We start from the raw sequence: 56,566 nt of genomic DNA on the forward strand, positions 1-56,566 counted from the left end.
GCATATTCATATTATTTTCTGTTGATTCATTCATTTTCTTAAATATACAAAAAAAGTATTCAATAAGTCAATTTTTGGAACCGCCCTTAATAAATTTAAAGAATCAATAAAGCCGATCTTATGACTTAGGTTTATGCGTAATGTGCTTAAGGAGAAATAAAATGAAGAATCAAACTATAATGTTCTTACTTATTCTGATCGTTGTTTTGAGCTGCAAAAATATGACGACTGAACCAACGGAAGTAAACTTGTTAATCAACTCAACATTTGAACTAAATGGTGATTCATCTCTATATGGTTGGATAGTTTCATACCCTTCGGTTGTACAATTCTCGAATGATGTGCCGAGTTATGGTTCCGGTCGCTCTATCATTTTTCAAAGCTGGGGGAAATCGCCTCCGTTAAGTAACTCGATCTTCGCAATGATCCCCGCGCCTGCGGGCACTCATATTTACCGACTTTCCATTTTCGGGAAAAAAAGTGGTGTAGTTGGTGGTTGGGTGTATATTGGCCGCAACCTTAGGTCTGCTGCAACCGCCGAACACTATAGTTCAATATCAGTTGTAGACTCTGTGTGGACTTTCTATTCAAAGATTGACACACTGACCACTGATGTTAGGGATACCTTGTTCGTCGTAATAACCGGTGGCTCTTCTTGTACCGAATGGGGGTCAACACATTTTAATACTTGTAAGTTTGAAAAATTAAATTAATGCTAAACAAATCTTATTACAAAACACGAATTATTTTTACGTTCGGCGTCGTTACAATTATTCTTGTAGTTGCAATATCTATTACGAGTTATAATTTTATACGCAACCTTTACCTTGACGAAATATCTTCACACGTAAAAACATCTACTCAAATTATCTCTAATCAGATTGATGAATCGTATTTAGATATTTTAAGTATCGGCCCACCGACCAAACTAACGCAAGCGTATTTCCAAAATATTTTCAAAAATAATACCGTCAACAAAACTCCATCTGAAATATTTATCTTCAATAAAAATTTTATGGTTCTTGTCCACTCGGATTTTTCGTTTGTTGAAAATAGAAGCAATCCAAATCTTATCATTTACAAAAAAGATATTGAAGCACTTACGGTCAAACAGTCTTTTACATCGATTCCTTTTAAGGGAGACGACGGCAACTGGTATTTGTGGGGATTTTACCGCTTCGATAGAAATTATTTTCTTGCCGTGAAAGAAAGCGCTGACAAGCTCCAGAAGGTGGAAGATTTTGCAACGCTCTTTTTATACTTTGGATTAATCGCTACAGTTATTACAATTATCGTTAGCTGGTTAATAGCTAAGTCGATAACAAAGCCGGTTGATAGGCTTATTAAGTTTAGCAACGAAATCGGGAAAGGGAATTTTAACGTCCGTCCTCCGGAAAACATGAAGGGCGAAATAGCATTACTTTCGACCGCAATGGAAAAGATGAAAAACAACCTCTTCGAAAATCAGAAAGAGCGGGAAAATATGCTGGCACAAATAGCACACGAAATTCGCAACCCACTCGGTGGTATTGAATTATTCGCGAATTTAGTCAAAGAGGATTTAAAAAATGAAAATAAGAATACTGAAAATTTAGATAAAATCCTGAAAGAAATAAACGGGCTGAAAACTTTAATCACAGCTTATCTGAATTACAGCAAACCCAAGATCGCAACCCAAGAATTAATCAACCTGCCCGATTTGATGAATGATATCAATAATGTATTCAAACCGGATTTAGATAAAAAGAAAGTCCGAATAAATTATGACTTACAATCAACGAATGTGTGGTTCGACCCGGAACATTTACGCCAAATTTTAATTAACGTTGTTTCAAATAGTCTTCATTCCGTATCGGAGGATGGCTTAATAACAATTACTTCAAACGCGAATCATACAAATTGGTGGATATCGGTTTTTGATAATGGACAAGGAATTTCCGAAGAGAATATCGGTTTAATTTTTGAACCATTCTTTACGACGAAGAAAGATGGTACCGGACTTGGACTTTCTATCTGTAAAAAACTCGCAAAAGAAAATAATGCGACAATTGAAGCTGTAAACAACAAGGGCAGAGGCTGTACATTTACAATATTTGGAGTTGATAATAAAAAATAAGATAGAATAAAAAAATAATAATTGGAAAAACGATCTGTATCAATATATAGGTGGAATAATAAGAAATAATAACCACAAGATGTTAATTATTAATGGAATGCCAGATCACCTTCATATATTGATCGGTTTGAAACCACATCAGGCACTCTCCGATCTTTTACAAGATATAAAAGGGTCTTCTTCAAAGTGGATCAATGAAAAAAGATTTGTCAAAGGAAAATTTAGTTGGCAGTCGGGTTATGGTGCATTTTCTTACTCGCATTCTCAATTAACGAGTGTTATTAGATATATTCAGGATCAAGAAAAATATCTGTTTAGATGGATTGATGAATAACTATACCGTCCCTAAAGGGACTTGTATTAATTTGTTATTTGTGATTTTATAAATCTTTAATCCCTACGGGATTAATAATAAAATATATTTGAATTAAGATAAACATTCAGTGTCCCGATAGGGACAAAATATTTATAGAAATAAATTTAATATCAATGTGAGTCCCTTTGGGGACGATAGAAAATCATAAGATAATGAAGAACGAAGAAATTATAGTTATCGAAGATAATGAAACAATGCGGCTTGGCATCGTAGAAAGCTTACGTCGCGAAGGTTATAAAGTCCAGGCATATGCAAATGGTCCTCAAGCGTTAAAAGATTTTCAATTCAAACCAATATCGCTTGCTATCATAGATTTGAAGATGGAACCGATGAACGGCATTCAAATACTCGAAAAAATTAAAGAACAGAACCCCGCCACCGAGGTGTTGATGATTTCAGCTTATGGAACTGTTGAAGATGCAGTGAAAGCGATACAATTGGGCGCCGCCGATTTTCTTACCAAGCCATTCTCGCCCGATGAATTGCGGATGCGTGTTAAGAAAATTGTAGAGAAAATACAAAGCGAAAGAAGAATTCAAGAGTTGATCGAGCAAAATCGTTTGCTTAGTGACGAGGCATTTTCGAGTTATGCAGAGATGATTGGGAATTCGTTACAGATTAAAAAAGTTTTTACACTTGTTGAACAGGTTGCCAACACAGAAAGCACTGTTTTGATACAAGGTGAAAGCGGAACCGGAAAAGAATTAATCGCAAGGGCAATACATCGAAAAAGCAAGCGTGCTGAGAATGCTTTTATAAAAGTAAACTGTGGGGCGTTGAACGAAAATCTTCTCGAGAGCGAATTGTTTGGACACGAGAAAGGAGCATTCACCGGCGCGATACGACTGAAAAAAGGAAGATTCGAATTAGCTAACAAAGGAACCTTGTTCTTAGATGAAGTGGGCGATATTTCCCAAGCGATGCAAGTGAAGTTGTTACGGGTTTTACAAGAAGGCGAATTTGAACGAGTGGGGGGCGAATCGACTTTAAAAACCGATGTTAGAATTATCGCTGCAACAAACCGCGACTTACAAAAATTGATACGCGAAGAAAAGTTTAGAGAAGACTTATATTATAGGTTGAGTATTATTCCAATTAACATTCCGCCGCTTCGAGAAAGGAGAGAAGATATTCCGCTTCTTGTAGATTATTTTTTAAAAAAACAGGCAGGAATAAATTGTCAAAAGGAAAAACAGATTGAGATTGATGGTTTGAAATTGTTAGTCGATTATCTTTGGCCCGGCAATATTCGTGAGTTGGAAAATTTAATAGAAAGATTGACCGTTATTACGATCGGTGATAAAATTGAATCCAATTTAATTTCGAGCCACCTGAACCAAGGTTTGAACGTAAATACCAGCTATAATAATCTACCACTTGAAAGAGCTGTGGAGTCTCTTGAAAAGAATTTAATCGTGCAGGCGTTGAAAAAAGCTAACGGAGTAAAAAACAAAGCAGCTAAATATTTAGGAATACCTACGAGTGTTCTTTATTATAAGATGGAAAAATATGATTTATAAAAAAATAAAATATCTAAAAGCTGTAACAAGATTCGGTGGTCTTTTATTATTTATATCCATTATTGCTCTACAGAATATTGATGCCCAAAACCTCAACGATGTTGAAAAAGGATTTGAATCGTTAAAAAGTAATTTAGTAAAAGAAAATTTTATTTTGGATTCCCTAAATCAAAGCTTAGAAGAAAGGGCAGAATTAATAAATGAAGAAAAAGGTAAGTCGAAACCGGATCAGGATAAAATTTATAAATTAATGGCTGGGTCGGTTACAATCTCTAACTCGATCGAATTGCAGCAGAAAATTATATCTCAGTTAGAAAAGACTCTTGAAGAAACAAGCCAAAAGTTAGATTATAATTATACAGTACTTATCGACTCTCTCAAAGCATTAAAACAAACAACTCTGAAGATGTCCGACGTAAGAGATATTGATAGACAAATACTATCTAATATTGAAAAGCGACTCCTGATTACACCAAGAATTAACCAACTCTCGTTTATTCCGGAAAAAATACTTGCGATCAACCTAACCAAAACTAAGGATACTGTTCAAAGGAATATTTACGCTGAATATCTAACAAGCGCACTAAACGAAGTCAACACCCTGCTAAGCCAAGTGAACGAAACGAGCAGCGAAATAACACAAATAATAGCACTACACACAAAGGCAAATAAATTTTTAGATGAGGTAGAATTCGAGAACCGGATTAAACCTGTCGGAACATCTTCAACAATGTCTGCTTCGACCGAAGCAAGCATTAGGTTTTCCGACGAGAAAGGTTCAGAGTTTAGCTCACAGTTGCAGTCTTATGTTTCTTTAAACGACCAGTTAAATTTTCGTCAGTCGCCTTATATTCACACAACAGGTGAAAAGTCTTTAAAATTCAGTAACGACCGGGTAAGTTTAAAAGACTATCTGGAATTACTAAAAGAACTAAAAAAGGGGTTGAGTGATTACCGTTCAATTCTTTCTGAAAAACTAAACGCTCGCCGATGAAATATTTTTATCCCACTCTCTGTTACTCTTTCTTTTTAATTCTAATCTATTCTAATGCCTCATTTTGTCAGGTTACTTGGAAAACGAGTTTAGAGACTGGGTATTATAATTCTTCCGGCGACGGATTAACCGGGCAAGAAGATATTCAAATAAAATTAGAAGGTCAGCTTAGATATGATTACGAACGGAAAAAGCAAAACGCCTCCGCTTATTTAAGAGTGAGACCAGAAATGTTTGGGCTTAAAGACCAATTGAGGTCGATGCGTTTAAAAGCTTTTGGCTCGTATAGTTATGACTTTGACAATTTTGTGGGCGGAATAAATATTACGTCTCAAAGGCATCTTTTCTCAGGAAAATATTTAGAAATAAACTATGAATCATTTTTATTGTTAGGCGATGCTTCGTTCGAATTATTTAATAATACGCCGGCAAATGCAAGCATCGGTTATGCATATCATAGTTTGAGCGCCGAAGAACAAAGTCTCGATTTAATTTTCTTTGATACAAAACTAAATCAGGCCATCAATTCTTACTTAACAATTGGTTATGGTGGCTACGGCGAAAAATTTCTTGTAGGCAGTCTTACTCGAACCAATTATATTTTACAAAAAAACAAGAATTCGGGTTGGAGATTAGGTCCCAAAGTTAATCTGAGTTATATGAGAGATTTCATTTTTAATTTTGAATACCGGTTTTTACTGCACGGTTCCCAGTTGACAGCATTTCCTTCATTCGAACACTGGCTGCGTGTTGTAACAGGAAAAATCTTTGGTGAGCGATGGTCGGTATTTTTACTCACCGACTATTATCTAAGAAAATTCAAAACAAAAGATATTACTTTGACCGAAAACATCTTGCAGTACACTCCAATGAATTTGGAAAATAGAGTTTACGTTAAACTTGGTTATGAAATAAACCAGTCGACGGAAATATTTTTCAAATCCGGTTACTTCAACGAGAGCCTTTATAAGAATAACTTGTCGATTAAAGGATGGAATGGGATGATTGGTGTGGAAGTTGGAGGGTAAAACAGAAATGGGAAGTAGGTGAATGTAAGTCGATTTGTTAAATCGACAAACCGTGGTTTAAAATATTGAATAATGAATCCGTCAACTGACGGACGAATGATGAACTCTGAATTATGAAGTGGAAGCCCTAATATCTATAAATAATTTTTGCCATTCCCGCCTCACTTCATTATATTTTAGGTGTAAAAAAATACACGCTTAAAAAATCTGTATTTGGCAATAACCTGCAGCTTGTTAGTAAGAATTTCAGAATCGATTATCAACGCGAACTTAACATTTCGCAGTATGAAGCCGTTACTTCTGTTAACGGTCCGCACCTTGTTATTGCCGGCGCTGGAACAGGCAAAACACGCATTATTGTATATCGTGTAACATATCTTGTAAATATAGATTTATTTTGTTATTCTATAAGTGAAGTGAATTTTAATTTAATCCAGCAACCTTAAATTTAAATACGAAAATAATATGGGCACAAAGCAGGACGTTCTAACAGAAATTTTCAAAGTGTGTAAACAAAGAAACGATTATGTTTTTGATAATGATTTAGTGAAAAAATATTGCAAAAAACATCACTTTGGTAATCCTTTTGATGTTACAAAACTTGATGATACTTCAAAATTTCCTGATATGTTAATTGATGAGGATTATTTTATAATTCATCTTGGGGGAGGTAAGCATAAATTTATAAAAGGCATAAAGAGTGGTTTTCACAAATTTGAAAATATAGAAGACAATTTTATTTTTGATTGGAAATATAGAAAAAGCCTACTGAATGAATTCGATTCAAGTGAATCGAATATTCTATCGATTGGAAGCAATCAAAGAATAATCCATGACTTTTTATACGATGATATTGTCGCGGGTCCAAAAGTTTATAATGCGAGACGAACCAAAATCAGTTTTAAATATAATTTTGGTAAAGAAGAAATCATCGCAACCAATTTACAAATGGAAATTGACTTAACTTTGGAATTAAATGGTATCATTACGATTTGTGAGGGCAAAAATGGTTTTCCTGAAAACTTTGCGATTTATCAACTATTTCACCCTTTTAAATATTTTAATGAGTTTAGAAAGCAAGAAAAACTTGATGTAAAATTAATTACTTGTTGTTATGTTTTAAGAAAAAAGGAAGATGGTAAATCTTATATTAGGTTATACAATTATACATTCGAAGATGAAACCAATATGAAATCGCTAAAATTATTAAAAAATGCTCAGTATAATCTAATCAAGAGATAGATATTTTTATGAATAACAATTCTAATATAAAACCGTTTTTAGATAATGTATACTTAAAGGACATTGTTAGCTTATTGAAGGAATTGCCTGATAAAAGTATTGACATGGTTCATGGCGATCCAGACTACAATGTAGGTATTAAATATGGGGATAAATCCTATACCAAAGGTTTTGATGAATATATAGAATGGTACATTTCGTTGGCAAAGGAATCGCTGAGGGTTTTAAAAGACGACGGCAATATGTTCTTAATAAATTATCCAAAACAAAATGCATATTTGAGAGTCAAATATCTAGATAAGGCTTGTTATGAGGTTCTAGATTATGCGTGGACTTACAACACAAATGTCGGGCATAGCCCCAAGAGATTTACTACCGCCCATCGAAGTATTTTGCATTGTAGAAAAACAAAAAACAATAAATTCTTTAAAGATAACGTTGCTGTTCCGTATCTCAATCCGACAGATAAACGCATATTAGGTAATATTGCCAATGGTTCGAAGGGAAGGATGCCTTATGACTGGTTTTACTTTGATTTGGTTAAAAATGTAAGCAAAGAAAAAACTTTTCATGCTTGCCAAATTCCACAAAAATTATCTGAGATGCTTATAAAGTCATGTACGATGCCAAATGATGCTGTATTAATTTTATTTGGTGGTAGCGGTTCTGAAATTGAAATATGTAAATTTTTAAATCGAAAATTTATCTCAGCAGAAATTGATAAGAAATATTATAATATGATTATCGATCGTTTGAACAAAGGCCGAATTGAAGAAAAATACCGCCTTCAGATAAGGAATAATGAGACGAAAGAAACAAAAGGACAACTTATACTTTTAGAAAAATCAATTTATAATGTAAAAAGGAAAATAAAGCATTGATTTTTTTTCTCTTTATTTTGATCATTTTGCCATTCCCGTCTCACTTCCTTATATTCAAAGTGTGAAAAAGTACACGCTTAAACAATCTGTCTTCGGCGATAACCTGCGGCTTGTTACAAAAAATTTCAGAATCGATTATCAACGCGAACTTAACATTTCGCAGTATGAAGCCGTTACTTCTGTTAATGGTCCGCATCTGGTAATTGCCGGGGCAGGCACGGGGAAAACTCGCACTATTGTATATCGGGTTGCATATCTTGTCGAGTTAGGAGTGAAGCCCCAAAACATTTTACTGCTCACGTTTACACGGAAGGCATCGCAAGAGATGCTTCGCCGCGCTGCGATGCTCTTAGATTCTCGCTGCGAAAGTGTTGCCGGCGGAACTTTCCACTCGTTTGCAAACAGTATCTTGCGAAAGTATGCACAACTCATCGACTATGAATCGTCCTTCACAATTCTTGACCAAGGTGACGCCGAAGATACCATAAATTTAATCCGTACGCGATTGCGACTCGATACACGCGAAATTCGCTTCCCGAGAAAAGAAACTTTATACGATATTCACAGCAAGTCTGTAAACACACTAACTCCGATACACGCTATTTTAGCGAAAGAGTATCCGCACTATTTGGAGATCGTAGAAGAAATACAAAGCTTAAGTTCAAAATACGAGGTTTATAAACAGCAGCACAACCTGATGGACTACGACGACTTACTCGTCAACCTTATTAAGCTTTTCAAAAAACGAGAAGATATTAGAAATTTAATTTCCACAAAATACAAATACATTATGGTGGATGAATATCAGGATACAAACCGGATTCAAGCTGAGATAATTCGACTTCTCGCAATGAAGCCGGATGGAACTTACAGCAACGAAAACATATTGGTAGTGGGCGACGATGCACAGTCGATTTATGCGTTTCGCGGTGCAACAATCAGGAACATACTCGAATTTCCCGAAACATTTCTGAAGTGTAAAATCATAACGCTCGAAGAAAATTACCGCAGCACACAGGCAATTTTAGATGTAGCGAATGAAATTTTAAACAGAGCGAAGGAGTGAAAACTTTGTTGAGCATAGAGCTACGAGCTTGGAGTGCGCAGAAGTTATTCTCTTGCGCAATCCTGGTGCTTTTGACACTTGCGGGTTGCAAACCTGTAAAAGAGGTTGTCGAAGACAGAGTTGAACTACCCCCGCCCCTAAAAACTCTCGAACCGGCAATTACAATTAACATCGCAAGTATCGACCTGTCGGATTATCCTACAAAAACAGCCAAAAAATCGGTGCAAAATTTAGCGACTGCATTAAAGGCGGCAGAGGTGCAAATCGTTACATTGCAATCAGTTACACGCTATCCTGAATTGAAAAACAGAGTCGATTTTATTTTTGAACTGCAAAAGGCAACTGAAATGTTTTTCAAATTTGGCGAAATACAAAACTATTCAGGCAGACAAACCGGTAATGCAATATTCAGCATTTATCCGTTCCGAGCTTCTGAAAATTCCGAGTTTAATAATTTTAAATCACTTAGCACTTCTTTAAATGCAACTATCGATGTAGGGGTTGCAAACTTGCTCGTATCGTCTCTAGCAATACCCGAAAAACTTTCGAGCAACGAGCAAAAATATTTTGTATCAGAATTAAATAAAATTCATAGTAACTTTAACTTGCCGCCTTTCATAATTACCGGAAACATAAACAGCATAAACCTCAAATTATTAAACGATGCTGATTACAATATAGACGGATTCGTAGCTCACCGGCAAACTGAAACACTCACACTGTTAGAAACGCATTCTATAGAAACCGAGTTTGGTAAAATAATGATTTGCAAATTCGGATTATTTAATAAAACAGTTACAACGAAATGAATCGGCATAAATACAAAAAAGTTTTATACTCGAAGAAACCAAGCGGATCGATGCCTCAACTTGTAATTGCCGATAACGAAAACGTTCAATCGAAGTTTGTTGTGCAAAAAATTCTTGAACTGCGAGAGGAAGGAATCCCCCTCGAAGAAATTGCGGTCTTATTTCGTTCGTCGTATCTCTCTTTCGATTTAGAAATCGAGCTAACCAAAGCGAACATTCCGTTTGTGAAATTCGGCGGTTTTAAATTTATCGAAACAGCACACATAAAAGATATGATAGCTTATCTTCGTGTTACAGAAAATCCAAAAGATGTAGTTGCCTGGAATCGTATTCTTCTTCTTATAGATGGAATTGGTCCGCGTAATGCTGAAAAAATTATTGATGGAATCTTGCATCATCAAAGCGACAAATTTTGGGTTGAGTATCATCAATATTCGGATAAGGTTCGCGAGCTGTTCGATTTATTAAAAACAATCGCTACTGATCTAAATACTCCCTCTGAAAAAGTCGACCGAATACAAGCTTATTACAATGGGATATTCAAAAAAGTGTACGACGACTGGCGGCGGCGTGAAAAAGATTTGGAAATGTTTTACGCTATTGCCGAGCGCTACAAAAACGTACCATCACTATTAACCGATTTAGCTCTTGAGCCACCCAACGAGAGTATATCTGACGTTGTTTCTCCGGGTAAAGAAAACGAACTGCTTACACTTTCAACTATCCATAGCGCTAAAGGATTGGAGTGGAAAGCGGTTTTCATTATTTACGCCCTCGACGGACGTTTTCCGAATTCGCGTGCAGTAGATGACCCCGAAGAGTTAGAAGAGGAACGGCGGCTGATGTATGTTGCTTGCACACGTGCGAAGGAACATTTGTTTATTGCCTATCCTATTAATATCTATGACCGTGATACCGGAACGGTTTTATCCAAGCCATCCCGCTTCTTAGAAGAATTGGGCGAAAATTTGCTGGATCAATGGGTAATTACTTCAGAAGAATAAGTGGCTTGTTATTATCATTTATTATTGTTAGATTAATACTGGTTTTTGATTGAGAGTGAGCTTCCATGATTATCGGTTAATGCTTTCGCAAGATTAAAAATAAACAATTAAATTAATTTACAAGGAGATACAAATGAATATTTACGTAGGCAATCTATCAAACGATGCCACAGACGATGATTTGCGCAAAGCCTTCGAAGCTTTTGGGCAGGTTTCAACAGCCTCTATAATTAAGGACAAGTTCAGCGGTGAATCAAGAGGATTCGCATTTGTTGAGATGCCAGAGAAGACTCAAGCACAAGCCGCAATTGAAGGCTTAAACGGCTCGACGCTAAAAAACAGGGCACTAAAAGTAAACGAAGCCCGTCCACGCGACGACAACCGCAAAGGTGGCGGTGGTGGTGGTAGAGACAGAAGAAGTGGTGGCGGTGGCGGTGGCGGTCGCCGATTCCGATAATCAAACGACACATTATACGATCATTCCGGGCATCAATCCTGCTTTTAGTTAGATGCGCGACTTATCTCTCTGCTTAATCATTCGTTTTGTTGATTTTGCAGAGAAAATTTTTCTGTACATTTTTCCTAATTAAGAAAGGACAATTATGAAATCGGAATCTTTTGCACTTAGCAAACCGATGGTGGCGCTTCTCGAAAAAAATGGGATCACCATTGCAACTCCAATTCAAAAAGAAATAATTCCAGCAATCATCAGCGGGCGCGATGTTATTGCGCAATCGGAGACAGGCTCTGGAAAAACTCTAAGTTTTGCTATTCCGCTAATTGAACAGTTAAATCGACGCGATGGACTTCGCGCCTTGATACTTGTTCCAACGCGTGAACTTTGCATGCAAATTGCAGGTGAGTTCATTAAGTTTTCAGCGGGCAACCATCTTGGCGTCATTCCTGTTTACGGAGGCGTGGCAATCAATAAACAAATCTCTAAAATTAAGACTGCTAACATCATAGTTGCGACACCGGGTAGATTGATAGATTTATTAGATCGCCGGGCACTAAAGCTTGACACCATTAAATATCTTGTATTCGATGAAGCTGACCGGATGCTCGACATGGGCTTCATACCCGATATAGAATATATTGTAAGGCAGATACCTGGCGAACGACAAACGATGTTGTTTAGTGCTACGATATCAAAAGAGATCGAGAAACTGAGCGCAGCCTATCTTCACAATCCCAAATACGTCCGGCTCGAATCTGTAGTTCAACCTTCGTTTCTTCGTCAAACATACTACCGCACCACAGCCGATAAAAAATTGGATTTACTCGTTACATTGTTGAAAAACGATCCCCATATAGCTTTAGTATTTTGCAACAGGAAACACATTACAACAAAGATTGCAAAAAAACTTTCAGCGGCGGGCATACAAGCACGATGTTTGCACGGCGATTTGACGCAGCCAAAACGCGACCGCGTAACTAATGAATTCCGACAAAAGAAATTTACAGTTTTAGTTGCAACCGACGTTGCTTCCCGCGGTCTGCACATCGAGGATATTTCACACGTTTATAATTTTGATATACCAAGGGATGTCGATTCATATACACACAGGATCGGGCGAACTGCCCGTGCAGGAAAAAAGGGAGAAGCTATATCTCTCGTTGCAACCGAAGAGGACAAAAAATTCTTCAAGCAAATCCTGTTTAATTATCACGGTACCATCACGCTGAAAGAACCAAGCGATATATCTAAAACAAAACGACCAAAGTTACACGAACCATCACCCGAAAAGTTACCCGAAAAATCGCACGAAGTCGCACCTAAGAAGAAAAAAAGAGAAGGCAGCGAATGGAAGAAAAAATGGGAACATCTTCTCGGAAGCTAAATCGCATTAATTGAAATTGTCAAAATTCGTATCAAATCGAGCATTATTAAAGAAAAAATTAGGAATAAAACTTTTTACTTGACTATTCTTAAATCTTTTTCTATATTCATTTAGAAATTTTGTGAAATAAAAAGGACTTAATATATCGTAATATTGTTAAAGGTTTAAAATTATAGTGTTCGTATAGACGACATATTCTATATATTTTTAAAAACAATAACCTTTAACAGAGTAACGATATGTTTAATCGTATCAAGCCGAATGTTGAAGGTATAACATTTGGTTTTTTAGTTTTATGAAAAGAAAATATAAAATAAAATTTCTAATAGGAATTGCACTCGCTGCATTTCATGTGTTTGCTTTTTCGATTTCTGCGGCAGAAAGTAATATCCGTATCGTCCAGTCCGATGCAAGAGGACTTACATTTGAATTTACACCCAATTTTCATCCAATATCAATTGTAGCAGGGGACTCGGAAACTTTCACAAGTATTACTTTCGACGGCGAAGGGACACTCTCAAGTGCAACTCCCGGCGAACCGTTGCTTAAATTCAGAAATATCCCGCTACGCCTTCCCGGACTTTCCAATCATTCTGTTGAAATATTGGAAACAGATTACGAAACTATACCGGACATCCTTCTGGCGCCCGTGCGTAATGTTTACAAAGATGAACAGGGGAATTATTTTTCAAAACTTATAAAAAATTTAACAGCTTATTCTGCAATAGATTTTTTACCTTCCGAGATCGTGAAGCTAACTGATATCGGCACAACACGCGGTGCGGCTTTAGGGAACATCCACATCTACCCGCTTCAATATAATCCAGCTGCAAAACAATTACGAAAATACACACGCCTAAAAATAAAAGTAACTTTTGGCTCATCGGAGTTGGCTGGAATTTCTCAGCCCGAAGATGAGTTGCTGAACGGCGTTGGTATCAATTACGAAACAGGCAAGCATTGGTACCTCACTCCACCATTCGCCAAGAAGCAAGCACAAACTAACAGCGTATTAGCTAACGGCACATGGTTTCGGTTTCCAATTAATGAGGATGGAATCTACAAACTGACAGGCACGCAGCTTAAATCAATCGGAGTTCCAGCAAATACAAACCCAAACACAATCAAAATTTTTAACAACGGCGGCAGCGAGCCGGCATTCGATCCGCTGGCATTTGTACAAGATGATCTGCTTGAGAATGCTCTCTTCGTTAATGATGTAGGCACACAAAATAATTTAGATGCTGATGATTACATCTTATTCTACGGAAAAGGAACAACCGGCTGGAAATATAATGCACCAACGAAAACTTTCTCACACTATATCAATCGCTTTGCGGTCGAAAATGTTTACTGGCTCACATTCGATGGAGCTGCGAGCAAAAAAATGTTAGAAACGGAATCGCTTAATGCAATTAATTTTTACCAACCCGTTTCTATACTCGGAAAAACTTTTCGTGAAGATGAAAAGACCAACATTTTAAACTCAGGTATGGAGTGGTTAGGGCAGCAGTTTAGCGTTAATGATTCGATAACTTATGTGGTTCCGCTGTCCGGATTAGACACACAAAGTCCGGTTTCGTATAAAATTCGTTTGGCAGCTCGAACTCACAATAGCTGGTCGTACTTCACTGCATCCGACCGGCAGCAAAATTTAGGCACCGTATCAATTGAAGGTACATACATCGGTAGCTACGGTTCTCCACAAGCAAAGTTTGCTACTCTAAACCGAACCCTGATGCCCAACATCGGCGATCCACGAAGCGAATTGAAGCTTAAATTTACAAGCGATAACCCTGCCGGTAGCGGGTATTTAGATTGGTTCGAGATCTTTTATCGACAAAATTTAAATTCACAAAACGATATATTTAATTTCCACACATACGATACAACTGCCGTGGTTAAATATGCGATCGGTGGTTTCAGCTCGAAAGATATAAAAGTTTTTGATGTATCGGATTTTGCAAATGTAAAAATTATCGCATCACCTTCGATAACACTAAATACTGTTTCGTTTCAAATCCAAGCACAGTTAGGAACTCCGAAAGAACTATTTGCAATCGGACAAAACGGTTATAAAACTCCCGGTAATTTCGTCAGGATGAACAATCAAAACATTCACGGCACTGTAACATCGGGTGATTCAATCCCATTTATAATAATTACACACAAAGATTTTAAGAATGCCGCGAACAGATTGAAGAACCACAGAGAAAAACTTGGCACTGACCGGCTTCAAACATTAGTGGTAGATGTAGAAGAATTGTACAACGAATTCGGCGGCGGACTTTCATCACCGATAGCGATCAGAAATTTCTTGAAGTATGCATACAATTCTATTCCTGCAAATTCATTGAAATATGTTCTTTTATTTGGCGATGGTGATTTCGACTATAAACGAATTACTACGACCGGTACAAATTGGATTCCCCCTTGGGAAACACCGGAATCTTATACGGATATTAATTCGTTTGCAACCGAAGATCGCTTTGCCATTTTTGATAACAGGCAGCGGATAGCTTTTGCAATCGGCAGATTAGCTGTCCGTTCAGCCTCAGAGGCAAATGTTGTAGTAGATAAAATTCTTGAATACGAAAACAACCCGGCATTAGATCCATGGAAGATGAGAATTACTTACGTTGCTGATGATGGACCTGCGGGACCGAGTGAAGATGATAGAACAATGCACACAACTCACGCAGAAGCTGTAGCGGCAACGACACCAAACTCGATTGAGAAACGGAAAATTTATATCGTCGAATATCCTACGGTTATTACATCTATCGGCCGAAGAAAACCAGTCGCTAATCAGGCAATTGTTTCTCAAATGAACGCAGGATCGCTGATTGTAAACTTCTCGGGACACGGTAATCCCCGTTTGTGGACTCACGAACAAGTATTTGTAAGAGAGACCGATTTTCCGCTTCTAAATAATAAAGGAAGATATTTTTATTTAGTTGCGGCGACTTGTAATTTTTCGGAATTCGATGGAGTTGGCGACCAAAGCGGCGGCGAGATTTTGGTGAATAAACCAAATTCAGGGGCGATTGGAGTTCTCGCAGCAACACGAGCTGTATATGCTTATCCGAACAGAGAATTAAATATCAAATTGTTTGAACAAACTTTTAAACTCGATTCATACGGCAATATAATCCCATCGCGGCTCGGCGACGGAATTTTCAGAGCAAAACAAATTCTTCCACGCGACGATAATCATGAAAAGTTTTTCTTGTTGGGCGACCCTTCAGTTCGGCTCGCTTTACCAAAAGCTCAAGGCAGCATCGATTCTATCAACAGCCAATTTGCAAATCAACGAATTGATTTAAACGCTCTGCAAAAAATTACTTTAAAAGGAACAATTCGGGAACCCGGTACTAATCTTCTCTCAAACTTTTCAGGCAAAGCACAAGTTGTGGTTTACGATGCTAATAAAAAAATAAATATTCCTGAATGGACAAATTTTAGTTACACAGCTTCGGGGTCAGTTATCTTCCGTGGCGAAAGTTCCATAAACAACGGTAAATTTAAAACCGAGTTTATTATTCCGAAAGATATCTCGTACGATACTCTCAACGGAAGAATAACACTTTATTTTTCGAATAATGAAACCGACGGTATGGGTTATACTGAAAACTTCAGAATAATCGGAACCGACACAACGGCGGTTACCGATAATGAAGGACCTAAAGTAGATATATTTTTTGATTCAAAATCGTTTAGACCAGGCGACATCGTTACCGAATCGCCGCTGTTGATTGTTGACTTGCAGGACGAGTCGGGAATTAACGCTTCGGGTTCGGGAATCGGACATCGAATTGAAGCATGGTTAAACGATCAATCCGAAAGCACCGATTTAACACCGTTTTACAAAAGCAACCTCGATACTTATCAGGAAGGTGTAGTTGAGTATAAATTCGAAAAACTTGCCGCCGGTTCGCACAAAATAAAAATTCGAGCTTGGGATATTTTTAACAACGCATCTTCGGGTGAAACTATTTTCGATGTTCTGGTCGGTCAAGGTTTAACAATTACCGATTTGTTTAACTACCCAAATCCATTTTCGGAGAGTACTGTATTCACATTTCACCAAAACCAAATTGTCCCGGTTGAAGTTGAGATCAAAATTTACTCGATAGCCGGCCGTCTGCTCGAATCTATTAAACGCTCCGGCAGCACTGATAATTTTATACGGATAGATTGGAATGGAAGAGATCGCGACGGCGACAAGTTAGCGAACGGAATTTATTTATATAAAGTAATTGTAAAAACACAGGACGGACGTTTTACAAGTGAGTCGATTGGGAAACTTAGCGTTCTTAGATAAAAAGAAAAATTGCTATTCACAAATAAAGATTTTAAATTTAATTACTAATATGTGTTACATTATTAAAGGAAACATCATGAAATCACAAACAATTAAGTATTTATTGGCAGTTGTTGTAGTTGTATTTGGATTGCTGCCAAACACGTCGTATTCACAAGGCGAATCTGCCGTGCCGTTTTTACTAATCGCTCCGAACTCGCGGGCTAGCGGCTTAGGCGAATCAGGAACAGGTATGGCTGACGATGCCTCGGCAATATTTTGGAACCCCGCTGGGCTTGCCTTTCAAACTGGTCAGGAACTGAGTATTACACACGCCAATTGGCTCCCTCAATTTGCAATGTCTGATTTATTTTATGAGTACTTGGGTTATAAAGGTTATTATGAGGAACTTGGTGGAACAATCGGTGCTAATATTATTTATTTAAACTTAGGTGAGTTTATTAAAACACTCTCAAGCGGACCTGAAGAAGTGGGACGATTTAAAGCTTATGAATTTGCCGTAACTGCCGGATACGCAACTAAAATTATGGAAAACTTAGGTGTTGGTGTAAATTTAAGGTTTATCAGAAGCGCCTTGTCGCCCTTCGGTACGGAAGAAGAAAAAGGAGCAGGTATCGCTAACACAGTAAGTTTCGACATTGCTACAATGTACAAACAGCCGATGATGGATGGTGAATTTTTATCAGAATTAAACATCGGTTTAAATCTCGCAAACTTAGGTCCTAAAGTTGTTTATATAGATGAAGCTCAAGCCGACCCGCTTCCTACAAACATACGTCTGGGTTTAGGGCTCAACGTTTATAAATCCGAATTCAACAATATGGTGGCAAACATTGACTTGCAACGAATATTGGTTCGTCGTCATAAGGATGGAACCTCGGATGAATCGTACAAAGCACTATTTTCGGCTTGGAGCGATGGAAGCAAACTTCGGAAAGTTACAATCGGCGCCGGCATAGAATATTGGTACGGTGCGCCAAAACTCGTTGCAATACGGTTTGGATATTTTTATGAAGACCCAAGCTTTGGAAACAGAAAATTCTTAACCTTCGGAGCAGGGATCAGATACGATATCTACGGCTTCGATTTCAGTTACTTATCGGCAATGGAAGAAAATCATCCACTGTCTGAAACTTTACGCTTCACTTTAATGATTAATTGGGGCGAAATTTAATAATACTTTTTTCTTATGAAGATAAAACTACTTGCGGCTTTTCTGCTAGCCGGAATTTTTACCGCATATTCTCTATCTCAAATTAATCTTCAATTGGATCATCCCGTAACTCCCGAACGGGATGATTCTTTTTTAGAAAGATCAAACTTTAAACAGACAGCGAGTGCCGAGACAATTCGCGTCCTCGCTGTGATGGTAGATTTTGTTGAAGACACTGATGCTCGTACTTCGGGCAATGGTAAATTCGATCTCTCGGCGCCTGATTCTATAATCGACTCGCCGCCCCGGAATAAAAATTATTTCGAAAGCCACTTACAATTTTTAGAAAACTACTGGCTAAAAGTTACCAACGGAAAATTGATTGTTAAAACTACTATTCTCGATAGTGTTTATCACCTTTCACAAAAAATGCAATATTACAGTCCGCCTAAAAACAGCACTACTTTCTCCGAGATTGGAAGCTTAGTTCACGAAGCTTGGCGATTAATAGATTCAACTACTCCGAACATTGCGTTCGAAAACTTTGATGCGTTCTGCATTTTCCACGCGGGTGTCGGAAGAGATGTTGACTTAACAAGTGTTTATGGATACGACCCAACACCGTATGATATTCCCTCAATTTATTTCGGTTTAAAAAACTTGCAGCAGATTTTTGGCAGCAGTTATCAGGGCGTTCTTGTAAAAGGCGGGCAATTTCATATTAAAAACAGTCTTGTCCTTCCTGAAACAGAAAACCGCCTACTGCCCTCGATTGGGGGAACATCCCTCTTACAACTTAGCATTAACGGATTGCTAGCCGGAACATTTGGCAGTTATTTAGGTTTGCCCGATTTATTTAATACAAAAACCGGTCGAACTGGTATCGGACGTTTCGGTTTAATGGACGGACAGTCCATGTTTAGTTGGAGCGGATTGTTTCCGCCCGAACCTTCGGCTTGGGAAAAATATTTTCTCGATAAAAAATTTAAATTAGGCTCCACTCACATTGTAGATGTTCAGCCCGGAGAAAATATATGTGATTTACCGGCGGTGGGACTTTCTACGATTGATACAATTTACCGTTTACCGATAAATGCTCGTGAGTATTTTTTAATGGAGAATCGAAATCGCGATGCTAATCGGAACGGTTCTACAATTACTTTTAATTTTAACGGGCAACAAATACAAAAATATTACCAACGCGATACAACTCGTTATAGTGCTTTCAACCAACGCGATGTGTTTGGAGTTGTAACTGATATTGATGAGTTCGATTGGAGTTTGCCCGGCGGCGTTACGAAGGATGGGAAATTTTTCGACGGCGGGATTTTGATTTGGCACATTGATGAAAATGTGATAGACGCTAACTACGCCTCGAATACCATAAATGCTGATCCGAAAAGGCGCGGCGTTGATTTAGAAGAAGCTGATGGCTCACAAGATTTAGGGCAGTCGTACGGTATGCTCAATCCCGGTTCAGGAAGTGAAGACGGAACGAGTCTTGATTTTTGGTTCAGCGGTAACTCGGCGCCGGTATATAAAAACAAATTCTCACAAAATACTCACCCGAATTCGATGAGCTACGATTTTGCAAACAGTTATATTGCTATAAAAGATTTTACAGAACGTTCGCCGCGGATGAGTGCAAAAGTAATTCTAGGCGACGATGTTGTAAAACCGCTGCCCGGTTATCCGAAGTTTATCGGAGAGAAAGCGAAAAACCTGTCACCTCAAATTATTGATAATAGAATATTTATATCAAACGGCGATTCTATATTCGTGTTTTTACCCGATGGAAGAAGTGGAACTACAGATTCAAATGGGTTATTTTCTAGTAATGGCGGTAATTATCCTTTAACTTCCGATGGGAATTCGAATTTTATTGGCGTTAAGGATAGTACTTTATTCTCTTTTAAACCCTATGATTCAAATAGCGACAGTATTTTTGAATCAATAGAGGTTCGGAATACAATACAATTTCCATCCAAAATAACTACATCTCCTATTTTTATACGAACACTCGATTCCGCTTATATTTTTATTGGATGTGAGAACGGTTTCATCTACGACACATCAAAAAATGGTTTCAAAGTTAGCAACAATAAGGTTACATCACTATCCGGCTTTTACGCACCCTCTGTTGTTGTTGACTGGAAAAAGGGAAATACTTTTGACCCAACTTTAATTATTGCTGGAACATCGCGTGATTCTGTCAAAATAACTCAATTTGAAAAAATGTCGGCTTTACCATATATATCAAATACTTGGGAAATTGCTACATTAGGAAGATCAGAAACTCAATCTCGATTTTATGCAGTTGTTGATATCGGTGGAAACACACTAATTTTATTCGATACTGATTTAAATCCTTACAAACAGATAAATAATCTAGACGGGAAAATTTCAGGTACCGCCATCAGTGATTTAAATAATGACGGAAGCCGCGATGTCGTTGTATCGGCAGGAAGAAAAATCTATGCCTTCAATCATAATGGTTTTATGCTGGATCATTTCCCAATAACTGTAAGCGATACAGTTACAAGTCCACCAATCATTGCCGATGTTGACGGCGATGGAACGTTGGATGTTTTAGTTTCTACAAAGAACAATTTAATTCACGCATATTCAGCAAAAGGAAAATCAATTTTTGGTTTTCCGATCTCAATCAGTAATGGGGCAACCGCAGTTATGAGTATCGCAGAGGCAACTCAAACACAGCCCGGTATATTAGCCGCTATGTCGAGCGATGGCTATCTTTATGCCTGGGAACTGCCAAGTGTAAAATCGGTTACTTGGGGAAATTATCGCGGTAATGTTCAGCACACAGCTTCCGAGAATTCTTCATTAACTGGTAATCCAATATCCGAATTTTTCCCAACCTCCCGCGCTTACAATTGGCCCAATCCTGTGTATGATGGTAAAACTAACATACGTTTTTATGTCCGCGAAAATTCTGTCGCAACAATAAAAATATTCGATATGGCCGGCGACCTTGTTGATGAACTCCGCACAAACGCTACTGGCGGAATTGATAACGAAGTAGAATGGAACGCCTCCAAAGTTCAAAGCGGTGTTTACTATGCAAACATCAAGGTTGACGGTTCGGGTAACAGCGGCTCAACAATTATCAAAATTGCTGTCGTGAAGTGATATGTATGAAATACATTTTAGTGCCATTTTTTTTATTTACTGCAATTTCCTGCCGTGAAATTATTCCTTTCGACGATAGCGACTCAATTACGGGATATCAAATTAATGGCTTGGTTACTAACTCGAGCGGAACGCCACTTGCGGATGTAAGTGTATTTCTTTCGTATGAATATATAAAAATTTCTAATACATCGATTGATACGATTGTTGTGGTCGTTGTAAAAGATAGCAGTCTGGTTTCGATTGATGCCCTCTCTGAAAAAAAAACAGTTATCCGAAATTTATTTTATGGATGGCGGCGCACCGGACCGATATCGAGGTATACCTGGAGCGGTGAAATATCGAACAATGTATCCGTTCCTGCCGGATATTATTTCATTCGATATTCTATTGATACAGAAATAAAGAAGGAAGTTCCCATAACTGTTGAACGCACAAAAACTGCTTCAACCGATTCTGTAGGAAAATTCATCATCACAAATATAAATCTTCCTGTGAATAAAATAATCGACCGTTACGACACATCAGATAGATATTTAGGAACATACGCAGTAACCGAGTGGGTGTTTTTAGAATTATATCACGGAAGCATTTATAGACGCGGCAGGGTAGAATTAAAGAAAGATGTTATTACACGCTTATCAATCACAATGTAATTGAAAATAACTTAGATGAACAAGCACATAAAAATATTTTTTATTTTCCTTTTAGCAATTTCAAAACTTTTTGCACAGGACGAGCCGCATCATCCCGAACTTGAGTGGCGAACAATTGAGACGGATCATTTTTTCGTTCACTATCACGAAGGGGCTGAGCGGACCGCCCAACTCACTGCCAAAATTGCTGAAGAAATTTACGGACCCGTTACTTCGCTCTACAATCACGAACCCGATCAAAAAGTATCGTGGATAATCAAAGACCACGACGACTACGCAAACGGTGCTGCTTATTTTTACAACAATATGGTTGAAATTTGGGCAACTTCGATGGATTACGATTTGCGTGGAACTCATAACTGGCTGCGAAATGTAATAACACACGAGTTTACACACATCATCCAAATTCAAACTTCGATGAAATTTGGCAGGCGAATTCCGGCTTTTTATTTGCAATGGCTTGGCTACGAAGCCGAGCGGCGTCCCGATGTGCTTTACGGCTATCCGAATGTAATTGCATCGTACCCGATTTCTGGATTTGTTATCCCCGCATGGTTTGCCGAAGGTGTAGCACAGTTCAACAGAGGCGAGCTGAATTATGATTTCTGGGATTCGCACCGCGATATGATTCTGCGGATGTATGCCCTCGATGGAAATATGTTAACCTGGAACGAAATGGCGGTTTTCGGAAAAACAAGTTTGGGTAACGAGTCGTCGTATAACGCCGGTTTTGCTTTTACGAATTACATCGCTAACAAATATGGCAGCGATAAACTTGTAGCCATTTCCCGCAATCTTTCTTCCCTCACCGAGTACAGCATCGATGGTGCAATCAAGCGAGCCATTGGAATTGACGGAAAAGATTTATACAACCAATGGCAATCCGATTTGAAGCGCGATTACTCACGACGTGTTGAACACATCAAGCAAAATCTTATTGATGGTGAGATGATTGCAAAAGTTGGCTTTGCAAATTTTTATCCCGCATTTTCACCCGATGGGAAAAAAATAGCTTATGTATCTAATAAAGAAGCCGACTACTTTGCCCTTTCGTCGTTGTATCTTTACGACATTGAAACAAAGAAAGAAGAGAAACTGAAGGGCGGAGTTCGGGCTAACTTGAGCTGGTCTTCCGACGGAAAGAAAATTTTTTATGCAAAGAACACGAGCGACAATAAACACTGGTCGAGTGTTTACGACATTTATGTTTACGATATTGAAAACGAAGAGGAAACACGTATTACATCTGGAAAACGGGCAAATGCACCGGCTATCTCACCCGATGGTAAAACAATCGCTTTTGTTTTGAATAGAGATGGAACTACAAATCTGTTTGTAGCTGATTATGACGAATCACTTCACACGCTCGGAGAATTCAAGCAATTAACGCACTTCACGAACGGTGAGCAGGTTTACAATCCCAAATGGTCGCCCGATGGTTTACAAATCGTTTTCGATTATTCAATAAATGACGGGCGTGATATTGCTATTATTTCTTCAAATGGGGGCGACATCATATATTTGATAAATGGTAATGAAGATGCGCGCAGTGCTGTATTTTCACAAGATGGAAAAAAACTCATTTACACATCCGACGAGAGCGGAATCTCCAATATTTACCATTACGATTTGTTAGCCGGCACGAAAGAGCAATTAACAAACGTGCTCGGTGGCGCTTTTATGCCAACCGTTAATCAAAACAACGATATAGCATTTGCATCTTATACATCAACCGGATATAAAATATCCTTCCTTCAAAATACTAAACCACTTCCATCGGGTAATATTTTTTACGTGAAGGAGTCGGAAGTATTTCGGGAATATTCTTCTCCCATCGCTTCAACAGAACCCAATCTGCAGTTTGATTGGAAAAAATTAAACACTTATGACGACACGCAGTACACTGAACATCCTACAAGGTCGTATAAAAACATATTTAATAGTATGATGATAGTCCCTTTTTTGCGGGTTGATAATTACAATCCAAAAAATAAAGGGATCGACATAGTTAAGCCGGGACTTTACGCCTTCTCGAGTGATGTTTTGAACAAGGTTAGCCTTTTTGCCGGTGCGGCTATAAACCGAAAACTTGAGCGGGATTTGTTTTTCATATTTGACTACCGCGGAAAGTTACCCGGATTGTTTCAACTCGGAATTGAACCGGCTGCAAGCATCGAAGTTTACAACATTACCCGCAAAGCATCAGCTAAAATTAATCTTCCTTTGGATACTTTTGGCGTCGGAGTTAATTATAATTTACTCCAAGCCGACCTCGCGCTAAAGCAAAAAATATTTGCAGAAAATATCGACTGGGAATTGCGATTCGCACACAGCCGCTACAGCGCCGGTATCGATAATTTTATTTTGCATATCAACGAAACACCGGTCATCATCTCTGGTTCAAACGAACTTTATTTAGTCGGAAACGATTTGAGTTCTACAATTACAATCGAAGGTATTAAGCCCTCCACAACACGCAAAATAAATCCAGTTGGTAGAAAAATCCGTTTTCGTTATGACTATGAATTTAACAAGTTCAATTCGACCGGTGAGTATGAGGTGAAAGACGGAATGCTCCTTCCAAAATATGATTGGTTCAAGTTTCACAAAGTAGAACTTAACTGGCGTGAACATTTCAAGCTGCCTCTCTGGAAACATACACTGTCGGCAAACGTTCGAGGTGGTTCAGTTTTAGGCCCCCCTGTCGATAACTTTTTCGATTTCTACATAGGCGGTTTGAGCGGTATGAAGGGCTATCCGTTTTATTCGTTAGGAGGGAATGAATATTTACACACGAACTTTACTTACCGTTTCCCGATTTTAAAAAAAATTGATTTACGAATTCTCCATTTTTACTTTGATAAACTTTATGGCTCGTTCTACGGTGATATTGGGAATGCCTGGACAGGTGGAGGTATTAGAGGAATGAAGTTCAAACGAGATGTTGGATTTGAGCTAAGGATGGAATCGTTCTCGTGGTATTCCTTCCCTACACGATTGTTCTTTAACGCTTCATACGGACTTGATAAATTCGACAGGAAAGTGCGCGACGGTAAAGCAACGGTAACTTACGGAAAAGAGTTGCGGATGTATCTTGGTGTTTTGTTCGGTTTTGATCTTGATTAAAATAATAATAAAAACAGGGAAAAGTATGCGTTTGACATTTTGTATTTTTGCAGTGATTTTAATTTTTAATAATAGTTCTTTTAGTTCGGAGGAGAAATATTTTACAGGAAATCCGAAGATTGATTTATTCACAGCTCAGCCGACTTTTACACAATCAATTCAAAACGATATTGCCGTAAATAAAAAATCGCCTTTCATTGCCGGCGGGTTATCGCTTTTAATTCCCGGTGCGGGGCAAATCTACACCGAAAGCTACATAAAAGCGGGAATTTTTTTAGCGGTTGAAGCGGCGGCCTGGATTTACTTTTCAGGCTATACCAAAAAAGGAGACGACCAAACAACGTTATTTCAAAATTTTGCCGATGAAAAATTTTCAGTGAAACCAAGTTGGGATATAAACGAACCCGACCGTTATCGAACAAGATGGGATGTAATACGATATTATGAGTGGAGCGATATCAATAGAAAAAACATTAATCCAAATTTTGACGATAATAACTTACCAACTTCTGCAATAATCACGAGTCCGAACTCAGGATTGCCTCCGTGGGAAAGAGTAAATTGGGACGCACTTAATGCTTTGGAACGTGCAATCGGTAAATGGTATTCACATACTTTACCAAAGCATGGGGAACAGCAGTATTATGAATTGATTGGAAAATATCAGCAGTTTAACCAGGGCTGGTTCGATGCGGATAATCCTAATTACACTTATGGCTTGCCACTAAGCGAAACATTAAAAAAATATTCTGAGATGCGAGGAATAGCCAACGACTATTATTACAAAGCCAAATCAGCAATGACAGTAGTTGTTGTTAACCACGTAATAAGTGCCGTCGATGCTTATTTTACTGCTCGTAGTTATAACAAGAATTTAATAGTTGAAGCCCGAATGGAACACCAAGAAACACCATTCGGAAAAATTCCGGTCGTCTATGCTACGATTAAGGTAAAGTTTTAAATTTTCATTTTGCATTTTTTACTCTCCAATCGATATTTTGTTTTGAACAGAATTGGTTTCACGCAAAGCTCGCGAAGTTCTGAGTTGTATCTGAGACACGAAGCTCGCAAAGGTTTTACTCATTTACTCACATTGCGCCCCCCGCGGATAAAATATTTTTGTCTTTGCTTTATTAACTAAAAACACGAAGATGCAGAACATGTAGTATTTAGAATGTCATAAAAAAAATCTAAAATCTAAAATCCGAAATCTAAAATTCTTTAACTTGTTACTCTCATTTATTTTTGTTTCATTACTACTAAATGTCACTCATCCGATCATACATAAAACTGAGTCGCAAAGTTAGCTGGGCTGACATTTTAATACTCATTTCGATTTTAGCGATTTTATACGGCGTTATTCATTTCGGGCAAAACTTCAAAGCAGAATTTAAACCGCTTGCCGAAATCGACTTGTCGCCGTCAGCTCTGCCGGAATATACTTTCTTTTCCCTTGTTCGCGGCTTTGCCGCTTATGGAATCTCACTAATCTTCACTCTCGTTTATGGATACATAGCAGCTTATAACCGTCGGGCCGAAAAAATTATGATTCCTCTGCTCGACATACTTCAAAGTATCCCCGTTCTGGGATTTCTTCCCGGACTTGTAATCGCTCTCATCGCAGTTTTTCCTCACTCCAACATTGGTCTCGAGCTCGCTGCAATATTAATGATCTTCACAGGACAAGTTTGGAATATGACTTTCAGTTTTTACCGTTCTCTACAATCGATTCCAAACGAACTCCGTGAAGCCGCAAAAGTTTACCGGCTCAACTGGTGGCTGCGATTTACAAAACTCGAACTTCCTTATTCAACAATGGGATTGGTCTGGAATAGTATGATGTCGATGGCAGGCGGCTGGTTCTTTTTAACCATTAGTGAAGCGTTTATTATCGGCGATAAAGATTTCAGGCTTCCGGGAATCGGCTCGTATATGAGTGCTGCTATTCAGAACGGCAACGTGCCAGCAATGATATACGCTGTAATAGCAATGAGTTTGATGATAATAACTGTCGATCAACTTCTCTGGAAGCCGTTAGTGGTTTGGGCGCAGAAATTCAAATTTGAAGAAACCGAATCCGCTGTTACACCCAAATCAAAAGTCCTTGATATATTAAGAAGCTCGCATATCATATCATTGGTCAGAGAAAAAAATATTTCCCCTATTATCCAATTTTTAAAGCCATTAGCTTCTATTAAACAAAAAAAAGTCAACAGTCTGCAAAACCGGGTTAGTGCTTTTCAAAGATTTTTAAAAGCCACCGTCGTTTGGACTTTCAAAATAATTATTTTTCTTGCTGGATTATTCGGTAGTTACAAACTTTTCGGATTACTGGTATCAGTTAACGTCGGAGAATGGAAAACAATAGGAATAGATTTATTTTTAACATTCTTCAGAGTTCTGGCGGCAGTCGTTATCGGTTCATTGTGGACAATTCCTGCCGGCGTTGCGATTGGAATGAATCGGCGATTATCAAAAATATTTCAACCGGTTATACAAGTGGTTGCATCTTTCCCGGCGCCGATGTTATTCCCGATTGTTTTGCTACTCTTGATGAAATTGGGCGGCAGCATAGAATACGGTTCGATTTTATTAATGATGTTAGGAACGCAGTGGTATATACTCTTTAATGTAATAGCGGGGGCGATGGCTATACCAAGCGACTTGCGCGAAGCCGCATCGATTAATCGCCTCTCAAAAAAATTGAAATGGAAACGGCTGATTTTACCCGGTATTTTTCCAGCGTTGGTTACAGGATGGGTAACCGCAACGGGCGGAGCTTGGAATGCGAGTATTGTTGCCGAGTATGTTCACTTTGGCAGCGACATTCTTACTGCAACCGGATTAGGTGCAAAGATAACGCTTGCTACCGACAGCGGCAACTTCGGTGTGCTTGCCGCCAGCGTAATAGCAATGTCAACAACCGTGGTTTTAATAAACAGATTCTTTTGGAAAAAACTTTATATTTTAGCTGAAGAAAAATATGGCTTAACAATGTGAATGTATGATAACAAACAATCAAATCAATACTATTATTCCGATCTCTGAATTGAAAAATATTTCGGTGCATTTCGATCTGCCTTCGGGAGTAGGGCTTACAGTTCTCCAGGATATTTCGATGAATGTGAATAGCGGTGAGATTCTCGCCGTGCTTGGTCCTTCGGGTTGCGGCAAATCAACTTTGATGCGAGTGTTAACAGGACTAATAAGACCGGCGCACGGCGAAGTTCTTGTTCACGGTGAAGCACTCAATGGAATTCATCCGAGCGCTGCGATTGTTTTCCAAAACTTTGCTCTTTACCCGTGGCTCACAGTTTCTGAAAATATTGCGATGGGATTAGAATCGGTAAAAGCCAACAAAGAATTGATAATAGAAAGAGTCGCTAAAGTAATTGACATTGTCGGCTTGGAAGGTTTTGAAGATGTATACCCGAAAGAATTATCCGGCGGTATGAAGCAGCGTGTCGGAATTGCACGCGCACTCGCAGTTCAACCGGAATTGCTTTGTATGGACGAGCCGTTCAGCGGACTCGACGTTCTGACTGCCGAGAATCTTCGAGCAGAAGTATTAACCTTATGGCTTGATCATAAAGTTGATATAAGAACAATCTTTTTTGTTACACATAACATAAGCGAGGCAGTATTTTTGGCAAATAGGATTGTTGTACTCGGCGCCAACCCGGGGAAAGTGAGAGTTATTATTAACAACGATATTCCTTATCCGCGTGATTACCGCTCGTCGGATTTTCTCTCGATGGTCGATCGCATACACGAGATTATAACAAGCGCAATCCTTCCTGACGAAGTAGTTACTACCGAAACCGGAAAAGCGACTCTTCGTGTTGAAGCTTTGCCCAGCGCTACTGTGGGTGAAACCGTGGGTTTGCTCGAAATCTTAGACGACCACAAAGGTCAAATAGATATTTTTCAGCTTTCTATGTTAGTCGGGAAGGATTTCGGAAGCGTGATGAATGTTGTTAAAGCAGCAGAGATGCTCGACTTTGTAGATACGCCACGTCGAAACGTGATTTTTACAGTTATCGGAAAAACTTTTCTTAAAGCCGACATTAATCAACGGAAGATTATTTTTAAAGAACAAATTTTGAAGCTGCACATTTTTCAGTTGATAACCGATATGCTGAAACACGGCAAGCAAGAAGGATTAGACGAAGACATAGTGCTTGAAACTTTTGCGATGTTGCTGCCCAACGAAGATACCGAAAAACAATTCGATACACTCGTTGATTGGGGAAGATACGGCGAGTTAATCGGGCACAATGCCGAAGAAAAGAAAATGTATTTGGAGGAATAGATGATAACTATCGATGATGTTGATAACGCATATTCGATTTTAAAGAATGTTGTTCACAAAACGCCGATTCTAAAATCTAGCACATTCAATAAAATAGTTGGTGTTGATGCTTACTTTAAAGCCGAAAACTTTCAGAGAATCGGAGCGTTCAAAATTCGGGGCGCTTACAATAAGATTGTATCGCTTTCACAAAAAGAAAGTGATGCGGGCATAGTCGCACACTCTTCTGGTAACCACGCACAAGGTGTTGCATTAGCCTGTAAGTTATTGAAAATAAAGGCAGTTGTGGTTATGCCTGTAAATTCAGTTCAAAGTAAAATTGAAGCTACAAAATCGTACGGTGCCGATGTGGTTTTCTGCGGTGAAAATACCGACGACCGGCAACGAATGACCGACGAGTTGATTTATAAGTTCGGATATACACTCGTTCCACCTTATGATGATGAAAAAATTATTGCTGGACAGGGAACGACAGCGATAGAAATTTTTGATGATTTAAAAGATTTAGATTATCTGTTCGTTCCAATTGGAGGTGGTGGCTTGATTTCGGGATGCAGTATTGTGGCAAAGCATTTATCACCCCGCACAAAAGTAATCGGAGTTGAAACCGAGGGAGCGAATGACTGCTATCAATCGTTCAGAGAGAAGCGACTTATAAAACTCACATCCACAAACACGATTGCAGACGGAATGCGAACTCTGAGCGTCGGCAAACATAATTTTGAAATTATTATGAAATATGTTGACGATGTAATTACAGTTTCTGATGAAGATGTTATAACGATGATGAAATTTTTCTTTGAAAGAATGAAAATTGTAGTCGAGCCGACAGGAGCAGTCGCACCGGCGGCAGTGATGAAAAATGTTTTGGGTTTGAAGAATAAGAAAGTTTGTGCAGTAATAAGCGGGGGAAATGTGGAAACTGAAATGTTTATTAAGTGGATTACTTGAAAAAAATATTTGTTAAATACAAGAAATCTTGTTATAATTAAACGCAAAGTATTGAATGTCCGAATATGAACAGAAAATATAAAAATCCGCCTATTGTAGAAGCACTATGTGAAATTCAATTTATTTCTGAAAAACCATGGGATTTAACTATTCCTGGGCTTTTCTACGAGAAAGTTAAAGAACTGTTCCCAATAAGAGAACAACAATTGGGCATAGGTGTACTATTTAAACCGACTCAAACAGGTATCGAACATAAAATTGAACAAGCTCCACCTCGGATGCAATTTTTTAAGACCGATAGAAGTGCACTAATTCAAGTTGCTCCCGATTTACTTGTAATTAACCAATTAACACATTATCCGACATGGAGCAAATTCAAACCTACTATTATTGAAAATCTCGATATTTACAACAAAATTGCAAGTCCGAAATCTGTTAAGAGAATTGGATTAAGATACATAAACAAAATAATTTTTGCAAAAGAATCTATTGAGCTAAGTGAATACTTTGAATTATTTCCTAATGTGCCAAGAGAATTACCACAATCACAAACTGATTTTACCATACGACTCGAAATACCATATTTAGAAAATGATAGAATGCTTATAACTCTGGGTAAATCTTATCCCAAAAATAACGAAGGTGTATCTATTATTCTTGATCTGTATTATATATCTTTCAATCAAGAAAGTATAAATATAGAAAATTTTAGTAATTGGCTTGAGCATGCGCATGGTTCGATTGAAACAGCTTTTGAAGCGTGCCTAAAAGACAAAACAAGAATAAGTTTCAACTAATTAAAGAATGACAGAGTATTTACCATATAATCATTCAATAATTGATAACGTGAAAAATTTCGATTTTTCACTTATACAACCTTACAATTACAAATGTAAAAAAACCGAAGAAAACTTTTTCGAATGTTATTCCACTACAATAACCCACGATATTGGATTCAAGCTATTCCAAGAAATTTTTGAATCAAATAATATTTCCATAAATCCTTTAGATATACAATTACAAGAATTGACAGAATTAAGATTGATCATAGTAAAACTCAATGTTCTGAATGAAGTCTTTGGAATTTTTCAAGGTTTAACCGAAGAACAAAGTCAAACATATGAACAATCCTCTAAAAGAAGACCGTTTTTTGGATGACGTATGTTCTAGATACAAATATCATTTCTGCGTTACTCAGAGGAAATGCAAATATTAAACAACGCATAGAAAGCATCACAATTACTGGACATAAAATAGTGATAAATGCAATATGTTACTATGAGGTTAAACGGGGGTTATTAGACGCTAATGCAACAACACAAATTAAGTATTTTGATAAGTTTTGCGAAACGTTTGGCCTAACCTTGCTCGATAGGAAACAAATTTTTGAGGAAGCTTCTTATCTTTATGCAAATCTTAAGAAACAAGGTAAATTAATAAATGATGCAGATATTTTAATTGCTTCATCGACAAAGATTGATAAGTGTATCCTTGTAACAAACGATTCAGACTTTCAAAGAGTCGTTGGCTTAAAAGTAGAAAATTGGCTCGATTAAATTTGGTAAAGAATTTTTTAAACAATTTAAAAATACTTCCTCAAATTAAACTCACTCTCTATTTTCAAATCTACCTCATCGACTAACATTCTCTCACCATCAAATTCTCTTAAAGCGACTAATGGGCTTAAATCTCCGACTTCAAAAAGCATCGGTGTGTCAGTCGTGTGCGTATCAACCTGATACGAAATTCCTAAATCAGCCGGAGTCGTTTGTCCGTTTTGATATCTGATCAGAACATTACGAATTATTAAATCGTAAGCACGTTCGGAGTTACCGGGAAGTTTTTCGTAAAGCGAAATGTCTGCATTCGTATATGTTCCCGAGACAATAGCATAAAAAGCCGACAGCAATCCCACCGTATTCAACTTCCGTATAAAAAATTTTTCTGGGTCGCCAATACTATGTCCCGACTCAATTAAAACCGTGCTTGTTCCCCACGTTTGAATGCTATCCCCAAAAGCACGTGGTTCGTAGCCATCGTCGTATCGGGTTATTTTTCCGGGAATAATTTCCATCATTTTTTCGGTAAGAAATGCGGCAAGTTTTTTTGCCCGGAGTCGCACCTTGTTATCCGATTTTTCTTCGTCCATCGCTGGAGCCAAAAAAGCGATTGCCGATATTTCTCTAGTTCCTTTTACAGTACTTAATTCCTGATCGTGCAGATTAAATCCATAATCGGGTTGATACTCATTCTGAATTTCCTTTAACAATCGTGCTTCGGGAGTTACAAGTGCAACTGCATCGCGATTTATATCGATACACTGAGCTGTTCGCCGCTGATACCGCGCCGCGCCATCGGGATTGAGCAGTGGTATGAATAACAACGAAAGCTTTGAAAGAAGTTCTTGCACCCCTTGTCTATCCGAAAATTTTGCAAAGTAATTGAATATATCTGCAATTGCCATAGTCGCTGTCGATTCATCGCCGTGCATCTGCGACCAGAGTAAAATTTTAATATCTCCACTCCCGACTTTTATCAATCGGATTGGTCTCCCTTCAAACGATTTTCCGATTTCTTTTAGATCAAAAATTTTCGGAGCTTGCCTGATAATATTATCGGCAACGCTGTTAAAAAACTCGGGAGCAAACATACGCGTCTGAAAATCGTTTACAAAATATGAATTGTATGTTGAAAATAATTTTTCTGTTATTTCATTCTGCCACATCTCAAATCCCAAATTAGAATTTAAAAGTTTATAATATCGTTATATATCACAAACGCCATGAAAGCTAATAAAATAAAAAATCCGGCTTGTTGAATTATCATTTTTGCTTTTACTGGAACTTCACGTCTTATCACTGCTTCAATAACCAAAAATACAATATGCCCACCGTCGAGAGCGGGGAACGGGACGATATTAATTATCGCCAAACTCATACTCAACAAAGCCATAAACGCAAGAAAACTAATCCAGCCCATTTCTGCCGATTGTGTAGCCATTTGTGCAATTTTAATCGGACCGCCGAATGATTGCGAAAATTTAGTTTTACCTGTTATCAACTGTTCCATCGAAAAAGCGAACAGCCGCATAGCACTATAAATATTTTGCACGCCTGCGGTTAATGCACCTATGATTGTGTAATCAACATGTTGCTTCGGTCCTAAATAAATCGTGCCGATTCCAATACCAAGCCGACCCTCTGCGGTTACAGTTGCTGTTCCTGATAAAGTGGAGTCGCCCCGCTTCCAATATATTTGCAATTCTTTATTGGGATTTGTCTCTATAATATTTTTTACTTGCGATGAGTTGTTCACCGTTTGGTTATTCAGCGAAATAAAAATATCGCCACCTTTAAGCCCTAATGCTTCAGCGGGCTTACCCGGTTCAACTCCGGTTATAATCGCCGCACTCCCTTCAGGAAAAATTCCTAAAGTTTCTTCGTTGAAACTTTTTATATCTTGCAGCGGAACTACAAACTCGATTCGATTGCCGCTTCGATCGACTTTTAAAGTTACATCTTTCCCTACATTTTCAAGAAAAATCTGTTGGTTAATTTCGTCCCAGTGTTCAATTTCTTTTCCGTTGACTTGTAGAATTTTATCGCCCCTGTTTATACCTATCTTATCAGAGGCGCTGTTTGGAACTACATATCCGACAACATTTGTCTCTTTGATAAATTTTCCCTGATAAAAATTTATCCCCCAGAAAATCACAACCGCGAGCATGATATTCATCAGTACACCGGCGATCATAACGAAAAATTTTGCAAGAAACGATTTCGATCGGAATTCCCATTTTTCCGGAGGCTTGTTCACAAACTCGGTATCCATACTCTCGTCGATCATACCCGCAATTTTTACATACCCGCCAATCGGAATCCACGAAATACAATAATCTGTATCGCCGATCTTTTTGCCGAACGCACGAGGTGGAAATCCGATTGAAAATCTATCTACTCGCATCCCGGTTAACTTGGCTGCCAGAAAATGTCCAAGCTCGTGGACTAAAACTAATATTCCTATCGTAATTAAAAAATAAAATAATGTGATAATAAATTCCATGTATTTACTTTCTGTAACTTGATTTAATAAAATTTCTTGTTGAATTATCTATATGAATTATTTCTTCTATAGTTGGATTTTGTTTCGCTTCAAATTTTTCTAATGCCATATCTATCAACTTCGGAATTTTGTCGAATGTGATTTTGCTGTTCAGAAACAACTCTACTGCAACTTCGTTCGCTGCATTCAGAACAACGGAAGCGGTGCCTCCGGCTTCAAGTGCTTGATATGCAAGCGACAGACATTCGAACTTTTCAAAATCAGGTTGACTGAACGTCATCTCGCGAAGTTCTGAAAAATTTACCCGCGATGAATTGGAAAGCATTCTTTCAGGATAAGTTAGTGCATATTGAATCGGAATCTTCATATCAGGAACACCCAACTGGGCTTTCACCGATCCATCCACAAACTCGACCATTGAATGAATTATAGATTGCGGATGAATTAGGACTTCAATTTTATTTTGCGGAAGTTTGAAGAGGTAATGAGCTTCGATTACTTCAAGTCCTTTATTCATCAACGTAGCCGAATCAATCGTGATTTTGCTTCCCATTTTCCAATTCGGGTGATTTAAAGCTTGAGCGACAGTGATATTAGGAAATTCTTTCTTTTCTAAATGGAGGAACGGACCGCCGGAAGCTGTTAATATGAGTTTGGAAATATTCTTTACATCTTCGCCAACAAGACATTGAAGTATGGCGCTGTGCTCGCTGTCGATTGGTATCAATTCGGTTTGATGGTCTGTGAGTAGTTGCGTTATAATTTCACCGGCAACAACCAAAGTTTCCTTGTTGGCAAGCGCCACTCTTTTGCCCGCTTTGATTGCTTCGATAGTCGGAGTTAAACCAGCAAAGCCCACGAGCGAGTTGATTACGATATCAACATCAAGGTGCGAGGCAATTTCTTTCAAACCTTCTTCGCCAATAAAAATTTTCAAAGTGCTGCTAAATTTTTGTCGCAATAGTTCCGCTGATTCGTTATCCATTACAACTACACCGTCGGGGTTATGCTTCTCGATTTGCTCGGCGAGTTGATTTATACCTTTGTTTGCAGAAAGATATGCAACGCGGAAGTTATCAGGAAATTTTGAAATCACTTCCAAGCTGTTTTGCCCGATCGAACCGGTCGAACCTAAAATTGATATGTTTTTAATTTTTTCCAAACGATTGAAATAGAGTATAAAAATCAAGCCCCGAATCTATCCTGCGGGGCTACAATAACATTTTAAAAAACGTTTTACGTTTTAAAATTACGGAAATATGCCGTTAAAGGCAATTGGCTATCCGCAATAGGTAGTTGATTGGGAGAAAGAGTGAAACAAAAAACCCAGATTGTTAAAAAACAAATCGGGGTTTTAAGCACAACATTTTTATTAAAATTATTTTTTCTTAATGCTGCTTCTCAGCTTCGTAAAGCCCGGCTTAATCTTATTGTAGATAAGATCGATCCGCTGCTTGTAAGGTACGAAAGCACTCTTCATTGCGTTGATAGATAGTTTTTCCAAATCATCAAACTCTAAACCGAATACTTCGTTTGCAATTTTATATTCCTTAGTCATTGTAGTATCGCTCATCAGTTTGTCGTCGGTATTCAAAGTAACTCTGAATTTGTAGCGGTAGTAAAGTCCGAATGGATGCTCCCCCAAACTTTTTACAGCACCCGTATCGACATTGCTGGTTAAACAAATTTCGAGTGGAATCCGTTTGTCTAAAACATACTGAGCTAAATATCCCATTTTAATTACGTGTGTCGGGTCATGTTCATCAATTGCGAAATCTTCGATGAGCCGTGTAGCATGCCCAATTCTATCGGCACCGCACCACTGGATTGCCTGCCAGATAGATTCTTTTCCGAATGCTTCGCCCGCGTGAATTGTGATGTGAAAATTCTCACGCTGAATATATTGGAAAGCCTCGACATGTTTTTTGGGAGGGAAACCCCCTTCTTCGCCGGCAAGGTCAAAACCTACAACTCCTCGTTCTCTGAAATCCACTGCTAACTCAGCCATCTCTTCCGAGAGTTTCATATTTCGCATCGCTGCGATGATTACACCGTAGTCAACATCGAAATCTTTTTTGCCTCTCTCTAAACCTTTTAAAACAGCATTTACAATTTCTTCCCAATGTAATCCTTTGTTTGTATGGAAGATTGGGGAGAAGCGGGTTTCAACATACACAACACCATCGTTCTTCATATCTTCCATCATTTCGTAAGCTACCCGTTCGAGAGCTTCTTCGGTTTGCATAACTCCTGTAGTCTGTTCGAAGCCTTCGAGGTAAAGAGGCAAACTTCCCCGTTTGGCACCGCGATGGAACCATTCGGCAAGTTCGCCCGCATCATTCGTTGGAAGCTTTGTGTAACCTTGGTCTTTGGCTAAGTCGATAACTGTTTGCGGACGTAAGCCGCCGTCGAGGTGGTCGTGCAAAACAGCTTTGGGCATCGCACGGATTATTTTTTCTGTTAATTTCATAAATTTATCTTTCTTTTTTATTTAAATTTTCCAATTGCTTTTTCAGTTGCATTGACAACAGCGCCAGTTGTAATTAAGTTCAACGATTTCAAAATATCGTCGTGTAAAACTCTATCGTCGGTTAAATGCGAAATATGTTTGCGTATTAATTTGTGAGCCGCGCCGGTTCCTTTGCCAGGCTTCATAGCTTTCGCAGTCGTTACATTTATCGAGGCAAAGTCTATGGCTTGTGCAGCGACCATCAGTTCGATAGCCAAAACCGCTTGCACATTTTTCAGTATCTGCCATGCTTTAGCGGCACTTATTGATCCCATACTGTTGTGGTCTTCCTGACTTGCTGAAGTAGGAATAGAATCGACAGAAGCCGGGTGAGCAAGAACTTTGTTTTCGGAGACGAGCGATGCTGCAGTATATTGAGCTATCATCAAGCCCGAGTTTAATCCACCGCGTGTTGTTAAAAAGCGCGGAAGCCGGCTCAGATTTCCGTTTAACATTCTCTCGATTCTGCGTTCCGAAATATTGGCAAACTCGGCAAGTGCAATTCCGGTAAAGTCGAGTGCAAGAGCAAGCGGTTGACCGTGGAAGTTGCCCCCTTCTAAATGTATTTTTTCTTTTAGAAAAATTATCGGGTTGTCGGTAACCGAATTTATTTCGGTTTCAATTACTTTGTATGCGTAATTAATTGCATCGCGGGAGGCGCCGTGCACCTGAGGGATACAACGTAACGAGTAAGCATCTTGAACGCGAGGATCGTCCTTACGATGCGATTCACGAATCTCGCTACCTGCAATAAGTTTGCGTAAATTTGCAGCCGATATTATTTGTCCATTGTGCGGTCGCAAATTATGTATCCGCTCGTCGAATGCTGTATCGGTTCCTTTCAATGCTTCAAAGCTCATAGCTGCTGCGATGTCTGCAATTTTACAAAGTTGAATTGCTTCGTGAATTATTAACGCTCCGTATCCAGTCATCAGTTGCGTTCCGTTGATAAGGGCTAAACCTTCCTTGGCACTTAAACGCAGCGGCTCAAGCCCAATCTTTTTTAATGCAATCGACGAGTCCATTAAAACATCTTCGTACAAAACTTTTCCTTTTCCCATCATAGTCAAAACTAAATGCGAGAGCTGAACGAGGTCGCCGCTGGAACCGACTGATCCCTTTGATGGAATTACAGGAGTAATGCCGGCATTAAAAACTTTTCTAATAAAATCCAAAGTTTCGTAGCGAATTCCTGAGTAACCTTTTGCAAGTGCATTCAGTCGTAAAATAATCATCGCACGTACAACTTCAAGCGGTAGGGGTTCGCCCACACCGGCGGAGTGGCTCATAATTAAATTTTCCTGAAGCTGCTCGATGTGTTCGCTGCTAATTGTAACGTTACTGAATTCGCCAAAGCCTGTAGTAACTCCGTAAATAATATCTCCGTTTCGCACCCAATCGTCAACCATCTTACGCGATGCCTTAATATTCCTCGCCGCTTCTTTTGTAAAATTAATTTTAATATTGTTAAAATTATTAACAGCATCCGCGACATTGGTGATTGTTAGTTTATTTCCGTCCAGTTTTAGTTTTTTCATAGGTTTTTGCGTGGGTAAAATTTCTGTAAATTTATTAAGAAAAGCATAAAAAAGCAATCGTTTGTAAAATTTTCAAAAAAAAGTTGACTTTGATAATCTTTTTCGATAAAATACGACATGTTAGACAAACATATAGAAGGAGACATATATGGAAAAAGAGAGTTTTAATCGGATACTTATTGTTGACGACGAGAAACCTTTCCGCTCAATGTTAAAAGACCAACTACAGAGCGCAGGCTTTCTTATTGATGAAGCATCGAGCGGGGATGAGGCATTGAATATGGTTGCAATAAAAGATTACACGATAATTTTGCTTGATATAAGAATGGAGGAAATGGATGGACTCGAAGCATTAAAAACTCTGCGGCGAATAACGCCGAACACCGACATCATTATGGTTACAGCTTTTGCGGATATCCCGAGTGCCGTTGAAAGCATAAAATACGGTGCGTGCGATTTCCTCGAAAAACCGATACAGATGGATATGTTGCTCGATAAAATTAAATCATTAACACGGTCGCGCGAAGAAGACAGAAGGTTACAAGAAATTCAGATAGATTTTCCGACACTTGTCATGCACAAACTCCGCATTCCACTTGCTGCTGTAAAATCGGCTATTAGTCTTTTAAACAAAGGGCTTGATAATATTGTATCTGAAAAGCAACGCGAATTACTAAACCACATCGACCATACATTGATGAAAATAAATGCAACGATAAACGACTTGATTGATTTAGCTCAGTTAGAAAGCGGCAATGTACAACTCGAGAAGTTGCCCGTAAACCTCGACGAACTCGTGCCTGCCGTTTGCAGTCGAATGGAAGCCGACGCAAAAGCAAAAAATATTAATTTCGAACTTTCGATAGATAAAAACGTTCCGACTATTGAAATCGACTCTGAAAAAATTGAGAAAGTTCTAATTAACATTTTAGATAATGCAATTAAGTACTCGTCAACGGGTGGAAAAATTTCAATTAGTACTACGGCAATTCATAAAGAACAGGATGGGGCGCTGCGTCAGTTTGTAGAAGTTTCGGTTTCCGATAACGGTGTTGGTATTCCCGGAAATATGCTTCTACATATTTTTGATAAGTACAAACCGGATACCCCGAATAAAGAAAAAACTACCGGTTTGGGTTTGGCGCTTTGCAAATTAATCGTTGAGGTGCACGGTGGATATATTTTAGCAGAATCAGAAGCCAGCAAAGGGACAACGGTCCGGTTTGCCGTCCCTGTAGATACCGACTTTTAAAATTATTAATGGAGATACTTAATTCATGTTAAAACAGAGTACAAGAATATTGATAGCGGATGATGAAGAAGAATTCCGTTTTATGCTGAAGGTTTTTTTAGAAAATTCGGGATACGAGATCGAACTAGTATCAGATGGTGTCCAGGCAATAAACATGCTGCAATCAAAAGGATTCGACATTGCACTTTTAGATATTAAAATGCCGAAAGTCGATGGTGTCGATGTCCTCAAATTTATTAAAGAAAATTTACAGAATATCGATGTTGTTATGCTAACCGGCGTTGGCGATATAAGAATAGCTATCGATTGTATGAAGAAGGGCGCTTACGAATTTCTCACTAAACCATATTCAGCAACCGAGTTAGACCGAACAATCAAAAAGATAATTGAAAAGCAAAAACTTTTACGCGAGAACCAATTAATAAAAGCCGAATTATTGCGTATTGCCGGTTCTACAGAAATTATAGGCAACAGTCCGAATTTTAAAAGGGTTTTAGATATTGCTTTGAAAATTGCACCCACAGAATCGACCATATTAATTCAAGGCGCAAGCGGAACGGGTAAAGAGTTAGTAGCAAGTTTTATTTATAAAAACAGCGATCGTGCCGATAAGCCGTTTGTTGCCCTCAATTGTGCTTCAATTCCCGACACACTAATCGAAAGTGAAATGTTTGGTCACGAACGTGGCGCTTTCACCGATGCCCGTTCAATGAAGCAGGGTTTGGTTGAACTCGCAGGCAACGGAACTTTATTTTTAGATGAAATCGGTGATATAAGCCCGTTAATACAGCCAAAATTATTAAGGTTTATACAGAGTGGCGAGTTCCGCCGCGTTGGTGGTAATGCGGTACTGAAATCTGATGTGCGAATTATTTCTGCAACAAACAAAGATCTAGTTGAAGAAGTAAGACAAGGAAGATTCCGGGAAGATTTGCTTTATAGGATAAATGTTATCACCATCGAGATTCCTACTCTGAAAGAGAGAAAAGAGGATATACCACTTTTAGTAGAATTTTTCTTAACCAAAAAGCTGAAAATGAAGACCCGCAAACAAATAAGTTCTGCTGCGATGGATGTGCTGAAAAAATACGATTGGCCCGGAAATGTACGCGAGCTTGAAAACATGATTGAGCGGGCAGCAATTCTCTCGAGAGATGATTTGATACAGCCTTACGATTTATCGCTTCCGTTACGGTCATCCAGCCTTCTGCAAAACCTTGAGCAAGGCGGATTGCTCGGCAGCCATGTTCCAATAAAAGATGTAGAAAAAACACACATCGAAAGTGTACTGAAAAGCTTGAAAAACAATAAAGCTGAAGCCGCTAGAATACTTGGTATTAGTTTAAAAACACTCTATACGAAAATACAGCAGTACCAAATTAAGATGGAGTAACGTCTATCAGATTTTCGGAAATGCGTTTCTACGGTTCTTGCAATTCCACAAAAATTTGATTAAAATTAAACGTAATTATTTTATTAGCTAACTTTTAAACAATAGGACTCGCTATGAAGGGAAATAAAGATTTACTCGAAAAATTAAATATGCTTTTAGCAGATGAGCTAACGGCTATTAATCAATACATGGTTCATTCGGAGATGTGTAATAACTGGGGTTACGAGAAACTGCACATGCTTTTTGAAAAACAAGCAATCGACGAGATGAAACACGCTGAAAAATTAATCGCAAGAATAATCTTTCTTGAAGGAACTCCGGTTGTAAACAAACTCGGACAAATAAAAATCGGAGCCGATGTACCGAAAATGCTCGCAAATGACCTTGCATCAGAATCAGATGCTGTTAAAATGTACAACGATGTAATTATATTTGCCGGTGAGGTGAAAGATTTTGCAACCCGTGAAATGCTAGAGAATATTTTGTTAGACGAAGACCGCCACATCGACAAGATAGAAGAACTGCAAGATCAAATCAGCCAAATGACCGTAGGCATCTTCCTCTCGACTCAGGTTGGGTAATTACACAAACATTTAGACTTTAATTTCATATTTCATATATTACCGATACAAATAACATAGGAGATGTTGAAGATGATAAAAAAGAAAAAATATGAACGATGGACAAAAGAAGAAATTAATCTTCTAAAAAAACATTGTCCTGTAAATGGAGTTGTCTATACTTCAAAACTACTCGGGCGGAGTATAAACACAATCAGGGCGACCGCACACATTCACAAGATTCGATGTAAAAATCCGACACCAACGTGGGATCCTAAAAACGTCGAATACCTGATAAAATGGTACGGGAAAATTGATACCGATAAAATCGCCAAGAAAATCGGTACTACAAAATTAGCCGTCCAGAAGCACGCAAGTAGATTAGAACTTACACGAAAAAGCTAATCATTTCTAATTTCGGAAATTGAACGGTGGGGCTTTTCGATCGCCTTAAGAACAGGCTCATCTGATTTTTTTATACTTTGTTTGTTGCAGTGTTGGCATTATTTATCACCGTACTAAAAAAATCTTTGCAAAATCAACCCTCTTTTCTTATCTTTGCAATGTGAATCTCAAATTAACAAACATAAAACAGCTTGTTACTCTTTCGTCAAACCTGACATCTCCGAACAATAGCCGATCGCGTCGGGGTGATGAAATGCGAAATTTAGGAATCCTCGAAAACGCCGGTTTGGTAATTGAAACCGGACTTATTTCGCAATTCGGAAAGATGGAGGATTTATCTCAAAACTTATCTAACAATTTTATAGAATACGATTGTTCTGAAAAAGTTGTGATGCCCGGTTTCGTCGATTCGCATACTCATCTTGTTTTCGGCGGCAGCCGCGAGGACGAATTTGCTATGCGCTCAGCCGGTGCAACTTATCAGGAGATTGCTGAAAAAGGAGGGGGCATTTTAAGTTCCGTCAGGAAAACACGGGAAGCTTCAAAAAAAGAATTGAAGAAAAAAGCCCGCCGTTATTTAACATCGATGCTAAAACAGGGAACAACCACAGTAGAAATTAAAAGCGGGTATGGATTGGATTTCGATTCAGAAATCAAGATGTTAGATGTAATCCGCGAACTGCGGCAGGAAGAAATTATATCGATCGTATCTACATTCATTGGTGCCCACGCCTTTCCGCCCGAATTCAAAAATAATCCGTACGGCTATGTTAATTTGATATGTGATAAAATGATACCCTATATCGGGCAACGCAAACTTGCCGATTTCTGTGATGTGTTCTGCGAAAAAGGTTACTTCGATGTTGAAACATCTGAAAAAATTTTAACACTCGGAAAACAACACGGGCTGCTTCCAAAAATTCATGCCGAAGAACTAACCCCATTCGGCGGTGCAGAGTTAGCAGGAAAAATCTGCGCTGTTTCTGCCGATCACCTCGAACACATAACTGATAACGGTATCAACTCTTTAAAACAAGGAAACGTAGTTGCAGTACTTTTGCCCGGCGTATCTTTCTTTTTAGATCATCAATACGCACCCGCGCGAAAACTGATTGATAACGGTGTGGTTGTTGCAATCGCCACCGATTTCAATCCCGGTTCTTGTATGACGTACTCAATGCCCCTGATGATGACTATCGCTTGTACTCACATGAAAATGAGTCCTGAAGAAGTTATTACTGCATCCACAATAAATGCGGCAGCGGCTTTAAATCTCTCGGATGAAATCGGTAGTATAGATGTAGGCAAACGGGGAGATGTTCTTATTTTGAATATTCCAGATTATAAATTTCTTCCTTACCACTTCGGCGAAAATCATATATATCGTGTAATAAAAAATGGTGTCTTTTTAGAATATTAATCAAAAGGATTTTTAATGAAACATTTAGTAGAGTGCGTACCAAACTTCAGCGAGGGACAGGATGCGAACATCATAGATGAAATTGCATCGCGAATCGATTCTGTAAAAAATGTAAAGCTTTTAAGCGTTGAACCGGACAAAGATTATAACCGAACTGTGGTTACATTCGTTGGCGAACCTGAAGCTGTTAAAGAAGCAGCTTTCCGTGCGACGAAAGCAGCATCCGAATTAATTGATATGAGAAATCACAAAGGCGAGCATCCGCGCATCGGAGCGGTTGACGTTGTGCCTTTCATTCCTTTGAGCGGCACTACAATGGCTGATTGCGTTCGGCTTGCAAATGAGTATGGACAACGGGTTGCTTCTGAACTTGGAATCCCTGTTTTTTTATACGAAGAAGCTGCCATAAAACCGGACAGAAAAAACTTAGCAACGATACGGAAAGGTGAATACGAAGGACTTGCAGAGAAATTGAACGACCCGCACTGGATGCCCGATTTTCCGGTTGCCGGCGCTACACAGTACAACCCAAAATCGGGAGCTACAGTTACCGGCGCCCGCTTTTTCCTGATTGCCTACAATGTAAATTTAAAAACAAACGATAAAACTATTGCTCACGAAATTGCTTTACGCATACGCGAAAGCGGCAGACCGATGAAAAACGAAAAAGGGGTAGTGGTTAAAGATGAAAACGGAAAAACCTTGAATATTCCCGGATCGCTTAAATCGGTAAAAGCTATGGGGGTGTTGCTCGAACGTTTCAACATCGCTCAAATATCCATTAATCTGACTAATTTCAATGATACACTACCGCACGTTGCCTTCGAGGAAGTTAAAAGGGAGGCGCAATCTTTCGGCGTCGAGGTTACCGGATCAGAAATTATCGGACTTGTTCCGAAAGACGCTTTAATAGCAGCAGGGAAATTTTATTTAGGAGAACAATTAAATAACCTGAATGTTTCGGAAATGGACTTGATATATTTAGCATCTAAGTATTTAGGATTGAGCCAATTCGAAACTTTCGACCCCAACAAAAAAATCATCGAGTATATGATATAAAAAAAATCCCAAATTCAAAAATCAAAAAAGTTATTAAATGTTGACAAAAAAAACTGTAGAAGAATTTCTAAATGAGCTAGCCTCAAACTCGCCTGCACCCGGAGGTGGAAGTGTTGCGGCATTAGCCGGCGCACTCGGTTCGGCACTCACTGCTATGGTCTGCAACCTAACAATTGGCAAAAAGAAATATGCCGATGTTGAGGAAGAGATAAAAAAGGTTTTAGAAAAAATAGAACCGCTCCTTAAGCAGTTTACTGAATTGATTGATAAAGATACGCAAGCTTTCAACAAAGTGATGGAAGCATACAGCTTACCGAAAGAGAGCGATGCACAAAAGGCCATTCGCAGCGCAGCAATACAATCAGCGACAAAAGAGGCAACGCTTGTACCTCTCGAAGTTATGAAGCACTGCGTCGATGCACTTGCCTTAGCTAAGATAGTTGCAGAAAAAGGTAACACAAACTCTATCAGCGATGCCGGCGTAGCTGCCTTGATGCTTCAAGCCGCAACCGAAGGTGCCGCTCTGAATGCAAAAATAAATCTTGCCGGTATTAATGATATTGAATTTGTAGGATGGAAATCGGAAGAAGTAGAATCAGTGTTGAAAACATGTAATAAGTTGAGAAGCGAAATAATGGAGATAGTGAATCAGTGAAAATCCGTGTACTCCGCATCATCAGTGTGCTATTACACTTTCCAAAACGACCTTGTAAATATCACCATTATCGTAAACAGTTCAAGTCTGCCTAATAACATATCGGCTGACAGAACCCATTTAGCTAAATCGGGAATTGAAGAATAGTTTCCCATCGGTCCAACTATATACAAACCGGGACCAACGCCGCCCATGCAAGCAGCCACACCGTTCAGCCCTGACACAATGTCAACTCATTTAATAACATATATGTGAACCGAACCATGTGAGTAGTCAGATACAAAAAAAGAACGATGTAATATCCGAGAGGACTTCCGCTTCCGCAGTTTTCATATTAATATTTTATCTGAATAATCGCATCGCGTAGTTGCATTTGATGCAAATCATAAATTCCGAAGTTGTTTGGCACACCTGAAAAATTTCCAATCTTTTAATTTTAAAAAATAAAACTCTCCATTTTGCTACAATTATGGTGTTTTGTAATTGTAGTTTCTACAATGTTCGCGAAATATTTTCCATTTAGATATAAGTATTTATAAAAAATTTTCTGAAATCTGTATAATAACACCATTTTGAAGTTTGATGTGACGTGGCACAACCATTGCCGTTTTATTTAAAAAATACTAAATGTCTAAAACAAATAAAAAAGGATTAAGAATTAAATGAAAAACGTTAAAAAATTATGTGCGGTCATAGCAGTTAGCATGATCTTAATTTGTACTTTTTCACTTGCTATTTATGCTCAAAATTCAAATATATGGGTATCGGGATACGTTGCATCGTGGACACTGCATATGGGATCGGGAACTGACGGTAATTATGGGAATATGCCATATCAGGCGCTTGACCTTGATGCAATGACGCATGTAATAATGTTCGCTGCGTCGATTCAATCAGACGGTAGTATAGTTTATAATAATATGGTTTCTTCACGCCGTAAACCATTTAACGATTATGTACATTTTAAAGGGAAACCAATAATTATGTCGGTAGGTGGAGCGGGGAATACAGCTTTCGCTTCTGCGATAAGTGCTACATACCGAACCAATCTAGTGAAAAATTTGATGTCGTCAATCAGAACGGAGCAATATGACGGTATTGATGTAGATATCGAACCCGTGAACGCTTCCGATACGGCGAATATTAAATTATTCATAAAAGAGTTATACGATTCACTGCAGACTCATCATGCCTATTACGATGTATCGAAAAAACCATTATTAACTTGTGCAATTTATAATTATGAAAAAATGTGGGCTGGTTTAAGCCCTTATTTCGACCAGATAAACTTAATGAGCTACGATTTCTTTGGAACGTGGTTTGGAAAGAGTTGGCATAATAATGCACCGACAAGCGCCCCTACCGATGTCGATATATATAATTCTCCTATGACAACAGTACAATCGAAAATGCAGCGATATCTTAATGCGGGAATGCCGGCGAGTAAGTTTGGTGTCGGAGTAGATTTTAATGGTTATGTTTGGCAAGGTGGTTTATTAGCAGATGGTTCAGGGAACGGAATTACTGCCCCTCGCCAGAGATGGTCAACGGCTCCTACAATGGTTGGCGGAAAAGAAACTCAATATTATGCTTTACGAAAAAAATATATTGATACAGCTGCAACATCATATCATTATGATAATATCTGCAAAGTACCATATATCGGCATAGATAATCCGGGGAATACAAACGATCTTTATATCACTTACCAAGATTCTTCAACAGTAACAGAAATTATCAATCTTGCAAGAACGAATAAACTTGGTGGCGTTATTATATGGGAAGTAGGTGGCGGCTATCTTGGCACAACCGAATTTCCCGCGGCACAATACCCAACCTTACTCAGAGATCCACTATTGAGAGCTGTTAAACAAGCTGTTGGCGGAACAATAACCTCACCATCGGTTACCCTCCCATCAGTTCCAACTCTACAGTCTCCAATTAATGCTTCTACGGCAGTTATTATAAATCCTACACTTCAATGGAACACTAGCGCGGGCGCAAATACTTATCACATACAAGTAGCCACGTCTTCCTCATTCGTTACTTATATCGCAAATGATTCTCTTCATTCATCGACCTCTAAACAAATAGCGGATTTAGAATATCGGTCATCGTATTTCTGGCGTGTGCGTGCCCGTAACAATGTTGGTTACAGCGGTTGGTCTTCAGTTTGGAGTTTTACCACAGACAGTCTTCAAATTATTTCTGTAGCCGATAATATACTATACGACGATGCCTTAAAATCACCATGGATGAATGCTTCGTGGAGTTCAACAATTGATTTTTCAAATGCTGAACAAGTTTCGGAGGGGATGTTCGCAATGAAAGCTGTCCAAACAGGTTGGGGTGCGCTGCGATTCAGAAGCGGGTCGTGGAGTGTTCCTGTGCCAGTACAGTTATCCCAAAACCAGAAATTGCAATTTAAAGTTTTCAGTACTACCAGTGGCTTGTCTTTAAGAGTTAACTTCTCCAACGATGCTGCCCAAACTTTTCCAGCGCGTATTGTTTCTCCAACAGTCGGTAATTGGGTTGTCGTGTCTATACCTACTGATTCTTTAAATCCGAACAGCCAAGTAGTTCACAATTTAGTGATACAAAATAATAGCGGCAATACTGTTACTTTTTATATAGACGCATTAGGTATATCAGCCGCTGAGAGCCCAGCTATTACACTGGCCAAAACTACATTAGTATCGCCCGTTCATAATTCAATAGAACAACCCACCAGTTTACCTCTGCAGTGGAATGCAGTGCAAAATGCACTACAGTATCAATTACAGGTCGCTAAAGATAGTATGTTCACTCTAAAAGTCGTGGATGATTCAGTTATCAGTGCCACAGTATATCAATTATCCGGACTTTTAAGCAACACTACTTATTTTTGGAGAGTCCGGGCGAAATCTAACACTGCGATAGGACAATATTCAGACGTTTCCAAATTTAAAACTATGTTATTGTACATTCATGTATCCTTAGATAAGAAATCAATTGACTTTGGAAAGGTTGTAGTCGGAAAATCAAAACGCGACTCTATTCTAGTAACAAACTCTGGAAATATTTTAGCTAATATCTCTCATGTTTTAGTCTCGAGCACGGAGTACTCAATTACTCCACAAAATTTTGAATTGGCTCCGGGTATTCAGAAAAAAGTTTACGTTACTTTTAGTCCAACTAAGAAAGTAACCGTCAACTCAAAAGTACTGCTACTTTGCGAAAGTTTAAATTATACTGATACTGTTGCAGTAACCGGCAGAGGAGTAAGTACTCCAAAGATAGTTCTTAATCCCGCTTCAATTGCTTTGCCAATCATACCCGAGGGAAGCTCGGTAGTGGATAGCTTCAAGGTGTATAATATAGGTGAAGTTGAAACGAACATCATAAATGTACAATCAACGAATGCTGATTTTGCAGTATATCCAACTTCTGCAACGATAGCTGCGATGGACAGTCAATATTTCTTCGTAACAATATCTTCGGAAGGCAATGAAAGTAAAGATGGCTATATCATACTTCAGAATGACGCCACGATATTAACCGATTCGATGTATGTGAGTGTTCAATCAGCATTGGGTGTTGGCTCAGAGGAATTCCCTAAAGAATTTACTCTAAAACAAAATTATCCCAATCCTTTTAATCCCGTAACTACAATTAGTTTCCAGGTTCCAGTTAATCAGTACATGACTCTAAAAGTATATGACTTACTCGGACAAGAAATAGCCACGTTAGTGGACGGATTCAAAGCAGCGGGCAGCTATGAAGTTCAATGGAATGCTGACAGCCAGCCCAGCGGTACATACTTCTACAGGCTAACTGCTGGTTCGTTCACATCTGTGAAGAAGCTGCTTCTCTTACGCTAAGGCACGCTTTGCGAAACGTAGAACGTTTCAAAAACGTTTTACGTGAAGTTTATCAGAACATCTGATAGGCGAGCAAGAGTTCGGAATTTTGATATCTCTGTGAAAAAAGCTGGTGCCTGTTTTAGGTACCAGCTTTTTTATTTTTACACTTTCCAAAACGACCTTGTAAATATCACCATTATCGTAAACAGTTCAAGTCTGCCTAATAACATATCGGCTGACAGAACCCATTTAGTTAAATCGGGTAATGAAGAATAGTTTCCCATCGGTCCAACTATATTCAAACCGGGACCAACGCCGCCCATGCAAGCAGCCACACCGCTCAATGCTGAAACAAGGTCAACGCCCGTAATTACAATGATTAGAACTGAAACAACGTAAGTAGTCAGATACAAAACAAAGAACGAAGCAATAACCGAGAGAACTTCAGGTTCGACAGTACGTTTATTAAATTTAATGGGGACGATTGCGTCTGGATGGAGAATTCGTTTTACTTCGGCAAATGTGTTGCGCAGCAGCAGCAAAATTCTCACGCTTTTTATGGCGCCTGTAGTTGAGCCGGCGCACCCACCCGGAAACATAACTAATACAATTACTAATTGTGCCGCCGATGCCCAAAGAGCAAAATCGGCATTTGCAAATCCGGTACAACTCGATGCCGATGTAACATTGAAGAACGAAAACCGGAATGCATCTAAAAAACCGTATCCCGGCTGAGTGAACAAATTTACTAGCGTAACAAAAACAACGGCACCGCCTAACCACAAGATATAAAATTTGAATTCGCTGTTTCTAAAATAATTCAACACATCGCCACGCAAAGCAGCGAAGTGCAAGCTGAAATTGACAGCCGATAGAAACATAAAAATTCCGATTACATAATCGATGTAAGCTGAATTAAAAAAAGCGACGCTTGTATTCTTAGTAGAAAAACCTCCGGTTGCAACAGTTCCTATTGAATGGCACAAGGCATCGAAGAGGGACATCCCACCAAATAACAAAAGAACGGTTTCAAGAAAGGTTAATAAAACATAAACACCCCATAATAAACGGGCGGTCTCGGCTATGCGCGGAGCGAGTTTATCCTTTGTAGGTCCGGCTGCCTCAGCTTTATATAGCTGCATACCGGCTACTCCTAACAACGGAAGTATCGCTAACGACAAAACAATAATTCCCATCCCTCCAATCCAATGGGTCATACTTCTCCAAAACAAAACACCGTGCGGAAGTGCTTCGACATCGGTCAATATCGAAGCACCGGTAGTAGTGAAACCAGAAATTGTTTCAAAAAAAGCATCGGTATAATTTGTGATCGAGCCGGAGAGAATAAACGGGAGTGATCCAAAGAGAGAGATAGCAACCCAGCCGAGCGAAGCTATCATAAAGCCCTCGCGAGGACCGAGTTCTTGTTTGTCGTCCTTGAACAGTCGCCAGGTTACAAAACCGATACTTACTGAAATTCCGGAAGAAATCAGCAGAGGAACAATATCATCATCACCATAATAAATTGAGAAGGGAATGCCCAACAGCATAGCAGCTCCCGAACATCCCACAAGAAAACCCAATACGGATAATATTGCTCTGAAATTCATTCTATTAAATTAGTTATTGGTTGTGAAGCTAATGAACTAAAACAAGAAACACGAAACTAATAACCATAATTACGCCCGCCAATAAACACGTGTAAAAATAACTAACACTGTGAAAAGCTCGAGCCTGCCGATTATCATACAAATGCTTAACACCCATTTCCCGAGAATTGGTATGTGTGCATAATTTGCAACAGGTCCAACCTCGCCAAGACCGGGACCGATGTTCCCTAAACTTGCAATCACCGCACCCATTGCGGTAACCTTATCTAAACCTAATGTAGTCATAATTATTGTTCCCACTACAAACGTAACCATAAACAAGACGAAGAAAGCTAATATGTTGCTGATTATTTCGGTGGAAACAGCTCTACCGTTGAATCGCACAGGAACAATAGCTTTCGGGTGAAGAAGTTTTCGAAATTCAGCGGCGCCGTTACGGAGTAATATAAGTATGCGCATAACTTTTATACCGCCGGCTGTTGAGCCCGCCGAACCTCCAATAAACATCAGTAAGAATAATATAAATTGAATTGCTATGGGCCAATGAATATAATTGGCTGTTGCAAAACCTGTGGTGGTTAAGATTGATACAACTTGAAAGGAAGCATAGCGGATCGAATCGAATACAGATGAATAATTTCCGTGAATGAAAAGAATTGCCGAAGCCAAACCGATTGCTAAAAAAGTTAAAGTCAGATAAAATAGAAACTCGCTGTTTTTGAAATAACTTTTAACATTGCCGTTAACAGCTCGGTAGTGAAGAGCAAAGTTGACTCCGGCAGCAAGCATAAAAATTGTAACGACGATATCGATGTATGCGGAATTGTAATGTGCGATGCTTGCATTCTTTGTTGAGAATCCGCCGGTAGCCATGGTTGTAAATGAGTGTGTTAGGGCATCAAACAAATTCATTCCGCCTATCATCAACAAAAAAACCTGTAAAAAAGTGAAGAGGATATAAACCGACCACAAAGCTTTTGCAGTTTCGCCGATTCTTGGTTTGAGTTTATCGACCGTAGGACCGGGCGCTTCGGCTTTATAAAGCTGCATTCCTCCGATTCCTAATATTGGCAAAATGGCTAACGATAAAACAATGATCCCCATACCGCCAATCCATTGAGTCATACTGCGCCAGAAGAGAATACCGTGCGGATGTTTTTCGATATCTGTCATAATCGAAGCGCCTGTGGTTGTAAAACCGGATGCTGTTTCAAAAAACGCATCGGTAAACGAAGGGATGCTGCCGTGAATCATGAACGGTAGCGAACCGAACAAGCTCATTGCCACCCATCCGAAAGTTACTATCGCAAAACCATCGCGGACTTTCAAATCGCTTGAATGCTTTCTAAACAGAAGCCATACAGCGGCGCCCGTAATCAGACAAATCCCCGATGAAATAAGAAAAGCGGGTATATCATCGCCAGAATAATAAAGCGAAAAAGGGATGGCAAGAAGCATAAAAACTCCCACAACAAAAACCAAAAATCCTAAAATTGAAATTACACCCTTGAAGTTCATAATTAGTTTTTATTTGCTGAAAAATTTTTCTAAATCCGGAATTGAACGCGGCAACGTAAACACTACAACCCTGTCGTTCGGATTTATTTTTGTTGCACCAACCGGTATCAACACATCGTTCTCACGGATAACACAACCGACTATTGCACCTTGCGGAAAGTTCACCTCTTTCAAAGTTTTTTTAGTAATGTCGGAACCCTTTTTAGCGAGCAATTCAATTACTTCGGCGTCAACGCCGTGCAATGTTGCAACAGAAAGAATTTCTCCTTTGCGAATAAATTTTAAAATGATCTGAGCTGCCGAAAGTTTTTTATTCACCGCCACATCAAGTCCGATTGTTCCAGCTAACGTAACGTAATCGGTGTTTTCAACTAAAGCAATAGTTTTCGAAACTCCTAAATGTTTAGCCATCAAACAGGATATGATATTGGTTTCTTCGTCTTCCGACACCGCGATGAAAACATCCATATCCATTATACCTTCCTTAGCTAACAAGTCGATGTCCGAACCTTCGCCTTGTATTACAAGCGCCTTACGAAGCCGGTCGGCGAGTTCTATCGAACGTTCTTTATTCGATTCAACGATTTTAACATTTATACTGTCTTCTAATGATTCAGCTACTTGGCTACCAATTTTTCCGCCACCTAAAATCATCACATTTTTTACTTCTTCGCTTTCTTTGCCGGCAAGCCGAAGCATCTCTTTTACATATTCGGTTTTACACACAGCAAAAACCTGATCGTTCTTTTTGAACACATCGTCGCCCGTCGGAATGATGGTGCGCGCGCCCCGGCTTATTGCTACTACTCTGAACACAAGCTCCGTGTAGTCGGATACTATCTCGCGCATCTTCTTATTAATTAACGGACTATTACCATCGAGCCGAAGCCCAATTATCTGAATTCTTCCTTCGCCAAATTCAAGCACATCGGTAGCAGTCGAGCGTTTTACAAGTCGCACCACTTCGTCGGCAGTTACAGCTTCGGGATTGATAGTAAGACTGATTCCAAGTTGTTCCGGTTTTATAAGAGCATCGAGCGAGTTAAATTCGGGGTTGCTAACGCGGGCAATTGTTCGTTTTGTGCCTAATTTATTCGCTATCTGGCAGGCAAGCATATTTATTTCGTCGTAAGGCGACACGGCTACTAACAAATCGGCATTTTGTGCCCCCGATTGCGAAAGAAGATTTGGACTTATCCCGCTCCCTTCAACAGCCAATACATCTAAATTTTCGTTTACTCGCCCCACGCGTTCTTCATCACTATCTATCACTACGATATCGTGATGTTCCTGTGATAGGATTTTGGCAAGATGAAAACCTACCTCGCCTGCACCAACTATAATTATCTTCAAATTTTAAAACTTTTCCAATGTTTTACATAAATTTCGCATTCAATTTCCCTAATTTTTTGATAAAACGCAAATTGGGTGTTTGTATTTTCTTCCCGTTTTCACTAACTTAGTTCAGCTTAAGTGGTCTTAATAAAGAAACGACGAGATTGTAGAAAACGTGTATGAGTATGCTTTCTTTCCGGTTTTTGGGGGCGAGGTGGAGTTTTGATGAGTGCATCGGAGGTCTGAAGCTGATTCGAACAATTGGAAAATAAATTATTTTACAGTTATCCAAACATAAGTTGTTATTTCAATCTCCGAGATAATTGGTTGCACTTTAACGAGTGGTTTGGGATTTTCGAACCCATACACTAACCGAGGTTCTACGAAATCTTTTCTCTTAGGATTGTACATCGGCATATTTTTATCAACGGTAGTATCGCCGGGGATGATTTTGATGTAATATTTCATTCCGTCTTCTGTGTATTCAGTAACAAAATTTTCACAACCGTCATCGAGTAAAGATTGCGATAGTTGTAGATCATCCTGTCCGGTCGCTATAAAATTCATGAATAGAAGACAAAAAATATAGATGCAAAATAATCTTATACAATTCATAGTGATACCTCTTTTTTGTTTCTATAAAATATATTTCATTTAATGTCGTTTCGATGAGAATTGTAATTTCAATTCATCGTTGAAGGAGTCGAAATCTGGCTTATCGAATAATACGAAACGAACCAGATTCACATTTTGTGAATTTTGGAGAAACTCGATTGCTTCAAGCAGCATGACATTGGCGCATTGGAAAATCGAAAAACCACCCACGCCTGTTCCGATTGCGGGGAAACTTATCGAGTGAATTTCTTTCAATTCAGCCAATTTTAAGGAATTTTGAGTAACAAGTTTTAATATATCTGCATTGGTGTTCAAATCCTGCCCCATCCCAGCTGCGTGTATAACATATTTAGCTTTTAATTTTCCTCCGTTTGTAATAACTGCTTGTCCGATTTCGATGGGACCTTGTGCTATTGCTTCAGTTTCAATTTCTTGTCCACCTTTGCGTTTGATAGCGCCCGCAACACCTGCACCCATCCACAAAAAATTGTTAGCTGCATTTACGATGGCTTCGGTATCTTGTTCGGTTATGTCGCCTTGTAATATTTCTAACGTGTGTTTAGCAATATTTACTTTCATACAATTGGTAGTTTAATTTTTAAAGTAGTTCCTTTTCCAGCTTCGCTATCGATCTCGATTGTACCGTGATGATCTTCGATAATTTTTTTTACGATTGCCATACCGAGTCCGGTGCCGTGTTTTTTTCCATAAGTGAAGAACGGTTCAAAGATTTTAGATTTTACTTCTTCGGTCATACCGGTGCCTGTATCGGTAAATGCCATTGTTAAAAAAGAGTTTTCTTTACAAACAGTAATCGTAAAATTTCCGCCATCCTTCATAGCATCGGCGGCGTTACCTGCCAGATTATAAATTACCCGCATCATCTTATCGGGGTCTAATTTGACTATACCGTCAAAGTTAATTTTTTTAGTAATCGATATTTTCCGTTTTGTAAAATCTTTCTCGAAGAAGGTTATAACTTCGTTAATAAATTGTTCAACATTAGTGGCTTCAAAGTTTGTGGCGCTAACACCTCGTGAGAAGTCGAGAATTTCCTGTGTCATTTTAACGAAGCGATCAATTTGGCGAACAATTTCGTCTGTCATTTTCGCAGCTTCCTCGTTTCCTACTTTGTTTTTTAGAAGCTGAGTATAGAGCCGCATTGTAGCCATCGGATTTTTTATGTCGTGGATAATAGTGTTCGCCATTCTTCCTACAGTGGAGAGCCGCTCGCTTTGAACCATCTGCTGAGCCATATTTGTATTTTCAATTGCCAGTGAGGCATGAATCGAAAAAGCATTGATATAATCTTCGTCTTCTTCGGTAAAGTTACCTATCTTTTTATTTAAAAGCTGGAACACTCCCAATATTTTTCCATTTTTGTTTTTCAGCGGCATACACAAAATTGATTTTGTTGTGTATCCTGTTTGCTTATCGATCTCAGGATTAAACCTTTTATCTTTATATGCATCTGAGATATTAATAGTCGTGCCGGTTTCTGTAACTCTGCCCGCAATTCCGGAATTAATCGGCAAACGTATCTCCGCCAATTCGTCTCCCTGAAAAACTTTCGACCAAAGTTCTTGTTTGGTTTCATCAATCAGGAAAACCGTTCCTCTGTCTGCATTAGTAGCATTGACAGCATTAGATAATATTATAGGAAGCAGCCGGTCAAGTTCTAATGTTGAATTGACAAGCTTTGCAGCTTCGAGAAGTTGGTGGAATTTATCGATCTTGTTTTTGGCAACTTCAATATAGCTGTCAAAATTTCTAATAAATGTTTCGTTAATTGATCGTAAGCGAAGTGACAGAGTCAGTAAAAGATTATGGGCAGCCTGTGGCGAGGAACTGATAATTTTATTAAAATCGTCCCGGTGCAGAAGGAAAAGTTTTGATCCGGTTAACGACGTTGCTGTAGCTGAACGAGGAAGTCCATCAATTAATTCTAATTCACCGAAGAAATCACCCGGATGAAAAATTCCGATTGCAGGTTCAAGTGCGTGTGTGGTTATTTTTGTAATTTTAATAGTTCCATCAACTATTAAATATAAAAAGCTATCCGCGCTGTTTTCGTTAAAAATAAGTTCTCCAGCTGAGTAATCTTTTTCTTGAACAGTTTCAACAAATTTTGATATCAGGTCTTCAGAAACATTATTGAAAAGTGTAATATTTTTAAGAATTTTTATTTTAGGGCGGTTCCAAAAATTGACTTATTGAATACTTTTTTTTGTATATTTAAGAAAA

General features: G+C 38.8%; 44 protein-coding genes and 1 pseudogene. 33 read left to right on the top strand and 12 right to left on the bottom strand.

Annotated elements, in window-relative coordinates; all coding sequences use genetic code 11:
- The first annotated feature begins 161 nt into the window (after window positions 1–161).
- The 25 genes and pseudogenes from QME58_03145 (at window position 162) to QME58_03265 (ending at window position 32,105) form a co-directional block, all read left to right on the top strand.
- Window positions 162–713, top strand: coding sequence for a hypothetical protein (locus QME58_03145; GenBank protein ID MDI6802828.1), 552 nt, complete (start codon window positions 162–164; stop codon window positions 711–713).
- The gene (locus QME58_03150; protein MDI6802829.1) at window positions 713–2,116 is read left to right on the top strand and encodes an ATP-binding protein; all 1,404 of its coding nucleotides are present in this window, start codon (window positions 713–715) and stop codon (window positions 2,114–2,116) included. The genes QME58_03145 and QME58_03150 overlap by 1 nt, the downstream gene beginning before the upstream one ends.
- Window positions 2,117–2,135: 19 nt before the next feature.
- A pseudogene (locus QME58_03155) lies at window positions 2,136–2,417 on the top strand (transposase).
- A 227-nt stretch (window positions 2,418–2,644) separates the two neighbouring features.
- Complete coding sequence (locus QME58_03160) at window positions 2,645–4,012, top strand: sigma-54 dependent transcriptional regulator (protein ID MDI6802830.1); 1,368 nt, start codon at window positions 2,645–2,647, stop codon at window positions 4,010–4,012.
- Window positions 4,002–5,006 (top strand): hypothetical protein, encoded by a 1,005-nt coding sequence (locus QME58_03165; protein MDI6802831.1) that lies wholly within the window; start codon window positions 4,002–4,004, stop codon window positions 5,004–5,006. Before QME58_03160 ends, QME58_03165 begins: the two co-directional genes overlap by 11 nt.
- Window positions 5,003–6,034 (top strand): hypothetical protein, encoded by a 1,032-nt coding sequence (locus QME58_03170; protein ID MDI6802832.1) that lies wholly within the window; start codon window positions 5,003–5,005, stop codon window positions 6,032–6,034. The genes QME58_03165 and QME58_03170 overlap by 4 nt, the downstream gene beginning before the upstream one ends.
- Window positions 6,035–6,309: 275 nt before the next feature.
- Window positions 6,310–6,480 carry a UvrD-helicase domain-containing protein gene (locus QME58_03175; GenBank protein MDI6802833.1) on the top strand — a complete coding sequence of 57 codons (171 nt, stop codon included), beginning with the start codon at window positions 6,310–6,312 and terminating at the stop codon, window positions 6,478–6,480.
- A 19-nt stretch (window positions 6,481–6,499) separates the two neighbouring features.
- A complete protein-coding gene (locus QME58_03180) occupies window positions 6,500–7,276 on the top strand; it encodes a hypothetical protein (GenBank protein MDI6802834.1) in 777 nt (258 codons plus the stop codon).
- A gap of 8 nt (window positions 7,277–7,284) precedes the next feature.
- Window positions 7,285–8,157: a site-specific DNA-methyltransferase gene (locus tag QME58_03185; protein ID MDI6802835.1), complete on the top strand. Its 873-nt coding sequence runs from the start codon at window positions 7,285–7,287 to the stop codon at window positions 8,155–8,157.
- Window positions 8,158–8,218: 61 nt separating this feature from the next.
- Window positions 8,219–9,223, top strand: coding sequence for an ATP-dependent helicase (locus QME58_03190; protein ID MDI6802836.1), 1,005 nt, complete (start codon window positions 8,219–8,221; stop codon window positions 9,221–9,223).
- Window positions 9,224–9,228: 5 nt separating this feature from the next.
- On the top strand, window positions 9,229–10,032 hold the full coding sequence (locus QME58_03195; GenBank protein MDI6802837.1) for a hypothetical protein: 804 nt from the start codon (window positions 9,229–9,231) through the stop codon (window positions 10,030–10,032).
- Window positions 10,029–11,036, top strand: a complete 1,008-nt coding sequence (locus QME58_03200; GenBank protein MDI6802838.1) for an ATP-dependent helicase — start codon at window positions 10,029–10,031, stop codon at window positions 11,034–11,036. Before QME58_03195 ends, QME58_03200 begins: the two co-directional genes overlap by 4 nt.
- Window positions 11,037–11,169: 133 nt before the next feature.
- On the top strand, window positions 11,170–11,493 hold the full coding sequence (locus tag QME58_03205; protein ID MDI6802839.1) for an RNA-binding protein: 324 nt from the start codon (window positions 11,170–11,172) through the stop codon (window positions 11,491–11,493).
- A 145-nt stretch (window positions 11,494–11,638) separates the two neighbouring features.
- Window positions 11,639–12,877 (top strand): DEAD/DEAH box helicase, encoded by a 1,239-nt coding sequence (locus QME58_03210; protein ID MDI6802840.1) that lies wholly within the window; start codon window positions 11,639–11,641, stop codon window positions 12,875–12,877.
- 295 nt (window positions 12,878–13,172) lie between these two features.
- Entirely contained in the window at window positions 13,173–17,201 is a 4,029-nt protein-coding gene (gene porU / locus QME58_03215) for a type IX secretion system sortase PorU (GenBank protein MDI6802841.1), read from the top strand.
- Between the two features lie 76 nt (window positions 17,202–17,277).
- Entirely contained in the window at window positions 17,278–18,375 is a 1,098-nt protein-coding gene (gene porV / locus QME58_03220) for a type IX secretion system outer membrane channel protein PorV (GenBank protein MDI6802842.1), read from the top strand.
- A 15-nt stretch (window positions 18,376–18,390) separates the two neighbouring features.
- Window positions 18,391–21,504 carry a T9SS type A sorting domain-containing protein gene (locus QME58_03225; protein ID MDI6802843.1) on the top strand — a complete coding sequence of 1,038 codons (3,114 nt, stop codon included), beginning with the start codon at window positions 18,391–18,393 and terminating at the stop codon, window positions 21,502–21,504.
- A gap of 5 nt (window positions 21,505–21,509) precedes the next feature.
- Window positions 21,510–22,160, top strand: coding sequence for a hypothetical protein (locus QME58_03230; protein MDI6802844.1), 651 nt, complete (start codon window positions 21,510–21,512; stop codon window positions 22,158–22,160).
- A gap of 15 nt (window positions 22,161–22,175) precedes the next feature.
- A complete protein-coding gene (locus QME58_03235; protein ID MDI6802845.1) occupies window positions 22,176–25,286 on the top strand; it encodes a DPP IV N-terminal domain-containing protein in 3,111 nt (1,036 codons plus the stop codon).
- A gap of 25 nt (window positions 25,287–25,311) precedes the next feature.
- Window positions 25,312–26,247 (top strand): hypothetical protein, encoded by a 936-nt coding sequence (locus tag QME58_03240; GenBank protein ID MDI6802846.1) that lies wholly within the window; start codon window positions 25,312–25,314, stop codon window positions 26,245–26,247.
- Window positions 26,248–26,549: 302 nt separating this feature from the next.
- The gene (locus tag QME58_03245; protein MDI6802847.1) at window positions 26,550–28,286 is read left to right on the top strand and encodes an ABC transporter permease subunit; all 1,737 of its coding nucleotides are present in this window, start codon (window positions 26,550–26,552) and stop codon (window positions 28,284–28,286) included.
- 4 nt (window positions 28,287–28,290) lie between these two features.
- A complete protein-coding gene (locus QME58_03250) occupies window positions 28,291–29,598 on the top strand; it encodes a nitrate/sulfonate/bicarbonate ABC transporter ATP-binding protein (protein ID MDI6802848.1) in 1,308 nt (435 codons plus the stop codon).
- Window positions 29,599–30,549: a threonine/serine dehydratase gene (locus QME58_03255; protein ID MDI6802849.1), complete on the top strand. Its 951-nt coding sequence runs from the start codon at window positions 29,599–29,601 to the stop codon at window positions 30,547–30,549.
- A gap of 65 nt (window positions 30,550–30,614) precedes the next feature.
- Window positions 30,615–31,346: a TIGR04255 family protein gene (locus QME58_03260; GenBank protein ID MDI6802850.1), complete on the top strand. Its 732-nt coding sequence runs from the start codon at window positions 30,615–30,617 to the stop codon at window positions 31,344–31,346.
- Window positions 31,347–31,703: 357 nt separating this feature from the next.
- A complete protein-coding gene (locus QME58_03265) occupies window positions 31,704–32,105 on the top strand; it encodes a PIN domain-containing protein (GenBank protein MDI6802851.1) in 402 nt (133 codons plus the stop codon).
- A gap of 26 nt (window positions 32,106–32,131) precedes the next feature.
- On the opposite strand, the gene QME58_03270 is transcribed toward QME58_03265, so the two are convergent.
- The 5 genes from QME58_03270 to hutH form a co-directional block, all read right to left on the bottom strand.
- Window positions 32,132–33,274, bottom strand: a complete 1,143-nt coding sequence (locus QME58_03270) for a M14 family zinc carboxypeptidase (GenBank protein ID MDI6802852.1) — start codon at window positions 33,272–33,274, stop codon at window positions 32,132–32,134.
- Window positions 33,275–33,294: 20 nt separating this feature from the next.
- Window positions 33,295–34,611, bottom strand: coding sequence for an RIP metalloprotease RseP (gene rseP / locus QME58_03275; protein ID MDI6802853.1), 1,317 nt, complete (start codon window positions 34,609–34,611; stop codon window positions 33,295–33,297).
- 4 nt (window positions 34,612–34,615) lie between these two features.
- The gene (locus QME58_03280) at window positions 34,616–35,764 is read right to left on the bottom strand and encodes a 1-deoxy-D-xylulose-5-phosphate reductoisomerase (GenBank protein MDI6802854.1); all 1,149 of its coding nucleotides are present in this window, start codon (window positions 35,762–35,764) and stop codon (window positions 34,616–34,618) included.
- A 225-nt stretch (window positions 35,765–35,989) separates the two neighbouring features.
- Window positions 35,990–37,081, bottom strand: a complete 1,092-nt coding sequence (locus QME58_03285; protein ID MDI6802855.1) for an adenosine deaminase — start codon at window positions 37,079–37,081, stop codon at window positions 35,990–35,992.
- A 17-nt stretch (window positions 37,082–37,098) separates the two neighbouring features.
- Complete coding sequence (hutH, locus tag QME58_03290; protein ID MDI6802856.1) at window positions 37,099–38,658, bottom strand: histidine ammonia-lyase; 1,560 nt, start codon at window positions 38,656–38,658, stop codon at window positions 37,099–37,101.
- A gap of 148 nt (window positions 38,659–38,806) precedes the next feature.
- On the opposite strand from hutH, the gene QME58_03295 reads away from it, so the two are divergent.
- The 7 genes from QME58_03295 (at window position 38,807) to QME58_03325 (ending at window position 45,402) form a co-directional block, all read left to right on the top strand.
- The gene (locus QME58_03295; GenBank protein ID MDI6802857.1) at window positions 38,807–39,910 is read left to right on the top strand and encodes a response regulator; all 1,104 of its coding nucleotides are present in this window, start codon (window positions 38,807–38,809) and stop codon (window positions 39,908–39,910) included.
- A gap of 25 nt (window positions 39,911–39,935) precedes the next feature.
- Window positions 39,936–41,303: a sigma-54 dependent transcriptional regulator gene (locus tag QME58_03300; protein ID MDI6802858.1), complete on the top strand. Its 1,368-nt coding sequence runs from the start codon at window positions 39,936–39,938 to the stop codon at window positions 41,301–41,303.
- Window positions 41,304–41,416: 113 nt separating this feature from the next.
- Entirely contained in the window at window positions 41,417–41,884 is a 468-nt protein-coding gene (bfr, locus tag QME58_03305; protein ID MDI6802859.1) for a bacterioferritin, read from the top strand.
- A 72-nt stretch (window positions 41,885–41,956) separates the two neighbouring features.
- Entirely contained in the window at window positions 41,957–42,268 is a 312-nt protein-coding gene (locus QME58_03310) for a hypothetical protein (protein ID MDI6802860.1), read from the top strand.
- A 160-nt stretch (window positions 42,269–42,428) separates the two neighbouring features.
- Entirely contained in the window at window positions 42,429–43,688 is a 1,260-nt protein-coding gene (gene hutI, locus QME58_03315) for an imidazolonepropionase (GenBank protein ID MDI6802861.1), read from the top strand.
- 15 nt (window positions 43,689–43,703) lie between these two features.
- Entirely contained in the window at window positions 43,704–44,747 is a 1,044-nt protein-coding gene (gene ftcD / locus QME58_03320) for a glutamate formimidoyltransferase (protein MDI6802862.1), read from the top strand.
- 37 nt (window positions 44,748–44,784) lie between these two features.
- On the top strand, window positions 44,785–45,402 hold the full coding sequence (locus tag QME58_03325) for a cyclodeaminase/cyclohydrolase family protein (protein ID MDI6802863.1): 618 nt from the start codon (window positions 44,785–44,787) through the stop codon (window positions 45,400–45,402).
- A 32-nt stretch (window positions 45,403–45,434) separates the two neighbouring features.
- Here the strand turns inward: QME58_03325 and QME58_03330 are convergent, their stop codons facing one another.
- Window positions 45,435–45,626: a hypothetical protein gene (locus tag QME58_03330; protein MDI6802864.1), complete on the bottom strand. Its 192-nt coding sequence runs from the start codon at window positions 45,624–45,626 to the stop codon at window positions 45,435–45,437.
- A gap of 438 nt (window positions 45,627–46,064) precedes the next feature.
- Here QME58_03330 and QME58_03335 point away from each other — a divergent pair, with 438 nt between their 5' ends.
- On the top strand, window positions 46,065–49,262 hold the full coding sequence (locus tag QME58_03335; GenBank protein ID MDI6802865.1) for a glycosyl hydrolase family 18 protein: 3,198 nt from the start codon (window positions 46,065–46,067) through the stop codon (window positions 49,260–49,262).
- A 143-nt stretch (window positions 49,263–49,405) separates the two neighbouring features.
- On the opposite strand, the gene QME58_03340 is transcribed toward QME58_03335, so the two are convergent.
- The 6 genes from QME58_03340 to QME58_03365 all read right to left on the bottom strand — a co-directional run bounded on the left by QME58_03340 (window position 49,406) and on the right by QME58_03365 (window position 56,055).
- A complete protein-coding gene (locus tag QME58_03340) occupies window positions 49,406–50,854 on the bottom strand; it encodes a potassium transporter TrkG (GenBank protein ID MDI6802866.1) in 1,449 nt (482 codons plus the stop codon).
- Between the two features lie 69 nt (window positions 50,855–50,923).
- Entirely contained in the window at window positions 50,924–52,372 is a 1,449-nt protein-coding gene (locus QME58_03345) for a TrkH family potassium uptake protein (GenBank protein MDI6802867.1), read from the bottom strand.
- A gap of 9 nt (window positions 52,373–52,381) precedes the next feature.
- Window positions 52,382–53,725 (bottom strand): Trk system potassium transporter TrkA, encoded by a 1,344-nt coding sequence (gene trkA / locus QME58_03350; protein ID MDI6802868.1) that lies wholly within the window; start codon window positions 53,723–53,725, stop codon window positions 52,382–52,384.
- A gap of 255 nt (window positions 53,726–53,980) precedes the next feature.
- Complete coding sequence (locus tag QME58_03355; protein MDI6802869.1) at window positions 53,981–54,322, bottom strand: hypothetical protein; 342 nt, start codon at window positions 54,320–54,322, stop codon at window positions 53,981–53,983.
- A 39-nt stretch (window positions 54,323–54,361) separates the two neighbouring features.
- The gene (locus tag QME58_03360) at window positions 54,362–54,901 is read right to left on the bottom strand and encodes a macro domain-containing protein (GenBank protein MDI6802870.1); all 540 of its coding nucleotides are present in this window, start codon (window positions 54,899–54,901) and stop codon (window positions 54,362–54,364) included.
- Window positions 54,898–56,055 carry a GAF domain-containing sensor histidine kinase gene (locus QME58_03365; protein ID MDI6802871.1) on the bottom strand — a complete coding sequence of 386 codons (1,158 nt, stop codon included), beginning with the start codon at window positions 56,053–56,055 and terminating at the stop codon, window positions 54,898–54,900. The genes QME58_03360 and QME58_03365 overlap by 4 nt, the downstream gene beginning before the upstream one ends.
- Window positions 56,056–56,566 lie beyond the last annotated feature (511 nt).

The sequence above is a fragment of the Bacteroidota bacterium genome (assembly GCA_030017895.1).
GTDB lineage: Bacteria > Bacteroidota > Ignavibacteria > UBA10030 > BY39 > JASEGV01.

Bases quoted from the DNA above. Each gene is read 5' to 3' on its own strand.
- QME58_03145 (MDI6802828.1), top strand. From the start codon at position 162: ATGAAGAATCAAACTATAATGTTCTTACTTATTCTGATCGTTGTTTTG.
- QME58_03150 (MDI6802829.1), top strand. From the start codon at position 713: ATGCTAAACAAATCTTATTACAAAACACGAATTATTTTTACGTTCGGC.
- QME58_03160 (MDI6802830.1), top strand. From the start codon at position 2,645: ATGAAGAACGAAGAAATTATAGTTATCGAAGATAATGAAACAATGCGG.
- QME58_03165 (MDI6802831.1), top strand. From the start codon at position 4,002: ATGATTTATAAAAAAATAAAATATCTAAAAGCTGTAACAAGATTCGGT.
- QME58_03170 (MDI6802832.1), top strand. From the start codon at position 5,003: ATGAAATATTTTTATCCCACTCTCTGTTACTCTTTCTTTTTAATTCTA.
- QME58_03180 (MDI6802834.1), top strand. From the start codon at position 6,500: ATGGGCACAAAGCAGGACGTTCTAACAGAAATTTTCAAAGTGTGTAAA.
- QME58_03185 (MDI6802835.1), top strand. From the start codon at position 7,285: ATGAATAACAATTCTAATATAAAACCGTTTTTAGATAATGTATACTTA.
- QME58_03200 (MDI6802838.1), top strand. From the start codon at position 10,029: ATGAATCGGCATAAATACAAAAAAGTTTTATACTCGAAGAAACCAAGC.
- QME58_03205 (MDI6802839.1), top strand. From the start codon at position 11,170: ATGAATATTTACGTAGGCAATCTATCAAACGATGCCACAGACGATGAT.
- QME58_03210 (MDI6802840.1), top strand. From the start codon at position 11,639: ATGAAATCGGAATCTTTTGCACTTAGCAAACCGATGGTGGCGCTTCTC.
- porU (MDI6802841.1), top strand. From the start codon at position 13,173: ATGAAAAGAAAATATAAAATAAAATTTCTAATAGGAATTGCACTCGCT.
- porV (MDI6802842.1), top strand. From the start codon at position 17,278: ATGAAATCACAAACAATTAAGTATTTATTGGCAGTTGTTGTAGTTGTA.
- QME58_03225 (MDI6802843.1), top strand. From the start codon at position 18,391: ATGAAGATAAAACTACTTGCGGCTTTTCTGCTAGCCGGAATTTTTACC.
- QME58_03230 (MDI6802844.1), top strand. From the start codon at position 21,510: ATGAAATACATTTTAGTGCCATTTTTTTTATTTACTGCAATTTCCTGC.
- QME58_03235 (MDI6802845.1), top strand. From the start codon at position 22,176: ATGAACAAGCACATAAAAATATTTTTTATTTTCCTTTTAGCAATTTCA.
- QME58_03240 (MDI6802846.1), top strand. From the start codon at position 25,312: ATGCGTTTGACATTTTGTATTTTTGCAGTGATTTTAATTTTTAATAAT.
- QME58_03245 (MDI6802847.1), top strand. From the start codon at position 26,550: ATGTCACTCATCCGATCATACATAAAACTGAGTCGCAAAGTTAGCTGG.
- QME58_03250 (MDI6802848.1), top strand. From the start codon at position 28,291: ATGATAACAAACAATCAAATCAATACTATTATTCCGATCTCTGAATTG.
- QME58_03255 (MDI6802849.1), top strand. From the start codon at position 29,599: ATGATAACTATCGATGATGTTGATAACGCATATTCGATTTTAAAGAAT.
- QME58_03260 (MDI6802850.1), top strand. From the start codon at position 30,615: ATGAACAGAAAATATAAAAATCCGCCTATTGTAGAAGCACTATGTGAA.
- QME58_03265 (MDI6802851.1), top strand. From the start codon at position 31,704: ATGACGTATGTTCTAGATACAAATATCATTTCTGCGTTACTCAGAGGA.
- QME58_03270 (MDI6802852.1), bottom strand. From the start codon at position 33,274: ATGTGGCAGAATGAAATAACAGAAAAATTATTTTCAACATACAATTCA.
- rseP (MDI6802853.1), bottom strand. From the start codon at position 34,611: ATGGAATTTATTATCACATTATTTTATTTTTTAATTACGATAGGAATA.
- QME58_03285 (MDI6802855.1), bottom strand. From the start codon at position 37,081: ATGAAATTAACAGAAAAAATAATCCGTGCGATGCCCAAAGCTGTTTTG.
- hutH (MDI6802856.1), bottom strand. From the start codon at position 38,658: ATGAAAAAACTAAAACTGGACGGAAATAAACTAACAATCACCAATGTC.
- QME58_03295 (MDI6802857.1), top strand. From the start codon at position 38,807: ATGGAAAAAGAGAGTTTTAATCGGATACTTATTGTTGACGACGAGAAA.
- QME58_03300 (MDI6802858.1), top strand. From the start codon at position 39,936: ATGTTAAAACAGAGTACAAGAATATTGATAGCGGATGATGAAGAAGAA.
- bfr (MDI6802859.1), top strand. From the start codon at position 41,417: ATGAAGGGAAATAAAGATTTACTCGAAAAATTAAATATGCTTTTAGCA.
- QME58_03310 (MDI6802860.1), top strand. From the start codon at position 41,957: ATGATAAAAAAGAAAAAATATGAACGATGGACAAAAGAAGAAATTAAT.
- ftcD (MDI6802862.1), top strand. From the start codon at position 43,704: ATGAAACATTTAGTAGAGTGCGTACCAAACTTCAGCGAGGGACAGGAT.
- QME58_03325 (MDI6802863.1), top strand. From the start codon at position 44,785: ATGTTGACAAAAAAAACTGTAGAAGAATTTCTAAATGAGCTAGCCTCA.
- QME58_03335 (MDI6802865.1), top strand. From the start codon at position 46,065: ATGAAAAACGTTAAAAAATTATGTGCGGTCATAGCAGTTAGCATGATC.
- QME58_03340 (MDI6802866.1), bottom strand. From the start codon at position 50,854: ATGAATTTCAGAGCAATATTATCCGTATTGGGTTTTCTTGTGGGATGT.
- QME58_03345 (MDI6802867.1), bottom strand. From the start codon at position 52,372: ATGAACTTCAAGGGTGTAATTTCAATTTTAGGATTTTTGGTTTTTGTT.
- QME58_03355 (MDI6802869.1), bottom strand. From the start codon at position 54,322: ATGAATTGTATAAGATTATTTTGCATCTATATTTTTTGTCTTCTATTC.
- QME58_03360 (MDI6802870.1), bottom strand. From the start codon at position 54,901: ATGAAAGTAAATATTGCTAAACACACGTTAGAAATATTACAAGGCGAC.